A 47,888-nucleotide genomic window follows, 5' to 3' on the forward strand; every position below is an offset into this window, starting at 1 on the left:
CCCTGGTTCGCCGGCTGTCCGCACCGRATATCCGGGTCGATCTCCGTTCGRCCGGGAATCAACGACGATGYCGGGCCGGGAAAGGTCGTATCCCGATCTGTTTTCACGGAGAAGCGTTCGGTGACAAACTGCTGTCGAAGAATCTCGACTCTGCATTCAAGGTGTCTGCACGGTTGCCATACGTGAATGTTGATATTGGTGTCAATGCCGTTCGGTGTGCCTGCCCGGGAAGAACCACTGGGCGGGTGCCGCTGCCGGTGGAGACCCACGTCGGCGGACCGCCGGGCCGGATGTGGCAGGCAGCGGGATAGGCCGGCTCGGCCGGACCAGCCGGCCCGGCGGGGCAGCCGGCTCGGCGGGCCGGCTCGTCAGTCGATGAGCCGGCGGCGCATGGAGCGGACCGCGAGCAGCCACATGATCCCCGCGAACACCCCCAGCGCCCCCAGGTGCCCGAGGTCGGCGAGCGGGGCGAACCCGAATGCCGCGTCGCGCACCAGCTCCACGCAGTGGTAGAGCGGGTTGGCCCAGCTGAGAGCCCGCGCCCAGCCCGGTAGCTCGCTCACCGGGAAGAACGTGCCCGCGACGAGGAACAGCGGCGTCAGCACCCCTGAGATGATGTAACTGAAGCTGTCGATGGACGGCACCAGCGCGGACGTCCATATCCCGAACAGGCCGAAGCCGAGCCCGGTGAGGAATCCGACGAACGGGATCACGAGCATTCCGGGCGTCGGATCCAGGCCGAACGCGATCGCCACCAGCAACGGCGCGCATCCGTAGACCCCGGCCTTGGCTGCGATCCACAGCGCCTCCCCGAGGACGATCTCGGGTACGTCGACGGGAGCGGCCAGGACGGCTCCGTAGAGCTTCTGGTAGGTCCGCCGGACGAACGTCTGGAACATGCTGGCGAAGGCCGAGGCGAACAGCACCGCGCTCGCCACCACGCCGGTGCCGAGGAACTCCACGTACCGATAGCCGGCCACCACGGACACCAGCGAGCCGAACCCCCAGCCGAAGGCCAGCAGGTAGATCGTCGGCTCCACCACGGCGGAGAAGCTGGTGGACGGCCAGTAGCGCCGGAACAGGGTGATGTCGTGCGTGATCACTCCCGCCAGGGCGGCCGGTTCGATCCGCCGCAGCCRGCGCGTCTCGCCCGTCCCGCCCGTTGTGTTTGCCCCGGTTGTGTTTGCCCCGGCATCGTCCGTGGTGCTCATTCGACCCGTTCCCCGGTGAGAGCGACGAACACGTCCTCCAGCGTCGCCGCGCGTCGGACCCCGATCCCGAGCCGGTCGTCCAGCTCGGCGGGCATGTTCTCGGCGCGCAGCACGGACACGGACGGCCCGGTCCGGCGGGTGGTGAAGCCCGCGGCCTCCGCCCGCGCCGCGATCTCGGCCAGCTTCGGCGGCGGGCCGTAGTACTCCGCCGCGGTCCGCCCGGCGTGCGCGTCGATGAGACGGGCGGGCGTATCCCGTGCGATCACCCGGCCGCGCGACATGATGGCGACGTCCTGGGCGAGCCGCTCCGCCTCCTCGATGTAGTGGGTCGACATCAGCACGGTCACGCCGTCCGCGCCGAGCCCGGCGATCAGGCTCCACAGCTCCTGGCGGACCTGTGGGTCGAGCCCGACGGTTGGCTCGTCGAGCAGGACGAGCCGGGGGCGGTGCACGAGCGCCCTGGCGATCAGCAGCCGTCGTCGCATGCCACCGGAGAGTTTCTCGGTCACCGTGTCGGCCCGGTCGTTCAGCTGCGCCAGCGCGAGGGCCTGCTCGACCGCGGCCCGGCGCCGGCGGGCGGGTACCCGGTACAGCCGGGCGAACACGGCGAGGTTCTGCCGGGCGGTCAGCTCCGTATCGAGGTTGTCCTCCTGCGGTACCACTCCCATCGCGGCTCTGGCCTGCTTCGACGCGCGCGGCACGTCGTACCCGAGGACGTTGATCCGGCCGGTGTCGGCGATCGACTGGGCGGTCAGCATCCGCATCGTGGTGGACTTGCCGGCGCCGTTGGGCCCGAGCAGGCCCAGGCACACGCCGACGGGGACGTCGAGGTCGAGGCCGTCGACCGCGGCCACCTCCCCGTACCTTTTCACCACATTTCTCATCGAGATCGCGGATTCGCCTGGCTGATCCCCGGGCCCGGTGGTCGTGGCCAGGGTCTCCGTACGAGGCAGGGGCATACCGTGGACCATAGGTCGGACGCGCTCGGTTCTCATCTGATTTTTCGCCGGCGGATGCCGGGCGGCCGGCCGGAATTCCGCCCCGGGGCGCCGTGCGTGTTTTCTGGACGCCGCACCCAGGTGGCGACCGTATGCCGTAGTCGTCGCCGTCGGGCGCCGTGTGGCCACACCCGTGGCACCCGGCGCCGGGTGCCCGGCGGAACATGCCGCCGCCGGGCTCGAAAGGACCCCGTGGAGCAGGCTCCCACCGCTGGTTCCTGCGCTACATTGATGGCCACCGTCATCCGCTCGTCGGTACCGGGAGGCCAATGTGCTCAGGCACACCAACAAGTTCGACGCATCACTCTCCGAGATATCGGAATCGCTGCTCGCGCCATTGTCGGAGCAGCCGCGGAACTGGTTGCTCGGGCGGGCTCTCGACGAGCTCGTATCCGACCTGACGGCGCTGGACGCGGCAGCCGAGAACATGGTTTCCGGCGCCCCCCGGCCGGATATTGTGGAACCGGTCGACGCCGCGGCTCCCACGATTGTCAACGGTTCGCTGCTCGTCTCCGGCCAGCAGGTCATGCAGACCTGGGAGAAGCCGCTGATGAAGGCCATGGCCGACCAGGTCTCCGGCCCCGGCCGTTCGGTCCTGGAGATCGGTTTCGGCCTGGGTATTTCCGCTGGCTACATCCAGGAGTACCGGCCCGCGCGCCACACGATCGTGGAGGCRAATCCGCAGGTGTTCGAGACAGCCGTGGAGTGGAGCCGCGCGCCCGGCCACGAGAACACGGAGATCGTGTTCGGCAGATGGCAGGACGCCATCGACTCACTCGGGCGGTTCGACGGTATCTTCTTCGACACCTACCCGTTGGACGAGAATGAGTTCGCGTCCCATTTCCTGGGCGGCTCGACCTATGCCGAGCACTTCTTCCCGGCGGCTGCCGAACATCTTACCGAGGGCGGTTCGTTCACCTATTACTCGAACGAGATCGACTCCCTCTCCCGGCGCCATCAGCGATCCCTCCTGCGCTATTTCCGGACCATCCGCATGCAGGTCGTGGACGGGCTGCGGCCACCGCCGGACTGCAGCTACTGGTGGGCCCCGTCCATGGTGGTCGTCACCGCCTCGGAGTCGCGTTACTGAGCATTCCGGAGCCGCGCTGGGTATCCGGGTCGCCGGCATCCGGGGTCACTGGCCGCCTGGAGTTGCCGGGCATCCGGGGCCGGGGCCGCCGGGCATCTGCGGCCGCTGGGAACGCGAAGCCGCGCCCCGGGTGGCCGTGTCGCCAGGGGTGGCCATGCGGTCGTCAGGAACGGCCCGTGGCCGCGTCCCGCAAGCTGCCCCGCAAGCCGGTGTGCGGTGTGTCGGCTGCGTCCCATGCCTGYCATGACCGGTGGCTCATCGCGGGTGTCACGGACAAGATGCTTGCGGGGGYCGCTGCCGGGATACTGACCAAGCTGCCCGCGTGACCGGGCCGGCTACGCCAACGGGAGACAAGCAGCCGACGGGAGACAAGCCAGATGCCTCGTAACCCGAGGGACTTCTTCGCCCCGCTCGCGGTGGGAGCGCCGGCGCCCCTGCGAGAGCTCCCACGAGCCCCCTCCCGTGTGATCCATTTCTTCGACCCGAGCAACACGAAGATGGCCTCGAAGGTCCCGGACATCCTTCCCCGCATCGACGTGATCCTGGGCAACCTCGAGGACGGCGTCCGGGCCGACAGCAAGATCGAAGCCCGCGAGGGGCTGGTGAAGCTCGCCACGGCGACGGAGTTCGGCGACACCCAGCTGTGGACGCGGGTGAACAGCCTCGACTCRCCATGGGGCCTCGACGACCTGCTGACCCTCGTCCCGGCCATCGGCCACAAGCTGGACGTCATCATGGTGCCCAAGGTCGAGGGGCCGGAGGACATCCACTATGTCGACCGGCTGCTCGCCCAGCTTGAGGCGAAGGCGGGGCTGACCCGCCCGCTGCTCGTCCACGCGATCCTGGAGACCGCGCGCGGTGTCGCCAACGTCGAGGAGATCGGCGCGGCGAGCCCCCGCATGCAGGGCCTGTCGCTCGGGCCCGCGGACCTCGCCGCCGACCGGCGGATGAAGACGACCCGGGTCGGCGGCGGCCACCCCGGATATCTCGTCCGGGCCGACCCGTCCCCGACCGACCCGGACGCGCCGCGCCCGAGCTACCAGCAGGACCTGTGGCACTACACCCTCGCCCGGATGGTGGACGCCTGCGTGGCGAACGGCATCCTGCCGTACTACGGGCCGTTCGGAGACATCAAGGACGTCGTGGCCTGCGAGGACCAGTTCCGCAACGCCTTCCTGCTCGGCTGCGTCGGCGCGTGGAGCCTGCACCCGGTGCAGATCGACATCGCGAAGCGGGTCTTCAGCCCGGAGCCGGCCGAGGTCGCCTGGGCCCGGCGGGTCATCGAGACAATGGGGGACGGAACCGGAGCGGTGATGGTCGACGGAAAGATGCAGGACGACGCCTCGGTCAAGCAGTGCAGAGTGGTCCTGGACCTGGCCCGGACCCTTGCCGCGCGCGATCCGCGGCTGGTCGAGGCGTACGGTTTCACCGACGCCGCCCCGGCCGACGCAGCTCCAGCCGACGCCGCCGAGCAGGTGGCGGCCCGATGAGCGGCGTGAACGGTGACCTGACGGCCGGCTCGGCCGACTCGGCGGCCTACCGCCCGCGCCGGTCGGTCCTGTACATGCCCGCCGCGAACGAGCGGGCGCTGGAGAAGGCCAGAAGCATCCCTGCGGACGCGCTCATCCTCGACCTTGAGGACGCTGTCGCCCCGGACGCCAAGGACGCCGCCCGGGAGCGGGCCGGCGCGAAGGTCGCGGACGGGGTCTACGGCAGCCGCGAGGTGACCATCCGGGTCAACGCGCTGGACACCCGCTGGCACGCCGACGACCTGCGCGCGGCGGCCCAGGCCGGCCCGGACGCGGTGGTCGTGCCGAAGGTCGGTTCCGCGCGGGACGTGCACGCGGTCGAGAAGGGCCTGGAGGCAGCCGGCGCGCCGGATCACACCCGGATCTGGGCGATGGTCGAGACCCCGGTCGCGATGCTGCACATCGAGGAGATCGCGCGTTCCTCGCAGCGCCTCGCCGTCTTCGTCATGGGCACGAACGACCTGGCCAACGAGCTGCACGCCGAGCACGTGCCGGGCCGGGCGCCGCTGCTGACCGGGCTCGGGCTGTGTCTGCTCGCCGCCAGGGCCGCCGGTATCGCCATCCTGGACGGGGTGTTCAACAACATCCGTGACCTCGACGGCTTCGAGGCGGAGTGTGTCCAGGGCCGACAGCTGGGCTTCGACGGCAAGACGCTGATCCATCCTGGCCAGGTCGAGCCCTGCAACCGGGTGTTCGCGCCCACCGAGGCCCAGGTCGAGGAGTCCAGGAACATCCTCGCGGCCTGGGAGGAGGCGCTGGCCTCCGGCCGCGGCGTCGCCACGGTGAACGGCCGGATGATCGAGAACCTGCACGTCCGCAACGCGCAGCGCATCCTCGCCGTCAGCGAAGCGATCACCACCCTGGAACGCGAAACCTCCTCCCCCGCACCCCCCGGATAACCGCCCCGCGCCCCGCCGTCTGCCGCATCGTGCTACCGCTTTCTGCCGCGCCCACCCGTCCGCGGGATCCGACCGAGTCGCGAGAGCCGTCAGTGGATCTGCCGTTGTAACCGCTGAAGGTCGCCGTGGACCCGAGTGCGGATGTGTCGGATCAGGGCCAGCAGGTCCGGGCAGTAGACGGACGGGTTGCGGAAGCCTGCTCCCGCGCGATAGCGGTGGGGGTAGTAACCACCGCCGCAGATGTCCCGGACGGTGCAGCCCTGGCAGGTGTCGGCGAGCGCGGCAAGGCCGATCTGCCGGGCCACGATGGCCGGGTGCGCCAACGCGGCGTCGAAGGGGTGGTCGGTTATGTGCAGCCCGGTTGCCGCGGCGCCCGGGTAGGTGGATTTCAGGGTGTCGACCTGCTCGATCGCTCCGTCGGTCTCGATGACGAGCAGAGTAGCGGCGGTGAGGCCGATTGCCTCGCTGTGGCTGGCGCCACCCAGCACGAGAGCCAGGATTTCGCCGAACAGGCGGATGTTGGTTTCCTGGCTGGCCGCCGAATACCATCGGTCGAACAACGGGACAAGCCAGTCGGAATACGGGGTCGACTGGCTGTCGCCGGCCCGCTGAGGCGGTGGGTCGGTCCAGTTGCCGTGTGGCAGCAGGAAGTCGATCATTGGTGGGTTGAACTCGAGAAGCTCCTCGTAGGCGACAAGCGGATCCGTGTCGATGTCGATGGTGCACAGCAGTCCCGTGAACAGCTCGCGGTAGGGCTCGGTACCCAACAGCCGCAGCGCGCGGGCGACCTCCCGGTGGCTTCCTCTGCCGTTCGGATGACGGCGGTGACGGTCGTGTGCCTCTCGGGTGCCGTCCAGGCTGACGCCGACACCTATCTGGTGTTCGAGGAATACCTGGAGGAGGTCCTCGTTCAGCAGGACGGCGTTGGTCTGTACGCCGGATTCGACGACTGTGCCGACTGGAAGGGCCTCGCACAACGTGGTTGCCAGGTAGGAGATGAACTCCCTGCCGGCGAGCAGCGGCTCACCACCGTGCAGGATGACGTGTATCAGCGGGAGATGGTGGCTGCTGGCATGTTCGGCGATGCGATCGATGGCGCTGGCAGCCGTCGACCGGGGCATGGTGACCGGCTGGGAGCGCCAGGTCTGATCCGCCATCTGGTAGACGTAGCAGTAGTCACAGGCAAGACTGCAACGGCTGTGTACTTTAGGAACAAACTGCCTGAAAGGTACAGGCCGCCAGTCGGTGTTCCGAAGCGCGGACACGTCCAGAATGTTTCCGGGCCGCTCTCCGGGACGATCCTGGTGGCCGTGTCCAGCCATTACAGGTGCGGCAGCGGACCTCTGTTGCTGTGCCTTCTGGTGGGGTCCGAGCTGAAGCTGTTGAAGCCCGCGATGACGGTGTGTGGGTCCGTGGTTTCGCGTAGGACGCGCCGCAGGGCGTGCCCCAGGGCCGAATCGTCGAGCGTCGTGAGCCGGGAAAGATCGGTTCTGGGCGGATCGACGGGGCCTGGCTCGGCGTGGAGTGCGTCGCTCATCCGGCATCCTCTTCAATTGGTGCACCTGGCGCACCAATCTAACGTAGTCAGAAGATTGTCGGGACGGATTCGTCGGAATGCGGACGGGGTTGCGGCTGGCGGGCTCTCAAACGGAGACGTCGCCAGGCTGCGGCCCGGTGACTGGCAGGAACGCCTCCACGCAGGTGACGCCGGCGGGTCCCGCGACGGCTTCGTGGCGGGTGTTCGCGGGCAGGTCGAGCCGGTCGCCTGGGCGCATCGGCCAGTCGGTTCCACCCACCCGAAAAATGATCTTTCCGTCGACGCAGAACAGCACCTTGTGCTGGGCGTGGGTGTGCTCGTCAAAGATCTCGCCCGGCCCGGCGGACCAGCGGTACGGGCGCAGTCCCTGCTGGACAAGCGTTGCCTCGACATCATGGGGGAGAGCCGTACCAGCGGTAACGGGCACGTGCATGAATTGACGGTACCGCGTATTGGGTAACTGGAAGGGGCTGCGGCATGGGCTCGGTGGCCGCGAATGGGGAACCTGGTTGATAGCGCTCCGGCCTGCCGGTTTAAGATACGGCCGTGGCGCACATCGTTCAGGGCTTCCAGTATCGGCCGGTCCGCAACACCGCCGGTGACACGATCCGTCCGATCGGCCTCGTTCTGCACGTCGCACAGGGTAACGGTTCCCAGTTCAACTGGTTCAACGATCCGCGATCTCAGGTGTCGTCGAACTTATGGGCGGGCAAGGCCGGGCAGCGCGAGCAGTACGTGCCCTCGGATGTCCGGGCGTGGGCGCAGCTCGCGGGGAACGGCACCTACAACTCGATCGAAACCGAGGGCTTCGACACCGAGGCGCTGACTCCCGAGCAGATCGAGAGCGTGGCCGTCGCCTRCGCCGACGGGGTGCGCGCCTTCGGTTGGGCACTGGCGGTGACGGATACCCCCGGCCAGTCCGGGCTGATCACTCATGGCGCCGGCAAGCTTGCCTGGGGTAATCATCCGGGCTGCCCGGGGGCCATCCGAGCCGGTCAACGTCAGCAGATCGTTGTGCGGGCAGCGCAGATCGTCGGCGGCTCGGCGTCGCCCACGCAGCCCAAGGTGGTGGCTCTGCAACACGCGGTGCATGTGGCCGCGGACGGTGTCTGGGGGCCGGCCACCGACGCGGCGCTGGCCGCGGTCCGGGCCAACCAGCACACCCGCGCCGAGCAGGCCGCGGTCGGCACGACCGTCGACGGCGCCTGGGGCCCCCGGTCGCAGGCCGCGTACGTCGCGACGGTGCGGACGATCCAGTCCATCCTCGAAGTGGGCGTGGACGGCGTCTGGGGCCCGGCCACCGACCGGGCGTTCGCTGCTGCTCGTAATTCCTATTTCACCGGTTGATCCCAGTCGGCCGATTGGTCCCATTCGGCGACGAGCGCGCCCCAGGTACGGTAACGGGCCACCGAGTAAGCGGAGGACACCACACCGTCGGGGTCGACAACGGCCACCGGATAGCCGAGCTGAGCCCGGTACCCGCGTTCGCTGACGACAAGACGGCCGCCGAGGCGGGCCGCGCCGACGACGATCGGCCGGGACGTCCACCTCGGGGTGGCCGCGGCTGCGAGCTCCCGCGCCGACAGCCAGCCGTACAACCCGCAGGCACAGGCCTCGCCCGGCATCCGCGGATGCGGCGTCAAAGACGCCGCCAAAGACGCCGAAGAGGGCTGGCCGCCGAAGTCGTCCCGCACGCCACGCAGGCAGAGCGCCCTGGTCAGGCCGTCGGGATACCACAGCAGCAGGTCGGTCGGGAACGGCGACCACGGCGTCCACGCCGGGCGCAGCCGGCCCGCGCCGTCCACCGCCCACTGGCGCCAGCCGATGACGCTCACCTGCCGGCCGGCACCGGCTCGGTCTCGGCCGGTTCAGTCGGTTCGGGCAGTGTCAACGGTTCCTGCTCCGGCCAGGAGATCGGTTCGTCCTCGACGATCCGCAGCGGCTCACCCACATTTGACATACATCAACGTTCCCTCGCCCCGCCGCGTCGGTCAATTCCCTGCCGTCCCCGCCGGTCTCTCAACCCAGGCGCAGGATCTGTAGGCCGTGGTCGGCCAGGAGCGCTGGCAGGTGGCGGACGGTCGCGATGGCCTTGGCGCGCTGGTCGTCCGGGAGATCCAGCCAGTCGACCAGCAGGTTGTGCCGTCGGCGGCTGTCGTCGCGGACCGGGGCGAACGTCCAGCCCTGGCCGCGCCGTTCCGCGCACCAGCGTTCGTGCTCGTGCCGGGCGAGCAGGTCGATCTCGGCCGGGGTGAAGGAGAAGTCCGTCGGCGGGTCGGTCATCGGGACGACGACCGCGCTGATTTTTCCGAGTTTCACGCCGATGTCCTCGGCCTGCCGGTAGTTCGCCGCGCGCAGGTCGTCGCGGAGGTCGTCCCAGAGCTCCATGGGCTCGGCGCTGCCGATGGTGCGTCCTTTTGCCTGCTCGTCGATGAGATACTGCTCGTGGATGGCGCGGGCCAGGACCGTCAACGTGTCGTTGCGCAGCTCGTCGGGCTCCGCTGCCTCGTCGGTGATCGCGAAGATCCGTACCTCGCCCGGCGCGGAGTCGAGCAGCCGGGGGTTGAGCAGGTCGCCGAGGGCCGTCCGCTGCCCTGTACACACAGTAACGATCTGGCCGACGTCCACGGTGTTGCGGGTGGTGTTCAACGCGCGGGGCAGGACGGTGTCCTCGTTCTGGTCGCACAGCACCAGGTGCCGGATGCCGAGCGTGCCCGCGTCGCCCGACGCGCCCGCTGACGGGGGCTCGGGCAGGACGGTTCCGAGATCGACGGTCGTCGCGGGCTCGTCCCTGACACGGGGGGCGCAGTGCGCCGCGACCGGTGGGTAGCGCGTGCGCAGTTCGGCGAGCTGCGCTGACGCGTGCCTGTCCACCAGCACCAGCGGTAACAGAGGGGCACCGCTGCGGACCCGCCACAGCCGGGCCAGTGCGACGATCAGCGCGCGCCCGAACGGGCCGAGCCCGACGATCGCCACCGAGGGCAGCGGGTCGCCGGTACCGAGATGGGGCTCGAGAATGTGGGTGGCGAGCTTGCGGGCGGCGATTTCCTCCGGGGTGAAGAAATCCAGCCGGAAACCCGATCCMGCGGAGAGCCCGAGCCGGCGTGCCTTCAGCGCGAGCGCGAGCTCACCGTCGCTAATACGCGCGTAGCAGGCGAGTGGTTCGGGATGGTCGCCTTCCTCGCCGGTGAGCGCGGCCACGGCCGCCACCACGGCCGCGTTGGCGGCGTTGTCCGCGAGGCACGCGTACACGGTCGTGGCCCTGGGCACACCGGCGGCGCGCAGTGTCGCCGGTTTCCAGGCGTCACCGACCACGACGAGACCCTGGGCGTGCTGGTCGGCGTCGCCGGTGACGCGGATCACCGCGGTGCCGGCGGCGCGCAGCGCGGTGGTGATGGTCAGGGCGAACGGGTCGTCGCCGACGACGACAGCGTGCTCCTGGGCCCGCCGCGCCGCGCGCCGGTGACGCCGGTCGACAAGGATGTTCCACACCGACGCCGTCACGCCGTACGCGGTGGCGAACGGTGCCAGGAACCGGGCGACCTCCAGCGGCAGCGGGAAAGGGCCGCCGTCCTGTAGCGGTTCGGAAGCCAGCAGAAAGAGCTGCGCGTCGAAGTAGGCGATGTCGGCGGCCGGGTAGCGGCAGGCCCGGGTGTCCGGCGGGGGGCACCGCGAGTCGGGCTGGTCGAGCTGGGTCAGGCCCCACGCACCCAGGAAGGCCGCCACCAGAAAAAGCACCGCGAACATCAGCCACAGGGCCCGGCCGCCGCCGGCCCGTTCGTCCGGAATCCCTGTCACGTCGTTGTTCCCGCTCCCGTGTCGGCGCGGCCCGTACCGGTGTCACCGTCGTTTTTCTCCAATGCGGTTCCACCGGATTCACACCTCTCACCGGATTCTTGCACCGCGGGCGACCGGGAGCGGGATCCGCCCGGGGCTCATCGCCCGCGCCGGCCATCAATCCACCGGACACGGCCGCGAGAAGATCGTCTAGCTGGAACAGAGCGTCTAGAAAAGATCGACGTAGTCGGTGAGGATGTCGCCGAAGACCCCGGCATCGCCGTTGCGGTTCCAGAAGGYGGTGGCGGCCTGCACCGTCGTTGCCCCGGCGCACAGGAAGTCGGCGATGTCGCGGCCGCGGGACACCCCGCCCACGCCGATCAGCTCTACCGTCTCCGGCAGCAGCCGCCGCAGCTGGCGTACCTGGCCGAGTGCCACGGGCCGCAGCGCGGCACCCGCGAGCCCGGCCAGTTCGACGTCGATCACCGGCCGGTTCGCCTCGTCCAGGGCAAAGGCGTTCGGGAAGGTGTTGACCGCGCAGACGAACCGCGGGCCCCGCGGTGTGCCGGACAGTCTCGCCACCAGGTCCGCCAGCGCGGCCAACCCGGCCGGGTCCGAGAACGGGGAGATCTTTATGCCGAAGGGCGGCGGCTGGCGATCTTCGCTGCCACCGGTGGCGGTGGACGCGGCCGCGGCGAGCGCCTGGCCCACCTGGGCGCAGATGGCCTCGGTCCGGTCGTTGTCGAAACACGCGATGCGTTTCTGCCTGCCGTCGTCCCAGACGYTCGGGCAGGCCAGGTTGAGTTCGATGATGTCGACGCCGGCGAGTGCCACGTCATGGGCGGCGATTGCGTACTCGGCCTCGCTGAATCCGGCGATACTCACGACGAGTGGCTTACCGGCGGCATGCGCCATCGAGATCATCGCTGGCAGGTGTTCGCGGTAGTACGCAAGCCCCGGATTGGGCAGGCCGAGCGCGTTGAGTGAGAAGAAATCCCCCGGATAGTAGACGTTGCCCCCGTTCCCGGTGCGCGCCCGCAGCGTGATGGAGCCGACGACGACCGCGGACACCGCGCTGCGGGCGAGCGCGCTCACCTCGTCAAGGCTCTTGCACGTGCCCGCGGCGTTCATCAGCGGATGCTCAAGTTCGACTCCGCACAGCGCTGCCACGGCCACCCTTCCAGAGATCCGCGTTTCCGATGTGGTTCGCCTTCTCCAGGAGACAGTATCGAATTCCTGTTCCTGGACGTGGTGCGCGGATCGCGGCCGTTATGTTCGATATGCCCACCGTGTCATGTATCGGGTGTTTTCCGYTGGGTCGTGGGCCACTTCCGGGGCGTGTCCGGGGCGGGGTCACCTGCCGCTGCACCACACGCCCTGTTCCAGCCTGGTGCCTGTTCGCGACCAGGATTCGGCGCCGGCCCACGTTTGGCCTCCCCGACGGCTGTCGAAGAAGAAAGGGTCGGYCGCACCGCGCTGTGGCGGCCCGGCGCCGGTCGGCGTCACCGGTACCCACCGCATCCACCGGTGCCACTGGTCGTGGGGTCCGGTGACGGCGGCTGATACCAGGGAAGATACGACCGACACGGAAAGAAGGCCGACGATGGCGACCGGCGGAACAGGATTCAGTGACGTCGTCCACGATCTTATCTCGGTGCAGTATCACGCCCTCAAAGGGGGCCGTGAATACGAACAGTACATCCGTGRCGCGAATGAGGAGGGGCAGCCGGAGATAGCCGATTTCTTCCRGACCGTCCTGGAACAGGACGCCGAGCGCGCGGTCGCGTGCCATCGTTACCTGTCCCGGTTGTCCGGTCACGCGCCGGCCGGCTCGATCGTCCGCTGAGGGACCGTCGGGGGCGTGCGAGGTCGTTCGGCGCGGTAGGCCGGGCTCATCCGGCTCATCCGGGCTCCACCCGACGCCCCTGCTCGGCTGCCGGACCGGAGCCCGCCTGAGAGCCCCGGTCCGGCAGCCGAGGCCCATGCGGGAGCTGGCCCGTTCGGATTTCCCGTCCGGTGGCCGGGGCCCGTCCTCGTCCCGCTGAAAAGTGCTGGGATCAGAAGCGCACGGCCTCGACGTCCTCGCCGCCGTGCAGGGCCCGCCACAGATGGCCGAACGAGTCGTACTGCTCCCGCTTGGGGCGGGCGGCGAGCCTTTCGACGAGCTGTTCCGGCGCGTTACGGCCACGCAGCACGTAGGCGAGCTGAGCGGCTCGAGCGGGGAAGTCGTGGCGGTCGAACCACCGGGCGAGTTCGGAGCGCGCCTCGACCGCCGCGGTGGGGTCCGTGCTGGCGGCAGCCTCGCTCGCCGGCCGTTCCGGGATCACCGCAACCTGGGGCTGATCCTCGCCGGGAGGTTCCGCGGAGCGCCATTCCTCGGTGCGCGTGTCCCGCCGCGCCCGCACGATCCCGTCCACTTCCTGGGCGAGGTTGTCGTCCTTGGCGGGGCCGTGCTTGGTGCTGCCGCGCTGCATCGACATCGTCGTGCTCCTGTTGTTGATCGCGTTCCTCGGGTGGTTCCTGTGGTTACCGCCGTCCCGGCCGGTGCCGACCGCTGGGCCGCGAGTCCGGCGGAAGGATGCCGGGGCCGGGCGGTGGGAGGTCAGGGCCGGGGCCGGGACCTGGCAGGTCGGGCCCTGGGCCCGGGCCGGGCAGATCGGGGCCGGGAACCGGCGGGGCGGGCCCGGGGCCAGGCCTCGGAACGTCTGGGCCGGGGCCAGGCCGTGGGACGTCCGGGCCCGGCCTCGGCACCGGACCAGGCGTCGGCGCCGGCGTCGGATCAGCTGTCGGCATCGGTCCGGGAGACGGCGGGGGGTTGGCGGGTGCGGGCACGGGCCGGGCGGTGGACGGGCCGGATGCCGACCACGAGGAGGACAGCCGCGAGGAGGACGGATTGCCGTGCGTGACAACTAAGATCATGATGCGTCCTCCGTGGGGACGAAACGATCGATGATCGGGACGTGGCGGGCGGCCGGGGCTGGTTGCCGTATCGGTCGACTCCTGCCACCTTCCACGGACACGGCATCTCGAATCGTCCAAGTAGCAGAGGTCCAAGTACCAGAGGAGGGACCCGAGGAGCCGGGGGGCCGGGGCTGGCCGCGGGCGGCTCCGGAAGCGGTCCGCGGATCCCAGCCGTGAACATCACGATCATGCGTTCTCCGGTTTCGTCCGAAAGAGCGGCTGTGCGGGTGTGCCGGGCACGCTGGACGGGGAAGTGGAGAAGACGACGAGGAAGTGACGAGGAAACGAAGAAGACGGGGAAGCGGAGAAACGGCATGCCCGCGCGGGCTCGCGAACCGACCTCGCGGGCTTGTGGCCCTGGGAAGGCGTGCGGCCTGGGAGGTGAGTCTCGATGGCGAACGTACTCAGCGTAACCAGCGTGCCACCGGTGACGGTSCGGCGGTACAGGACGATCGGGGAAGCGGCCCATGAGATGGACCTCCACGGGGTGGGCGCTCTTCTCGTCACAGACGATCGCGATCACCTGGTCGGGATTGTCACTGATCGTGATATCGTGTTACGGGGCGTTGCCCGTGGTGTCCCGATGGAGACATCCGTCGATCGTCTGATGACGACGGAGGTCTTCACCCTGCCCGCTGACGCGGAGCTCGACCGTGCGTATGAGGTATTTCGCGATCACGCACTGCGGCGGCTGCCCGTCCTCGACAGCGACCGGATCGTCGGGGTCCTCTCCATCGACGACATCCTCATCCGTGACGCGCGGCGGATCGAGGACGTCGTACGTCCCCTTGCCCGGGAGGTCATCGCCCGGCACCGCAGGACGCCGGTGGGCACGGGTGGGGCTGCCCGTGCCGGCGACGGCGCCGTCCGCGCCGACAACGGTGGCACCTACGCCGGTAGCGGTGCCGGTAGCGGTGCCGGTAGCGGCGGCACCTACGCCGACAGCGGAGTGATCGCCTCCCGCCGGCTGGTGCGGGCCCACCCCGGTGACACCCTGGTCATCCACGGGCGGACGCTGGGCCGGCCGGAGCGGTCCGGCGAGATCCTGGAGGTGCGTTCCCCCTCGGGCGATCCGCCGTTCCTGGTCAGCTGGTCCGATTCCGATCATGTCAGTTTCACCTATCCGGGCCCGGACGCGGAGGTGCGTCCACGTGCCGAGGCGGCGACCGCGGCCACGGGCGAGCGGGCTGGCAAYGGCAGCCGGTAGCAGCAGGTAGGCGGCCGGAAGCTGACAGGTGGCCGGCCGCCGCCACCGGATGCCACCTGTGACGCCCTGACAAGGCCGCCCTGATACGGAGGTGGCGGGTGCATCCCCTGTTCGCCGACCGGCCGGCGGCGGGCCGTGCCCTGGCCGGGCAGCTGGCCGTATACGCCGGTCGTGACGACGTCGTCGTCCTCGCGCTGCCACGAGGCGGTGTGCCGGTCGCCTTCGAGGTGGCGCGACGGCTGGGTACGGGGCTGGACGTCTTCCCGGTGCGCAAGCTCGGGGCACCCGGGCACGCCGAGCTCGCGATGGGCGCGCTGGCCGGCGGCGGGACGCTCGTCCGCAACGATCAGGTGATCTATAACCTGGGCATCGGGGAGGAGACGATCGCCGAGGTCGTGGCCGCCGAGCGCCGTGAGCTCGCCCGCCGGGAGGATGCCTACCGCCTGGGCCGGGACGCGCTCGACGTCACCGGCCGCGTGGTGCTGCTGATCGACGATGGGATGGCCACCGGTGCCACGATGTACGCCGCCGTCGACGCCGTCCGCCAGCGTGGACCGGCGCAGGTGGTCGTGGCTGTGCCCGTGGCTTCGGAGCAGGCGTGCCGGCAGATGCGGTTCGTCGCCGACGGTGTGCTCTGTCTGCGCACCCCGTCGACCTTCTTCTCTGTCGGCCAGTACTACGCCGATTTCTCCCAGACGACCGATGACGAGGTCCGCGAGCTTCTGCGCCGTGCCGTGACCGCCGGATGACGGCCAGGCGGCTTTCTGTAGGTCACCATCCGAATGCTTCTCGCCTACGGAAGGCGGGCACCTGATGCGGCCGCGGCCGAGGTGGGCGGTGGCGTGGGGGAGGTCCAGAGCGGCTTGGATACTGTCATTTGGATACTGTCAGTAGTCCGCCCAGCTGGCCTCCCAGATCCGTGAGTGGCGTGGGGGAGGTCCTGGTCGGCTCGGATGCTGCCGGGGTCGACGCGGATGCGGGAGCGCTACCGGCCGGTGCGGGAGCCGGGGGTGGCGCCGCCGGTGCCGGTGCCGGTGCGGACGGCGGACCGGACGTGGGCGCTGGCGTCGGATCGGGCGTCGGCGGTATGGGCTGCACTGGTGGGTTGTTCAGGCGTTGTGCGATGCTTGTGAGCCTGTCGCGTGCTTCGTCGCTGACCTCGACGGGTGTGGCGTCGGCGAGCCGGTCGAGGAAGGGCGTGAGCGTCCCGGGGCCGGTGACAGCGCCGGGGATCAGCGCGTCCAACGCGTCGGTGGTAGGCGCGTCGATCTGGCCCAGCCGGTTGTAGTGCGCCAGCCGGTCACGCAGGGATGCCGGGCTGGTGCTCCAGCCGGCGAAGTCCGCGGCGTTCAGACCGGTGATGTCGAAGGCGGTGGCCGGTTGCGCCGCGCAGCCGATGCTCGCGGGCTCGGGGGTGAGACGGGCGGTGAGGGCACCGGCCGCGCCCGCTTCGCCGATGTCATGCCCGCTGAAGCGGGCGAGCTGCCGGCGTGCCGGCGTGCCGGCACGGGCGTCCGCGATCACCACGGTGCGAGTGCTGGTGATCAGGTATCCGCGGCTGTCGAACAGCGTCGCGTCGATCGGGACGCTGACCGGTGCCCCGCCGGCGGGGATACCGGCCGTGCTCAGGACGCCGGTGATGTCGAGGGCGTCGTAGCCGGTGACAGCCGGGTCGAGGTCGGCGGGCGCCGCGGCCGGTGAATCGGCCACGATGGTGATCGTCGGACAGCTCGCGGACGGTGCCGGGGCGGGCGTCGCGTCCACTTCGGGCCGTGGGGTGACCGTGATCGCGGCGGGCGTACCCGCCGGTGTGGGCGCCGCGGGCGGTGCGGGTGATGTGGGCGGTGCGGGTGAGGATGGTGCGGGGGCCGCGGGTGCGCTGCCGCCGGGATGCGCCGGGGGCGGTGTCGGGGTGGGCAGGGGAGTTGCCCCGCTGCCGGCGTAACCGGTCATCCAGGCGAGCACGGCACGGACGTAGTCATCGGACGGGTTGTAGGCGAGGATCACTGTCCGTAGCTGCGCGGGGTCGCTCAGATTGCGGTTGTAGGCGCAGAGGTAGCCGGCGGCGGCGAGGGCTGCGTCGTCGATGTTGTTCGGGTCGCGCTGGCCGTCACCGTTGCCGTCGCTGCCGGCGCTCGCCCAGGAGGACGGGATGAACTGCATCGGCCCGACGGCCCGGTCGAACACTGTGTCGCCGTCCCACCTGCCGTTGTCGGTGTCGGTGACACGCGCGCGTCCGCCCACGCCGTCCAGGGGAAGCCCGATGATCGACGGGGTGACGGCACCGGCGGGGCTGATGGCGTGGCCGGCGCCGTGCCTGGATTCCACCTTGCCGATTCCGGCCAGTAGGGGCCAGGTCAGGTGGCAGTTGGGGCGCCCGGCCGCCATCCGTTCGGTTGCTCTGCGATAGGCGGCCAGTATCCGTTCCGGTATGCCTTTGTCACCAACGGTGAGTGTGACGGCTCCGCCCACCCCGGCGGCCGCTGCTGTGGCCAGACTCTGCGTGCTCGGCGCGGTGGTACCGCCCGCCCTGCCGGAGCCGCCGCCGCTGCCCGGGCTGGCGAGCGGTGGCATCGGGAAGGCCCCACCGTCGGCCGGCAGCCTGACCGGTCCGGGTGGCGGCACGGCGGGGGAATCGGCTTGTGAGATGGTTGTGGAACCATTGATCAGAAAGAGAAGCGCGGTGGTGGCGGCCGGCATCAGGAGTATTCGCACCCGGCGTGAGCGTGGCGCGGGTCGCGCCCGTGGGCGGGTCTCACCGGATACGGCTACGTCCATGTGCCGGCGCATGCCAGTGTTCCTGGGGACACGCCGATGCTTGCTCACGGTAGACGTCCACCTCGTCGAACAGCCTGGATCGGGTAAGCCGCGGGTACGCTTCACCGCTGGAACTCCGGCACACCGCCGAGGTGTCCACCGCCGTTATACGCCATATTCCCGGACCGGGAAGTGGCTGTTGGGCGGCCAATGGGTGGTCAATGGGCGGTCAATGTCGGTCACGCATTCGGGCACAGGTCGGTGGCCGTAGGTTGTGAATCGATAGGTTCATGGTTGGATGAGATGTCGCCCCAGCGTTTCCGACCTTCGCTGGAATGCGTCGACGGTAAATGCTGTGCAACTTCGACGCGAGGTGTCTGAGAGTAGTTTTTCAATGACTGCTGGTATGCGACGGCAGGTTTCTTGAGGGTAGTCGGACGAGCGTCCTGAGTGATTTACGTATGGTCGGTGGAGGGGTCGTGCCGCTCCGCCTTCCGTCRCTGGTTCTTGCGCCGCCGTTCGCTGGATGTTCACCCGAGGGCTCAGCCGGGCGTACGGGTCGCTCCTTGTTTTTCTCCGAACGCACTGTGTGCCGGCCTGCCCTGCCGGGCTCCGGGCCTGTCGTTCTCGCGATAGCGCGCCTGCTTTTGTTGCAGACATATGAATATCGGGTGTCTGTGGCTGGCCAGTGTATTGGTCGCGGTAATCCGATGATCGACGTCGTTCCCCTGGCCGTCCGCGGCACCGAACTGATGTTGGGTGAGATTATCTGCCCTGGTGGCCGCCCTGAACCAGGAGCGCGTGACAGGCGGCCCCGGCTTTGTCGCCATCCCCGGTATGGTCGGCGGCGTCCCGGATTCTCCGCGCCGCTCGACAGATCTGTCGGTCGACGGGATGACCGCGGTGCGTCCCATATCACTCGCCCGCGGGGGCCGTGATATGTAGAACATGACTCACATGATGGCGTTGCTCATGTGATTATGGCGTGCCGAGATGACGGGACGGGGTGTCGGTGGCGGTTCACGATGGGCGTCGGCGTGGGGTCACGCCCACATCATGATTGCGGATCGATGACTGTTGATCGGGCTCGGGTGGCAGCGGCGCTTCCCGGCTACGAGTTGGGTGACGAGCTTGGCGCGGGCACGTTCGGGGTGGTGCTGGCCGCATGGCACCGCAGCCTGCAGCGTGATGCCGCGGTCAAGGTACTGGCCGGGGGGTACGGCCGGGCGGTGGCGGGATTCACCGCCGAGGCACAGATCCTCGCCGCTCTGGATCATCCGCATGTGGTCCGGGTCTACGACTATGTCGAGACCGGAGAACTGCGTCTGCTCGTCATGGAGATGCTGGCCGGCGGGACGCTGACCTGCCGTCACCAGGCGGGGATGCTCCCGGAGGGGGCCTGCGCGGTGGGGCTGGCGATCGCCGCGGCCCTGGCCTGTGCGCATTCCCGGGGGTCCTGCACCGCGACATCAAACCCGACAACATTCTGTTCGACACCACGGGCCTGCTCAAGGTGGTCGATTTCGGGCTCGCGAAACAGGTGGGCGGGTTGCCGGTCACCGCCAGCGCGGTGGCTGGGACGCCGTTGTACATGGCTCCCGAGCAGATCGAGGGGGGCCGGCTGGGGCCGGCCACCGATCTTTACGCGCTCGGGGTGCTGCTCTATCTGTTGCTGACCGGGGTGACGCCGTTCGCCCCGGCCCCGTCCACCCTGCGGCAGCGTCTCGAGCAGGTCCCACCGCCGCCACCAGACGTGCCGGTTCGAGTAGCGGATGCGATCATGTGGGCGTTGGCGAACGACCCGGTGGCCCGCCCGCCGTCCGCCCAGGCCTTCGCGTTGTATCTGGCTCGAGCCGCGGCCGAAGCCTACGGCGCTGGCTGGCTCGCCCGCTCGGGGCTCGTGCTACATCTCGACGACGACGTCCGTGCCGCCGCCGAACGCCCGTCCGTGTCCGCCCCTCCGCCGCTGCCGTCTATCACCAAAAGTGACACTCCATCTCCGGCCAGCGATACGGCGCCTTCGCCTTCGGCGGATGACGCACCCGCTGACGGTCTGCTATCGCAGAGCGTACCGTCGGCTACGCAGACGGGTGACCGTCCTACCGGCCGGGTGCGTCGCGTCCGGCCACACCATCGATCGGCCGTACCGCCCGCGCACCGCCGTCCCGGCGGTGTTCCTCGCCACCGTGGCGCTTCTCGCTGCCGTATCGCCGTCATCGCGTTTCTCCTCGCCGGCGCCGTGGCTCTTGTTGCCGCCACCCGCAGTGGGGACCCGTCTGATATCAGCATCCGTCCGCTCTCCCCGCCGCTGACCGGCCACACCCACTGGGTGCTGTCGGTGCTGTTCTCCCCGAACCAGCGGGTCCTGGCCAGCAGCAGCCGAGACGGGACGGTACGGTTGTGGGATGTCACCGACCGTTCCCGCCCGCGCCTGTTCGGCGCCCCGCTGGCCGGTCACACCATGTTCGTGTTCTCGGTGGCGTTCTCCCCGGACGGCCATGTCCTGGCCAGTGGCAGCTACGACGGGACGATAAGGCTGTGGGACGTCACCAACCGCTCCGATCCGCATCCAGTTGGTGATCATTTGTGGGTCTCCAGTACCACCGTGCGGTCGGTGGCGTTCTCTCCGGACGGCCGTACGCTGGCCAGCGGCAGTTTCGACGGGACGGTCCGACTGTGGAACGTCACCGATCTTTCCAGTCCGTATCCGCGCAACGACTCCCTGACCGTCCATGGCGACTGGGTGATGTCGGTGGCGTTCTCCGCGGACGGGCGCACCTTGGCCACGGGCAGCAACGACAAGACGGTGCGGCTGTGGGAGCTGCGTCAACCCGCCTCCGCCGGCAGCTGATGTGACCGGCGAGAAGACAATCTTGGTCAGGTTGCCGAGAACCCGCCGTCGACGAATATCGTCTGGCTGCCGGCCCGGGGCGGGTGCGCGGGTTTTCAGCGGTGGCCTGGTAGGTGTCGTCGCCATCCGCGCCTGTCCTTCTCCGACGGATGGGGGGCACTGGCGTCCGGCTCGTTTCTGGCCGCGAGCGAAATACCAAGGACGGTTCGGGAAACCGCGGGGTAGCCGTCGAGCGGAGGGATCGGCTGGCTGTCGTGGAGCCTGCGCACACCGGGCAGGAAATCGTCCAGTTCGCCTGGCTCGAACACACACTCGCGGATGATCCAGGAGAATGCGCCGGCGGGATCCCCGACCAGTTTGTAGCCGCCGTCCGGCAGGATGAGGCACCATCCGTGCGCGGGAAGGTCGATCATGGTGGCGATCGGGCGCCACGAACGGACCTCCCACAGCCGTGTCGATCCGTCCGCGCCGGTGGACGCGAGCAGCCTGCCGTCCGGGTCGAAGGCCACCGTGCGCACGGCACCGACATGTCCGGTCAGGCGCGCTGATGTTCGTCCGGTGGCCGGCTCGTACAGCCATACCGACCCGTCGTCGCACGCCGACGCGAGCAGGGCTCCGTCCGGGCTGAACGCCATGGACAGGATGCCGCCGCGCGCCGCGGTGGAGCCGGCGGCGACGATGGACACAGCCGGCGGGCTGTCGCCGGCCACGCCGGTCCGCGCGATCTGCGCGATCTGCGCGGTGGGCGCGGTGGGCGCGGTGGGCGCGACGTCCCACAGGCGGATGCGGGCGCGGTCGGCCGTCGCGAGAAGGCCGCCGTTCGGGCTGAAGGCCAGCGGCCCGACGGCCCGGGCATGGCCGGCGAAGCTGCCGATCTGGTTACCGGAGACGACATCCCGGAGCCGTACGCCCGGGCCCGCGCCGGTGGCCAGCAGGGTGCCGTCCGGGCTGAACGCCACCGAACGCACCTCGCCCGCGTCGATCGGCAGGACCGTCCGCACGGCGCCGGTGCCAGCGTCCCAGATGTGGATCGTCGCGTCCGCGCCCCCCGACGCGAGCAGGGTGCCATTGTTACCCCCGGCGCATGATCGAACGTCGTTTTATAGTGGGTCGCCAGCCGTGGCGTACTGTTTGTTCAGGCGGCGGTAACTATCTGTTTGTTTTTTCGTCGCGTGGGGCTGCTAATACCCGGGAGGCGGTGGCCGCCGTCCCCGCGGACGATTCGCGATTCGCGATTCGCGGTGGCGGCTCGGCGGCCAGGGTGTCTGGTCCGGCGTTTTCCGGCGGTGGTACCTGCCGGCGCGGGGTCAGCGCAGATGGACGGCGATCAGGCAGGTGTCGTCGTCGGTGTCGGGGGTGGTGTGGCGCAGGAGGTGGTCGGCATACCGCTGGAGGTCGGCGATCGGCCGGCCGGCTACCAGGACGAGGGTGTCCAGCGCCTCGTCGAGGGCGCTCCCGCGCCGTTCGATGAGCCCGTCGGTGAACAGCAGGATGCCGTCGCCGGGCCGCAGTGCGGTGGCGGTCTCCTCGTAGGCGCTGTGTGGGTCCGCCCCGAGGAGGACTCCGGCCGGCAGCGGGAGCGTGCCGGCGTCGCCGTCGCGGACCAGGACGGGCGGCAGGTGCCCGGCGCATGCCCAGCGCAGCACGCGGGTGGCCGGGTCGTACAGACCGCAGACGGCGGTTCCGGTGACGTCGTCGGTGAGGTGGTAGGCGACGTCGTTGAGCCAGCGCAGCAGCTGGGCCGGCCCCGCCCCGGTCATGGCAAGGCCACGCAGGCTGTTGCGTAACGTGACCATGCCGGTGACAGCCCTGATCCCGTGCCCGGCGATGTCACCGACGGTAAGAAGGACCTCCCCAGAGGGCAGGACGACCGCGTCATACCAGTCACCGCCGACCAGATGGTCCTGGTTGGCCGGTCGGTAGCGGACGGCGATGTCGAACCCGGCGGTCTCGACCGGATCGGCCGAGAACGGCGTGATGGCCCGTTGCAGCTGGATGGCCAGACGCTGCTGGTCGTCGGCCCGCTGTTCGGTGTCGGCGAGCTGGTCGCGGGTGGCGGCGAGGGCGACCTGGGTGTGGTAAAGAGTCGAAAGATCCTGGTATGTGCCGCGGACGGCGACCAGGGTGCCAGCGGCGTCCGTGACGGGTTCGGCGAACGCGCGTATCTGCCGGATCGCACCGTCGGCCCGCAGGAGCCGGAACGTCGTGGCGGCCGGCCGCACCTGGTTGAACAGCACGTCACGGAAACGGCGGACAGCATCGAGATCGTCGGCATGGACGTGGGCGTCCAGTCCCTGCAGGGAGATGGGCGCTTCCGGCGCGCCCGGCATCAGCCGGAACAGCGTGAAGGTGTGGTCGGTCCAGCGCACGTCACCGGTGAGCACGTCCTGCTGCCAGCCGCCGAGCTCACCGAGCCGCTGGGCGTGCTGGAGGATGGTGGTCAGCCCGTTGCTGTCGTCGGCCCGCCGCCAGGTCAGCGCGATGCCGTCGAAGAGCCGGCCGATACGCACGTCCATCTCCGTCGCGACGATCCGGTCACCGACGATGACGTGGACGGGCAGGCTGTCGGCCTGATACGGCTGACCGGTGCGCAGCACGTCCACAGCATGCTCGAACAGTCCGTCCGGGACCGTCATCAGCGGATGGACGTGGGACAGCCGGCGGCCGACGAGATCCCGGGGACCGCGGCCGGCCGGGTCGACGAACCCGTCGCTGACGTGGTCGATCTGGAAGTCGACGATCCGCCCGTCCTGGTCACGGACGGCGTGGGCGACGAGGGCGGAGCGCAGCAGGGAGTCCAGCAGGGCGGGCAGCCACGAGCCGTGGCGTCCCCAGGTGCGTTCCCCCTGGACCCCGAGGCTGCTGGCGCAGATCCCGGCCAGCGTGAGCAGCTGGTGGCGCAGCGCGGGAGCGAACTCCTCGAGAGGCTGCGGCCAGCAGATCTCCATCGCTCCCAGCAGCGCCCCGGCGTCGGTCAGCGGCAGCACCGCCCGGGCGCCGCGCCAAGGCCCGACCAGCGGGAGCGGGCGCGGCAGGTGCTGGGCTGCCGGCCACCACCGGGGGCAGCCGTCCTGAACGACCCGCTGGGCAGGGCAGTCCATCTGCGGCGGGAGGCGCTGCCAGCGGCTTGCCTCCAGGGCGCTGAGCCCCGCCTCGCCGACGAGCTCCAGCGCGCCGTCCGGTTCGGTCATCCACAGCGCCACGGCCACGGCTCCCAGCGGGGCGAGGGCCTCCTCCAGCGTCGCCGCGGCGATCCGGGATCCGTCCACGGCCCGTGGTGCCGGGGCGTCGGCCAGTTGCGCCGGCTGGTGGCGGGGCGGCTGTGCCGAGCCCCGCACGAGCGCGTCGCCCGCCGGYTGGCCGACCACGTCGGCGGCGAGCTCTGCCAGGGGCATCCCGGACCGGGCCGCCAGGTGGGTGAGCTGCCTGGCAGCCTCACCGGGGGAGCAGCGCAGGCGCTCGGTCAGGACACCGATCGCGAGATCCACCAGGGCTTCGGTGGCGGCCTGCGCCCGCACCGCCTCAAGTTCGCCCTGCTGGCGGACGATCAGTGCGGTCAGACGCGCCACCTGGTCGTCGCCGGCCGGGCCGGTCGGCCGCTGTGTTCCCACCACGTACGTCCCTCACTGGCTCGGGTGCCGCCGGCATGCGGACTGCGGCCCCCCAACATGGACATCCTCGCACGGACACCACCGGGCGGACGAAGCCCCCGCGGTCCGCTGTTCTCCCGTTCTTCGTTGCTTCTGTTCCGTGGTTCTCCCCGGCTCTGGCGCCGTGGGCCGATGACGACGCGACGGTGCCTGTTCGGTGCCTGCCTGCTGCCTGCCCAGCACCTGTTCKATGCGTGTTCGGTGGCTGGTCGGTATCTGTCCGCGTCGGTTACGGGCCACGATTCCGAGACCGTTCGAGAAAACCCTAGGACATCAGAAAACTGGGTCGAGTGCGTTGTCCGTTTCACCCTGGTTTGCGAATCGTCCAACTCTCTACCGTGGAGCACGGGGACCGGCCGGCTGTTCGGGGTCGGCGGCCGACGAGCGGGGTGTACCGGTGGGTGAGGCTACAAAGTCGGAGCGGGTGAAGTCGGAGGGGGCAACGACGGGAGGGCGGGACGAGCCCGCGCTGCGCCAGCTTCTCGCCGGTCTGACGGCGGTGCGTGGCGGGGACTTCCGCGTGCGTCTGCCCTACGGCGACGACCCACTCATGAACGAGATCGCCGACGTGTTCAACGGCATGACCGACCAGCTTTCCGCGATCGCGTCCGAGGTGGCGGGAGCGGCCCGGGAGGTCGGCATAGAGGGCAGACTCGGCCGTCACCTCCGGGTACCGGACGCGCCCGGTGCCTGGCGGGAGCTCATCGAGTCGACCAACATGGCGGTGGGGAGCCTGGGCAGCCAGGTCCGTGACATCTCCCAGGTGGCTGCGGCGGTGGCCCGCGGCGATCTGTCACGGAAGATCACCGTGGAGGCGCACGGCGAGGTCCTGGAGCTGAAGAACACCATCAACACGATGGTCGACCAGTTGTCGTCGTTCGCCGGTGAGGTCACCCGGGTGGCCCGGGAGGTCGGCACCGAAGGGCGGCTGGGCGGGCAGGCGTTCCCCGGGGTGGGCGGAACGTGGCGGGACCTCACCGACTCGGTGAACTTCATGGCCGGCAACCTCACCGGCCAGGTCCGTTCCATCTCCCAGGTGGCTGCGGCGGTGGCCCGCGGCGATCTCTCCCAGAAGATCACCGTGGACGCGCGGGGGGAGATCCTGGAGCTGAAGAACACCATCAACACGATGGTCGACCAGTTGTCGTCGTTCGCCGGTGAGGTCACCCGGGTGGCCCGGGAGGTCGGCACCGAGGGACGACTGGGCGGGCAGGCCGACGTCAAAGGTGTCTCGGGCACCTGGAAGGACCTCACCGAGTCCGTCAACGTCATGGCGGCCAACCTCACCGTCCAGGTCCGCTCCATCGCCGAGGTCACCACCTCGGTGGCCAAGGGCGACCTGACCCAGAAGATCCGGGTGGACGCGCGCGGGGAGATCCTGGAGCTCAAGGAGACCATCAACACGATGGTCGACCGGCTGTCCTCGTTCGCCGACGAGGTCATCCGGGTGGCGGGCGAGGTGGGGACACAGGGCAACCTCGGCGGGCAGGCTGTCGCGCGGGGCGTCTCCGGCACCTGGCGGGACCTCACCGACAACGTCAACTCGATGGCCAACAACCTGACCAGCCAGGTTCGCAACATCGCCCAGGTCACCACCGCCGTGGCCCGGGGCGACCTGTCGAAGAAGATCGACGTCGATGCCCGCGGGGAGRTCCTGGAGCTCAAGACCACCATCAACACGATGGTCGACCAGCTGTCGTCCTTTGCCGCGGAGGTCACCCGGGTCGCCCGCGAGGTCGGCACCGAGGGGATGCTCGGCGGGCAGGCCGAGGTCGAGGGCGTCTCGGGGACGTGGAAGCGGCTGACGGAGAATGTCAACGAACTCGCCGGCAACCTCACCCGTCAGGTGCGCGCGATCGCCGCGGTGACCAGCGCGGTCGCGGCCGGTGACCTTACCGGGTCCGTCTCGGTGGAGGCACGGGGGGAGGTCGCCGAACTCAAGGACAACATCAACGCGATGGTGCGGTCGCTGTACGAGACCACGCGCGCCAACCAGGAACAGGACTGGCTGAAGACCAACCTGGCCCGCATATCCGGCCTGATGCAGAAACACCGCGATCTCAACACCGTCACGGAACTGGTCATGGACGAGCTCACGCCGCTGGTCGGCGCCCAGTACGGCACGTTCTTCCTGGCCGGATCCGGTGCGGACACACCCGCGCCCGCGCTGCGCCTGATCGCCAGCTTCGGGTACCAGGCCCACCCCGACGTGCCGCGCGAGTTCGACCTGGGACAGTCCCTGGTCGGGCAGGTGGCCAGAACCAAGAAGTCGATTTTCATCGACCGGACACCGGTGCACTATGTGAAGATCTCGTCCGGTCTCGGCCACGCCGAACCGGTCAATCTGATCGTGCTGCCCGTCCTCTTCGAGGATCATGTGTTGGGCGTCATCGAGCTCGCCTCCTTCACCCCCTTCACGCAGGTGCACCGGGATTTTCTGGACCGGCTGATGGACATCATCGGTGTCAATATCAACATTATTGTCGCCAACTCGCGTACCGACTCGCTGCTGGCGGAGTCGCAACGTCTCGCCGCCGAGTTGCGGGCACGCTCCGAAGAACTTCAGAGCCGGCAGGACGAGCTGCAGCGTTCCAACGCCGAACTGGCGGAGAAGGCGGCTCTGCTGGCTCGCCAGAACCRCGACATCGAAGTCAAGAACTTCGAGATCKAGCAGGCCCGACAGGAAATCGAGGAACGGGCCCGGCAGCTCGGCCTGTCGTCCAGGTACAAGTCGGAGTTTCTCGCCAACATGTCCCATGAGCTGCGCACGCCGTTGAACAGCCTGCTCATCCTGGCGCGGCTGCTGGCGCAGAACCCGGCGAACAACCTCAGCCCGAAGGAGGTCGAGTACGCCAACGTCATCCACTCCGCCGGCTCCGATCTCCTGCAGCTCATCAACGACATCCTCGATCTGTCGAAGGTCGAGGCCGGCAAGATTGACATTCACCTGGAGCGTTTCGCGCTCGGCGCGCTCCTCGACGACGTCCGGGCCATCTTYTGTCCGGTCATCGAGGAGAAGGGCCTGCGGTTCACCGTCGACGTCGCCCCCGACGTGCCGGACGCGCTGGTCAGTGATCAGCACCGTCTGTTGCAGGTGCTGCGTAACCTGCTGTCCAACGCGGTCAAGTTCACCCAGCGGGGCGGGGTGGAACTTCGGATACGGGTGGTCAGTGGCCGTGTGCTCGACGACGAACGGCGCCCGGCCGTCGCGTTCGCGGTGACCGACACGGGTATCGGTATCGCCGAGGAGAATCTGGACCGGCTTTTCGGGGCCTTTCAGCAGGGCGACGGCAGCACCAGCCGCAGGTTCGGCGGGACCGGCCTGGGACTGTCCATCGCACGCGAGGTCGCGGCTCTGCTCGGCGGTGTGATCCGTGCCCGGAGCGAGTTCGGGCAGGGCAGCACCTTCACCCTCTACCTGCCGCTGTCCTCGCCCGAGGCGATCGGTGAACAGGCCCGTGGCGCCACGCAGCCAGCCATTTCCGGCCCGCCGACACCCGCGGCCCTGCCACTGCCGCCCGGCTCGTCCGGCTCCTCTGGCTCGTCCGGCTCACAGGTGTCCGCGGCCGCGCTGGTATCCGCGCCCACACCCGGCGACAACGGCGTCCCAGCACATGCCACCACGGACGACGTGCTCCGCAGCCGTAGGATTCTTGTGATCGACGACGACGTCCGGAACGTGTTCGCCATCACCAGCATCCTCGAGCTCTACGGCCTGAACGTGATTCACGCGCCCGACGGGCGTATAGGCATCGACATCCTGCTCGCCACCGACGGCATCGAGCTCGTTCTCGTGGACGTGATGATGCCGGAAATGGACGGTTACGCCACGATGGCGGCAATCCGGGAAATGCCCCGCTTCGGCGCGCTGCCGATTATTGCCGTCACCGCGAAGGCCATGCCGGGCGACCGGCAGAAGTGCCTTGCCGCCGGCGCCGACGACTACGTGACCAAGCCGGTCGACACCGACGAGCTCCTCGCCTGCATCCGGCAGCGGCTCACCGACCAGGAACCCGGCGGCAGGAACATAAGGTGATCTGAATCCCGGTTCGGGCGGCAGCGGTCCCTCGGGCCGACGTCCCCGGACCACTGTGTGCGCCCGCGGTTGAGTGACGGCTCGCGGGGGATGGTCCGCTGTCGGCCGCGTCGTACCGGCAGCCCGTCTCCCGGTCGAGATGAACGTGCGACCGACGGAGGTGAACGCGCGGCTGGCCGAGGTGAATTCATGGCGAATACCTGACGGTCGGACAGCACGGAGCGCGCCGACCCMGACCAGAACCCCATACGGTCGCTGAATCATCATATCGGTCCAATCGTGCATTTGAGGACGGGGCGAAACRTGGGTTGGTTGAGCGCTGAGAGTGTCGTGGCCGTACTCACCGCAGTGCTCGGTATCGCGGCATCCTTCGCCGTGGTCTGGTACGAGCGCAGGGTGCCCCGTCACCGGCGCATCGGCTACCGCGTGCAGATGGACACTCCCATCGGTAGCGACAACCGCGGCGGGCAGGGCCAGGCGAACATACGGCTCGGCCTGTTCAACGACCTCCCCGACATGTCGGATGCCACCCTCGTTCTCCTGCGCATCGAAAACGACGGTGCGCAGGGCATCACCGACACCGACTACACCAGCAACGGCCTCACCGCTGTCTTCACCGAGCGCATCGTCAGAGGTGTAGCTGTCACCCAGCCCGACGCCGAGCATCTGATGGACCACTTCGCCGCACCGGGGGCCATGCGGCACGGCGACAGCACGATCTACCTGCCCCGTGTCCCGCTCAACCGCGGCCAGCACTACAAGCTGCTCGTGCTGCTCACCGGCGGCCGCGTCGGTTGCGTCGTCCGGGTCAGCGGCGGGATCCGGGACGGCGCCGTGATGCCCAACCGCAGCACGACGGTGGACGACACCCCACCCCTGTTCAGCAGACCCGCCCGCTGGATCACCGTCCTGCTCACCCTCTGTGTCACGGCGTTGGCAGTCATCATTGTCGTCCGCCGGAACGTGCCGCCTCCCATCGGCTGCGCCACCGGAAAGCTCACCGTCATCGGTTCGACGGCCTTCGCGCCGGTCGTACGGGAAATCGCCGAGAAGTACGAGTCCGACTGCCCGGATTCAGAGATCACGGTGAACTCACGCGGCAGCAACGAGGGCATACAGGAACTGGTGGACGCCGGTGACAGGTCCACGAGCGGGTCACCAGCCGTGATCTCCATTTACGACGGTTCAAAGCCGGACGGCTATCCGCAGATGACAGGGGAGCGCGTCACGGTCTCCGCCTTCGCCCTGGTGGTGAACGACCAGGTGTCGATCGGAGGTCTGACGATCAACCAGATACAAAGAATCTACCGGGGCGACATTCTCAACTGGAACCAGGTCGGCGGCCCCGACCTCCCGGTCCTGCTCGTGAGCAGGGACRCCAACTCCGGCACCCGCGACCTGTTCCGGCGGCACATCCTCGACGGGTTCGGTGAACCAGCCCTGACCTCGCTGGACTGCGAGCACAGGAATTCCCCGCAGGACAGGGTCGTCCGCTGTGAACTCGACAGCACCGAGCGGGTGCTGAGAACCGTGGCCAGGCTCCCGGGCGCCATCGGCTACAGCGAACTGCAGGCTGCCATCGCGTCCAGGAACCTGCATGCCCTGCGYATCAACGGTCAGGCGCCGTCGATCGAGAGTATCGGCGACAGCTCCTATCCCTTCACGGAGATCGAGTACGCCTACACCTACGGTAGCCCACCCGCTGGTTCTCTCACCTCCAGCTTTCTGAACTATCTGACAAGGGGCAGCGGTCAGGACGTCATGAAGACCCATGGGCACCTGCCCTGCTACAGCCCGGAGGGTTTCAGGCGCTGCCAGTAGTGATCGGTGACTCYCACGGGTACTTGATCATGAGGTCGCCCGAGCGGTCCGGACCGGAACCCGCTTCGTACTGTGGTTTCCCCGCGCCGTCAGGCGGCTACCGCGGGGGCGCGAAGACGGTGGCCAGGGCAGCCAGGGCGTCGGGCACGGCCCGGTAGTACGCCCAGACGCCGCGTTTGTCCCGAGTGATCAGCCCGGCGTCCACCAGGACCTTCAGATGGTGGCTGACGGTGGGCTGGCTCAGGCCGAGGGGCTCGGTGAGCTCGCAGACGCAGGCCTCGCCGTTCTCACGAGCATAGATCATCGACAGGAGTCGCAGCCGGGCGGGCACGGCGATCGCCCTGAGGACCGTGACGAGTCGCTCCGCTTCCTCGGCGGACAGCGGCGCCCTGGTCAGCGGGGTGCAGCAGGCCACGGGGAGGCCGGCGAGGCCGGACGCGTCGGAATCCGCGCGCGTGCCGGGGCCCGTGGGGGCGGCGCGCGCGGGAAGCGGGGTGGGCAGGGGTGCGGTCGCCATGCGCTTCAGCATGCCTTACCTATTGACAGCCGTCTATGTGTGGGGGCATCGTCGCGTTTGACGGAAGACATTGATGGTCATCGATGCGATGAGAGGTTGTGATCATGATTCCCAGGGTGCAACTGGCGCTGAACGCCTCCGACGTGGACGCGGCGGTCGACTTCTACACGAAGCTGTTCGGGGCCGGCCCGGCGAAGCGCCGGCCGGGATACGCGAACTTCGCGATCGACGTGCCGCCACTGAAGCTGGTGCTGATCGAGAACCCACGGGCCCGGGGCGCCGGGGTGGCCGGCGCGCTCAACCATCTCGGCGTCGAGGTCGCCACCTCCGAGGAGGTGACCGCGGCAACCACGCGGCTGGCCGGGGCCGGGCTGGACACGGCGACCGAGGAGAACAGCACCTGCTGCTACGCGGTGCAGGACAAGGTCTGGGTCGACGATCCGGACGGCGCCCCGTGGGAGATCTACACGGTGCTCGCCGACGTCCCTGACAGGACCGACGCCGCTATCGGGGTTGGGCCGGCACTGCGGACGGTGGAACCGGGCGGCGGGCCGGCTTCGGCGTGCGCGTGCGGGCCAGGCGGTGACTGCGCCCCGACGGCGGACACCGGTGCGGCCGTTCCGCTCGCCACCGCAGGTCGTGCTGGTCACGCAGGCCGCTGATGGCACAGGTACGGCCGGGCCTACCGCCGCTGGCGCGCCGGCTGGCCGCCGAGGCGGTCGGCAGCATGCTGCTGGCCGCCCTGGTGATCGGTTCGGGGATTGCCGCGACACAGCTCAGCCCGGGACAGACCGGGCTGCAGCTGGTGGAGAACGCCGCGGCGACCGCCGCCGGCCTGTTCGCGATCATCCTGATGGTCGGGCCGGTCTCCGGAGGGCATTTCAACCCGGTGGTCTCGGGGGTGGACGCCGCGTTCGGCGGGCTGCCGTGGCGGGACGCCGCGGCCTACGTTCCCGCCCAGGTCACCGGCTGCGTGGGCGGGGCGGTGCTGGCGAATCTGATGTTCGAAGAGCCGGCAGTGTCGATCTCGACGCGGCACCGGGCGTCCGGCGCGCATCTGCTCGCCGAAGTCGTCGCGACCGCCGGCCTCATCCTGCTGATCTTCGCGCTGACGCGGTCCGGTCGAGGCGACCGAGCCCCGGCGGCGGTCGGTGCCTACATCGGCGCGGCCTACTGGTTCACCAGTTCGACCAGCTTCGCGAACCCGGCGATCAGCGTCGGGCGGATGTTCTCCGACACCTTCGCCGGGATCGCCCCGACCTCCGTCCCGGCGTTCGTCGGCATGCAGGCCATCGGCGGCATGATCGGCTACGGGCTGGCGCGCCTGTTCTACCCGCCACCCCCGACCGCTCCCGGCCCCGCCGCGCGGGTGCTGTCGCCCCGCAATCAGCCCACTACCGCGTCCAGGGACGTCGCGTCGGACGCCACGACGTCCGATGGTCGGACGTCCAGCAGCACGGCGCCGGGGCTGGTCCGTGGCATCTCATCGTGAAGACGCGAAGAAAGGATCCGACGTATGTCCGGGAAGCCCTCGGTGCTGTTCGTCTGCGTCCACAATGCCGGGCGGTCCCAGATGGCCGCCGGCTGGCTGACCCGGCTGTCTGGCGGCGCCGTCAACGTGCGTTCGGCCGGGTCGCTGCCGGCCGAAYGGGTCAATCCGGTCGCGGTGGCGGCCATGGCCGAGGTCGGGATCGACCTCGGCGCCCAGACGCCCAAAGTCCTCACGTCGGAGGCGGTGGAAGCCTCCGACGTGGTGGTCACCATGGGTTGCGGGGACGCCTGCCCGGTCTTCCCCGGGAAGCGGTATGAGGACTGGAAGCTCGACGACCCCGCCGGCCAGGGCATCGACGCCGTCCGCCTGATCCGGGACGAGATCCGGGCCCGTGTCGAGAAACTTCTCCAGGATCTCCTGCCTCCCATCTCCTGACGATCACCTTCGGGGCTCGCTCGCTGCCCACCGCCCGGCACCCCGGTGGCGCACCAGCGCCACCGGAAAGCCATCGAAACATGCGGCGGAGAAGACGCCCTGACGGTCCGCTCGGTGTCCAACCGGATGGGTCGTGTTTTGTTTCTTTCACTTCCGTGTAATGCGATCGACCAGCATGATTGTCCGGTGGCTGTCGATCGAGAATTACTACTCGACCGGGTCGGTGAGCTGGCGGAACGGGTGCGTGCGGTGCTGGAGGGCCCGGCGGTGGAGGACGCCGGTGAGTCGTCGGAACTGGCGCAGGCGCTCGCGGCGGCCGGTGCCGAGATCCGTGCCGTGCTGTGCGCCCGTCCCGCGCCCGACGCCCGGACGGCAGGTGAGCTGTGCCTGGGTCTGGTCGAGCTCAGACGGTTGCGGGGAGAACTGCGCGAGCATGCGGTGTCGGTGCGGTTCGCGGCGGTGGCCCGGATCCATCGCGGGCTGGCCAAGCTGCGGGCCTGTGAGACCGTCGCCGAGCTACTGCCCGCGGCGGCGGCCGAGCTCGGGTCGTGCTGCGACTTCGACCGGGCGGTGATCTCGCGGCGTCGGGGGTCGACGTGGCGTGCCGAAGCGGTATGGCTGGCACCGGGGCTGGATCCGAGCGTGTYGCGGGCGACGGAGGTGTATCTGCGTGGGACGTGGATTCCGCTGGGACCCGGCGTCCTGGAGACGGAGCTGATCCGCAGGCGCACCGCCGAGGTGATCGCGGCCGATGACCCGCGGACCAACAAGGAGCTGATGGCCGTGTCGGACAGCGTGGGATACGTGGCCTCGCCGGTGATGCCGGCCGGCCGGGTGATCGGTTTCCTGCAGGCCGACTGCTACGGGTCGCGCCGCGAGCTGACAACACTGGATCGTGACAATCTGTGGACGTTCGCCCAGGGCTTTGGCCTGCTGTTCGAGCGCACGGTGCTGCTGGAGAGGCTCGCCCAGCAGCGGGCCCAGGCCCGGGAGGCTTTCGAGCTGGCCGAACGGCAGTTGCGGCAGCTCGCCGAGGACGAGATCCTGCTCGCCCGCAGTGACCGGGAGCTCGGCGCCGTCGCCTCCCGCGCCGCCGACATCTTCCGGCCCGTGGCCGCTGCCGACGACCCGGTGGCGAGCCTGCTGACCGCCCGCGAACGGAGGATCGTCGAACTCATGGTCACCGGCGCGCGCAACAGCGAGATCGCCGACCGGCTGGTGCTCAGCGAGGACACGGTCAAGTCTCACGTCAGGAGCGTGTTGCGCAAGCTACGTTCGGCCAACCGCGCGGAAGCGGTGTCGCGATATCTCAAGATTGCAATGTCCCAGTCGTGAATTCGTTCATGAAGCCCAGTTGTGACGCCCCGGCCACGAGCGACGTGAGCGGGCGGGCCACGGACCTGTTCGAGCGTGCCGTACGGCTGCTGGGTGTCGAGCCGGAGCGTGGCCGCGCGGACGCGGTGGACGCGGCGGACGCGCTGAGCGCGGCCTGTGCCGAACRTCTTCTGTCGGGTGCGCCCGACGCCGAGTCGACCGCGGCGCTGGCCCGGCTGGTCTGCGATCTACAGGACCTGGCCGTCGAGCAGGCCGAAACGCGGATGGCATCGCGAGCGCGACGCATCGCCCGCTGCGAACGAGGGCTCAGCCTGCTGCGCACGGTGATCAGCTCGAAGGCGCTGGAGGACCGCGTATGTGAGGAGATCGCGGCGAACTGCGGCTTTGCGCGGGTGCTGCTCTCGCGCGTTGAGGACGGCGTCTGGCGGCCGTGGAAGGTCAACAAAATGATACGGGACGAGCCGTGGTTCGCCGAGTGGGTCCAGCGCGAGATCCCGTTGGACGATCTCGTCCTGGAAGCGGAGCTGCTGAGCGAACGCCGGCCAGGCCTGGTGACGAACACCGCGGACCCGCGGGTRCATCCGATCATCCGGGCGGGCGAGGCGACGTCATATGTGGTGGCACCGATCACTCCCGCGGGGCGTGTCGTCGGTTTCCTGCACGCCGACCACGGCAGCGGCGGGCATACCTGCGACGAGACCGATCGTGACGTGTTGTGGGCTTTCAGTGAGGGATTCGGTCATCTCTACGAGCGCTCGGTGCTCGTGGAGCGCCTGCGTCTCCAGCGCGACCGGGTACGTCAGACGCTGGCCGTCGTCGGCGCCGCGCTGGAGGAGCTCACCGAGGCCGAGATCGAACTCGTCACGGCTCCCGACGACGACACTCCCGTCGCCCGGACGGCGTCATCGGTGTTCCGCAGCGAAGGCGGCCTCGACGAGCTGACGGCCCGTGAACGCGAGGTACTCGCGCTCATCGCGGGCGGCGCCAGCAACCAGGAGATCGCCGAACAGCTCGTCATCACCGTCGGCACGGTCAAGACCCACGTCAAGCACATCCTCGCAAAGCTCGGCGCCGTCAACCGCTCCCAGGCGATCGCGGCCTACCACGGCGTCGTCCAGGACTGAGCGTCCCTGGCCGCACCCCCCGCGTCTACCACCGCTGGGTAGGAATACCACCAACAGGGAAGATGACCCGCCGCGGGTGACGGGCGAACATGAAGTACCGGATCCGGAGCAGACGGCGCGCCGCGACAATTCGCGATGTCGCGTGGTCGGCCTGCCCGCGCTGTCAGTTCTCGACATGAGAAAGATCTGGAAAATCGTTGTCCGTCAGTCGTCACAGCCTTTCTTCCGTCGCGGCACGAATGGGGAAGTCATGCCGACAGCACCTGTTGACCATCAACTTGACCTGACCACTCAGGACGTTCTCACGTACGGCAGCTGGGGTCTCACACTGGTCCTCCTCGGTTACGCGGTACACCTGGGACGGAAGGAAAGAACACCCTTCTACACCCTGATCGTCCTCGCCGCCATGGTGGCGGCCTTCGCCGAACCGCTCTACGACGAAGGACTGATGCTCTACTTCTATTCGACCGAAGGAATGTACACGCATTTCACCGCCTTCGGCATCCCGCAGCCGATCTGGACCCACAGCGGTTACGCTGTGCTCTACGCGGCACCCGCGCTCACGATCGCCCGGAGGATCCGGCTCGGYACGCTGACGCGGAACGGGCTGTTCGCCTGGGCGGGCGTTGAACTGCTGACGTCCTSCACGTTCGAGATGATCGGTATCAACGGTGGCGCCTACACGTACTGGGGGCCGCACGAGCTGCGTGTCTTCGACTACCCGCTGGTCATCGGTGTGCTCGAGGCCGCGCAGGTGATGCTCTTCGCCGTCCTTGCGGCACTGCTGCGTGAGCGGGTGCGGAACCCCCTCGGTCTGCTGGGCCTGTTCGTCGTGTTTCCCTGCACATTCTTCATGGCGAATTTCGGTGCCGGCGCGCCGGTCATCATAGCCCTGCACCTTGAGGACACCTCGCGCCTGCTCGTCGTGCTGGCGTCGCTGCTGAGCACCGCGTTCGCGGCTGCTACGGTCCGGGGCGCCAGTCTGTTCCTGCCGCCCGCCGCCGGACACCGTGAAACGGCCCCCGTCGACGGCCCAGGAGGATTCTTCCGGACGAGAACAGCCGCCGGCATCCCCGCGGCCGGACCGGTCGCAACGCCGACCGCGGCGAAATAGGAAAGCAGGAACGAAGCAGCAGGAACGAAACAGAAAACAGGCGGGACCTCTCCGCCGTACACGACCTGTTCACCCGGCCCTGTTCACCCGGTCCTGTTCGCCCCGGTCGGCCCGAAGCGGCACCGGGGCGAGCAGGCGTGGGCGTTGCCCTCGTCCTGGGTGTCGACAAGTGTCTGGGTGTCGACCAGTGTTCGGAGGCTACCGGGACGGAGCGGTGTGGGCGTCACGCGGCGCTGGTCCGGGCTGTTCGTCCTCGGCGAGCACAAGGCCGAGCAGGCCCGGGAAACGGGCGTCGAACTCGGCGCGGCGAAGCCGGTTGAGCCGGCGCGGCCCCTGGTCGACCTGTTCGAGCAGCCCCGCGGCCCGCAGGACGGCGAAGTGGTGGCTGGCAGTCGCCTTCGACACCGGCAGATCGAACGTGCCGCAGGCCCGGGTGAACTCCGGCTCGCCCGCCAACGTCCGCAGGATCAGCCTGCGGACCGGGTCCGCGAGCGCCTCCAGAGCGTCCTGCAGGGGCAYGTCCTTCGGATCGGTGTGACGTAGAGTGCGGGCGCGTCGCGCCTGACCGGCCATCGTCTCCTCGAGTTCGTCTTCTCGAACTCCTTGCATATTCGACAGGTATCGTACACTGACATCTATTCGACCACCGTCGAACACATGAGGGAGATTGCCATGGCGATACCGCTGGGCCGGGTGGGCATCTGGTCCCCGTCGTACATCTGGGAGGCCGACGACGCCCACGAGGCCGCGGCGGAGATCGACGCCGCAGGCTACGGAGCCCTGTGGCTCGGCGCCGCCGCACCCGACCTGAACCTGCCCGAGAAACTGCTCGCCGCCACGAACCGGCTGGTAGTGGCCACCGGGATCGTCAACGTGTGGACGGTCGACGCGGCGGAGCTGGCCGCGGGCTTCCACCGGCTGGCAACGGCCCACCCGGACCGCTTCCTGCTCGGGCTGGGCGTCAGCCACGCGCCGATCGTGGAGCGGCTGGGACGCTCCTACACCCGCCCGTTGGACTATCTCGCCGGCTACCTCGACGCGCTCGACAACGCCGCCGAGCCGGTGCCCGTCGACCAGCGGGTGCTCGCGGCGCTGCGTCCGAAGGCGCTCACCCTGGCGGGGCAGCGGTCGGCCGGCGCCCATCCCTACCTGGTCACCCCCGAGCACACCCGGATCGCCCGCGAGACGCTCGGCGCCGGCCCGCTGCTCGCCCCGGAGCAGAAAGTCGTCCTGGAGACCGACCCGTCCGCCGCCAGAGCTCTCGCCCGTGCCAGCGTCGGTTACTACCTGCGGCTACCGAACTATGTGCGTAGCCTGCTGGCCCTCGGTTTCACCGAGGACGACGTCGCGGGCAGCGGCAGCGACCGGCTCGTCGACGCCCTCGTCGCCTGGGGCACCCCCGAGCAGATCGCGAAGCGCGTCGCCGAACATCACGACGCCGGCGCGGACCACGTGGCCGTGCAGGTCCTCGCACCGGACATCGACCTGGCCACCCGCGGCGGCCGCCCGCCCCGGCAGGCCTGGCAGGCCCTCGCCGCCGCGCTCCTGTGAAGAAGCCCTGCGGCCGCGGCGGCTGGAGCGACACGGTGCCGGTCAGGAGAACCCCTGGAAGAACGCGCTGGCTGCCGGGGCCCGGCTCGGTGCCGGCCGGTGATGAGCCACGTTCCGGCGACGGCGACCAGCGCGAACAGCGGCACCGGCCGGCTGCCCGGGCCCTGCCCAGGCAGCCGCACCACGTCCAACCGAGTTACGGAACAGCCTTCAGCTGAGGGAGACCGACTTGTCGAGGAACTGGTTGGTGGGGCCGGGGCCGGTGATGTAGTCGCGCTGCGCCCGTTGGAACAGCGGAGCGAGCGCGGCCAGACAGGCGCGGCTGGCCGCGAGCTTGTCCGCGCGGATGGCCAGGGCGGACTGGTAGATGGGGTAGGCGTCGACGAGCAGGTATCTGACGGGCTTGTGCCACGCTCGCACGTCGTGCTCGAGATGGTAGACCTCGTTGGTGACGAAGGCCTGCTGCACGATCTTGCCGTCAGCGGCGACGAACCGGTCCGGGCTGCCCTGGTACGAGATGTCGACCTGCGACTGCTTCGCAGCTATGAGGTCCAGTTTGTTCCGGGCTGCTACAGACGCCCGACTACGCCCGGGCGGTCATCATGGCCGGCGGCCGCCAGCTGGCGCCAGATGTCGTGGAGCGACGGGCCGCGGTCCGGGCAAGCCGGCAACAGCTCCTGTCGCGGCCGAACCCGCCCCAGCTCTGGGTCGTACTCGACGAGGCGGTGCTGTGGCGGTCGATCGGCGGGCCGGCGGTATGCGTGCCCAGCTTGAACATCTGATTGCCCTGTCCGCCTGGCCGAACATCACGATCCAGATCATGCCGTTCGCGCTCGGCGCTCACGTGGCCGAATGCGGAGCGTTCACCATCCTCCGCTTCCCAGGACCGGAGTCACCCGCGACGGACCAGACCGACGTGGTGTACCTCGAGCAGCTCACCGGAGCCCTTTTCCTCGACAAGCCCACGAGGTCGACCGGTACCTGCAGGTCATGTCCCGCCTGGCAATAGCCAGCGCACCTCCGCGCACCACCGTGGACACGCTCACCCGGATCGTCCACGAGACATAGCCGTCGACCGGCCGCCGTCCACGGCATCCCTCGGYACCGCCGTGACCAGCGCCTCTACCGACGCCTGACCCGGTGACACAGTCGAGGACACGGCCCGTGACCCCAACGCCTTCATCCCGGCCTTCCCGCCCGGACGGACAGAGGCTCTGCCGGGYGACCGTCGACGTGCTGGTCACGCCCTCCAGCAGGACAACGTCGTTGACCGGAACAGGGGGCTAATCTACAGTAGGTCCAAATTTTGTGACAAGGGCGGCATGGGGGAGGTCGCCGGATAGTCCCTCTGGTGTGYTCCGTCCCTTCGCGGCGGCCATCGGCTCGCCGGGCACATCACGCCCATCGTCATCCGGTGACATGACCCATGAATATATGGTAAGCCGGACAAGCCAGATTTGTCATGCCATCACCCTTGTGTGAAATAAGGYGTGACATCATCTCGCGTTGACAACTGCAAAAGGAGCATGCCTTGCACCGGAAATTGCAAAAGGAGTGTCACTTACGATCAAGAATGGGCCGCGTCGTCGCGGTCGTCACATTGATCGTTGCCACGACCATCGTCATCGGCAGCGGCCCGGCGGCCGCGGCCACGTATCCGGTGAACTGGGACGCGTTATCGGCCTACGCGTCCGGTCAGCTGAACGCCTCACCGCCTCCGGGTGCGAACAACTGGTCGTGCAGGCCGAGCGCGGCACATCCCGAACCGGTCATCCTCGTGCACGGCATCACCGAAAACCAGAACGCCAACTGGCAGGCGCTCGCGCCGATACTCGCCAACAACGGGTACTGCGTCTACACCATTACCTACGGAAGGCTCTGGTACACCGCCAACGCCGGTGGCATCGGCTACACCGGGAACTCGGCGGGTGAACTGAACGACTTCGTCAACCAGGTGGTGTCCAGCACCAGAGTCAGTCGGGTAAAACTGGTCGGATACTCCGAAGGCGGATTTATCTCCCGACTGTACATGAAGAATTATGGCACAACACACGTGTCGACCTTCGTCGGGATCTCACCGGTATCCATGACCCCGCCCACCATCAGCGGGCTGCTGACCATCCTCAACATGGTGCCCGGTTGGCAGACGATCGAACTATTGGGCTGCCCGGCCTGTTATGAACTGTCCACCTGGCCGGCGTTCAACGCGCTGAACTCGCCGCAGGCCACGTTCCYGAGCGTCACCTACACCAATATCATCACCACTCGCGACGAGGTAGCCACACCAGCGGAAGCGGTGAGCTATCTGCCGGCGGGCCCCAACGTCACCAACCAGGCCGTGCAGACCTTCTGCCCCAACGACCCCGTCGGACATGTCGGGATGCCTTACGACGTGACCACTGTCCAGTTGGTACTCAACGCCCTCGACCCCCAGCACAGCCAGCCCGTTCCGTGCGGCTCCGGGCTCCCGCTGTAGCGCTGGGCAATGAATGGGCGGYGCCGGCCCAGCACTTGATTGGCCCGGTGCCGCCCGTCGTGGACCGGACGGCGGGAATCATTCCGGTGGCACGGCCGCAAGCCCAACCTGCCGGTGCCGGAAACTCGTCCGTAGGATCTGACCAAGGCTTCTGCGCTACTCATCAGCTCATCCGGTGGAATGCCTCGACCGCATCCTCATCCTCGGCGAACGACACGCCACCGCCGTCCTCGCCGAATATGCCGATCACTACAACAGTCACCGGCCACACCGATCACTGCGCCAATGTGCACCGCTCCGCACAGGCACCGGCCCACCGCCCGAACCTGGCGTGTCGGTCCTCTGACATGATCGGCTCGGCGGGCTCGTCCACGAATACCGGCAGGCAGCATGCCCTGATATGTAAGCCGCCCGGCTTACTCTCATTTGGGGTGATACCGAAGGCGTCCGAGGTACTGACCCGAGTTTCTGGCACCTACACGGTGATGGCAACCCGCAACTGAACATCATCGAGACGGATGCTGGCGCCTGACGCTCCCAGCGCGATCCTGCATGTCCCGACCCAGCACCCGGTCCACCAGCTCCGGTGGACACACCCCGCGTCAGCACGCCCACCGACACCCGGTCCGGCAGCCAGCCTTCGGGCGACAGCCCCTCGCTCMCATCGTGACCCACACCGCCACACCGCCACACTGCCGACACGACGATCACTTAAAGTGCGATCATTGCGCTCCGAGGGAGGCTGTGGTCTGCACCGCGGACAGGACGGGTCCGTATTCGCGGTCAGCCGTCCGGGCGAGGATGTCATCGGTGTGGGCGGYCACCTCAGATCGGTGGATGGGAGCGCCGCACCGGTGTCGGCTGATCACATCCGGTGGCGCGCCCCGTCGGCCGTAACCGCGGAATGACAGTTGGCTGTCACGTTCCTGACTCTCGGTCATCGTCGCTGATTATCCCGGAGTAGAAACAGTTGTTCGGTCGGCGCTGGCGGGCGTGGTGGGGGACGCGGCGATAAACCGTACGGTCCATTTCACAGCAGGCACCCCCGCCACGAAGGGAACCCGTGTGCCAATCCTGGTCACCGACCTCGACGGAACCCTGCTGGGCGGAGCCGCAACCGACCGACGGCGCCTGCGCGACGCGCTGAACCGTCACCCCGAGGTGGTGGTCGTCTTCGCCACCGGGCGCGGACTGTCCTCCATCCGCGAGGCGCTGGACGACCCGCTGGTGCCCAGGCCCCGCTGGATCATCGCCGACGTCGGCGCGACCGTGCTCGACGGTGTCGACCACGTGCCGCTCCAACCGCTGCAGAGCGAACTGCGAGCCGGCTGGCCCGGAACCGGGCGCATACGCGCCGCGCTGCGCGGCTTCCCCGCGCTGATCTACCAGGACAGTGTGCCGCAGGAGGGCCGCTGCTCGTTCTTCCTCCGTCCCGAAGATCTCACACCGGTTATCACCGATGCGGTGGAGGCGCTCGGCTGCTCCTGGAGCTACTCGGCGGACCGCTACTTCGACGTCCTGCCCAGGGGCGCGTCCAAGGGCAACGCCCTGGTCGCTCTCGCCCGCTCGCAGGGCTGGCCGACCGCATCGATCCTGGTCGCCGGGGACAGCCTCAACGATCTGTCCATGTTCCGGATCGGTGCGCATGGCGTGGCGGTCGGCAACTCCGAGCCCATGCTGATCGCCGCGCTGGACGGTCAGGAGGGCGTCCACCGGCCCCAGCAGCCCGGCGCCGCGGGCGTGTTACAGGCGCTGCTGGAGCTGGGCTGGGTCGAGGCCGGCTCCCCGCTCGTGATCGGCTATCACCGCCCGCCGGTCAGCTGGACTCCCGAAGCCGACTGGCAGGAGCCGTCGAGCCCGAACGGCATCCTGCCCACCCTGCGCGCGCTCTTCAACGGTGGTATGGAAGCCGTCTGGGTGGCCGCCGCGGTCCTGGACCAACCGCAACGCGCGGCTCACCTCGATGGCCATGACATCAAGATCCCGCTCTCCTTCCTCCCGCTGCGACCGGACGAATGGCGCTCCTACTTCCATCAGGCATGCAAGGAAACGCTCTGGCCGGTACTGATGTCACAACCCGAACGGCTGCGTTTCAACCCGCTCACCTGGGAGCAGTACCGGACGGTCAACAGGCGCTTCGCCGAACGCATCGACGACGAGGCGCCCCGGGGCGGCACGGTCTGGTTACACGACTACAACCTCTGGCTGGTACCGGGCATCCTCCGCAGAACCCGGCCGGACCTGCGGGTGGGACTGTTCCACCACACCCCCTTCCCGCCACCGGAGACGTTCGCAGCCCTGCCGACCGCCGACGAGATCCGCGCCTCGCTCAACTGCCTGGACTGGGCCGGATTCCACACCACGACCTTTGCCGAGCGTTTCCGGTCCATCCTCGCGGAGAGCCCGCGACCGCCGAGGATCGGTGTCCACCCACTCGGTGTCGACCACGACGCCATCGGGGCGCTCGCCCGCGATCGAGCTCCTCGCATCCGCAGACAGGATGGCTACCTGGTGCTCTCCGTCGAACGCCTGGACTACACCAAGGCCCCGGTTGAGAAGATCAAAGCGGTCGCGATGCTGCTCGCCCGCCGTCCCGAGCTGCGCGGACGCCTTCGCGTCCGGCTGATCTGCGCCCCGCCCGAGCCCGGCATCACCGCCTACGACTCGACGCGGCGGGAACTCGAACGACGGATCGCCGAGGTCAACCGGGCCTGGGCGGAGAATGGCTGGCAGCCCATCGACTATCTGCCTCGCTCGCTCTCCTTCACCGAGGTCGTCGACAACTACCTTGCCGCCGACGTCCTCTGGGTCACCTCCTTCCAGGACGGGATGAACCTGACGGCCAAGGAGTACGTCGCCGTACAGGCAGCGGTCGGCGGCTTGGGTGTACTGGTGCTCTCCCAGCACACCGGAGCGGCGGAGGAACTGGGAACGGCGGCGGTGCTCACCGATCCCTACTCCCTCGACGACCTCGTCGAACGGCTGGCCCTGGCACTATCGCTCACGCCCGCCGAGCGGCGGACGCGCCTGGCCGACCTTGCCCACCGGCTCGGCCACCGTCATCCGACAGCGTGGGCAAAAGAGATCATTTCTGCCATCCGGGGAACGGAGCGCATCCCTTGGCCATCCCGGCAGGCTCCTGTTCACAGCGGTGGCCATGGCAGCGGCGACGGGTACGCGGCCCGCAGCCGTTGCTGAGCCTCACGGCAGCCGCCGGGAGGCCGGGCGGCCGAGAAGCCGGGCCGGGCGGCCGAGAGGTGGTCGAGGCCGAGGAGCGCGGCCCCGACCACCGGAGGAGCGACCAGCAGCCGAATCTCGGCGAGCGGCGCGCAGGCGGCCAGCCGGGCGGTGAGGTTGTCCAGCAGCAGCGGCTGGTGGGAGGCCAGCATGCCACCGCCGAGGACGAGCGGGGTCGGCGTGTCGAGCAGGTCAAGCCGGGTGAGCGCCACCAGAGCGAGCCGGACGATCTCGTCGGCCTGACGGTCGATCAGACCGAGCGCGGCCGCGTCGCCCGCCGCGGCCGTGGCGAACAGAAGCGGGATGATCTCATGAAGCCTGTCCTGCTCGATCTCGCCGAGGTGGACCGCCTCGGCGAGGCGGGTCGCGCTCGACAGGTTGAAGTGCGCGGCGATGGCGGACGCGAGCGCGGTCGTCGCACCGCGACCATCCTCCGCCCGGACGGCGTGCCACATGCACTCCACCGCCAGCGCCTCGCCGCCACCCCAGTCACCGGTCAGCCGTCCGAGAGCGGGGAAACGCACCGTCCGGCCGTCCGGCACCAGGCCCACGCAGTTGACTCCGGCGCCGCAGACCACAGCGACCCCGCACGCGTCGTCCGTCCCGGCCCTCAGCACAGCGAAGGTGTCATTGCGGACGGACACCGACCGCGTCCAGCCCTGCTCCTCGATGGCCTTCCGCAGCCGCTCCTCCTCCACCGGCAGGTCGGCATTGGCCAGACAGGCGCTGGTGTGCTCCGCCACGGGGTTTTCCTCCGACGGTAACCCGGCCTGCGCGGCGGCGGTCCGGACCAACGGCGCCAGCATGGCGACCGCGGCCTGTGCCCCGACCAGATGCGGTCGGAAGYCACCGCCACGGGCACTGCCCAGGACGGTGCCGTCCGCGCCGATCAGAAGGACGTCGGTCTTGCTGTTGCCGGTGTCGATGGCGAGCACTCCAGGCAGACTGGGTCTGGTAGGCAAGCGGATTCGCCCTTTCGGATCGATGTTTCCCGGACGGGACGGGGCGTCGACGCGCCCACCAGGGAGCGCGGTCACTTCGGGGGCAGCCCGGACGCGACTGAGCGCTCCCGGGTGTTCGGCGGGACCGACGAGCACGGCTCGCGCCAGCCAGCGCCCTAAAGATCTTCGTCCGCCGGGGCCCGCCCCCTGGATCCAGGGATTTGGAGGAACCTCGGAACACACCCGGCCAGAGCCTGCGCACACGGGCGCGACCAGCACCGACGGGTGGACCGCTAGCACGACCGGATACCGGTCGTGCGCCGTCCGCATGTCCGGTCAACCTGTCGTGGAAAGCCATCCGAAGCCAGGCAAGATCGAAATTTGCGGTTCCGCGGCCGACGAACTCGCTGTCCATATGGCGAAAGTAGCCATTCGGTTACGCTTCGTCGAGGCGTGTTCTTGACGGAGGAAGCACGCTCAGGACGCGGTCGACAGCCTCCGGTAGGAAGCATGAATCGCCGCGAACCCGCGAGCCGGACCCGTCCGACCCGGACAGGAAAGAAGGCCAGCAGCCGCTAACCGAACACCGATAAGATCAACGCTGGAAGCCAGGCTCTTAGCGTCTTCCCGAATGCCCGAAACCAGCCCCTCCGTGGTCCAGCAATTCACTCCTCAGAATACGATCTTCGCGAACTGCACCCTTTTGCGTCAATGGTTTGAAGCTCATCGAGTGTGCACGACTGTCGATGGGCTTGGCGTCCCRCCCGGAGAGAGCGCCCGTCGCTATAACCGTCGAGGTAGCCGAGTAGCTGGGCTTTACCCTATCTGTAAAATCCCACCGAGAAAAATCGAGAACAAGAGGAACTGACCTGTCCACTTGAATGCTTCTGTTGTCGAGCGGCGGCGCCATGCGGTGTCCCTGTCCCATACGGCGGCGTGGGCGATTGCCCACGCATAAATGAAAAGCCCACCCGAAGAGTACTCCATGTATCTTGCCGGCGTATCCGGAACAAGCACGGAGATTAGCACGAGGAGAAGGCCGGCCRCGACGATGGCAGCGATTACCCGAGTCGCAGATACAACCATAGGTATCACGCTGGACACGCCGGATGTGGAAGGCAATGGTCTACGTCCAAAAATTTGCGAGAATGACAACGTCCCCGCTCTGAATAACCTGTACGCTGTCGCGACCTTATTGTAGGCTGTCCGTATTTCTCTCGGTATATCCGCTAAAACGGTCCGTGGAGGGCGCGCAAACCCTCGACGGTAAAGGAGTGTCGTACGACCAGAGCGGTTGCTGAAAAATCCCGCGCCATGGACGTCATCGCGCTCAACAATCCGCCCTCGTCGTTCGACTTCCCATCGTCTAATTTTCCTTGGATTGACTAGGTGCTGGTCCGTTCGACGGCGCCACACGCGAGTATGCTGCCAGCATCGGTGCCACTCTCCGGCGGTAATCCGGCGGCACGGTTGATCACGAGTGGTCTGGTATTCGCACAGAATTGGAAAAGCGGTTCCGCGCATCCACCATATTAAGCTGCTTAGCAGCCAGAGAAAGAGCGGCAGAAAAAGGATGAGCGCGAGGGGTCAGGGGAAGCCGAACTCACCGTTAAGCCAAGACGCGAACGTGCGGAGCGCGCTCGCCAGAGCAAGCAGGAAATTTTCTGCCACATTCGGATAGTAGACATGCACCGTCCGTTACGGAAGATGGGTTAGTGAACGCCCCTGTGTCGGATGGACGACAGAYGGTGCTCGTCGAGCGCCGAGTGTAGGCAGTGTCGTTGTCGACGGTGCTACTCGGCGTAAACCCCTGCCTTACAAAGTCGGTCTGGTTCGTCAGCCGACGTCCGTGTTCGTCCGCACAGTCGGCGGGGCCTGGGCGCCGGTTCCGCCGTCGACCATCGCCGTCCGTGGACGTCCGCCGGCTTGGCTACACGATTGGCTACATTCCGATGGTCCACTTGGCATCGATGAAGCCCCGTTCAGGAGACCGGCGTCAGCAGCGACAACCACCACGACATCCGGTGGCAAGCCGTTCGGCGGTGCTGGTCCGGATGCGGGGTCGGGGATCTCCCACGGGCGCGGAGCCAAGCGGAGCAGATGGCCAGGGATGCGGAGGCCGTCGGCGATACGCTCGATCGGGTGAATGGAGATGATGCGTTCCTTGTCGCGCATGACCCGACTGATGCGGCTCTGGGTGAGTCCTTCCACAGGGGAGGCGATGCGGTTCTGGCTGGCACCGTCGTACTGCTTCATCAGCCGGAAGGCCGCGCCGAAGTCACGGGCGCGCAGCGCTGCGCACATTTCGTCCCGTTCGAGTAACTGCCAGGAAACCCTGTAGAGGCCGTTGGCGGGCGGCATCTCGCCCTCCCGGGGTGCGGCCGACATCCGGGTCGGCGGTGTGCGGGACGGAATGCTGACATCGTTTGCGATGGGATATATTAGCCATCCTTCATGATCGACGATTTTCGGGCGATCCAGGCGTCGAGATCCTCGTCTCAAGCGGCAGGCGGGTGAACCGGATCGGTGAGCGGCCGGCGAGCATGGGTGGACGGCATCCTTGGCCGGTTGGCTCCGTGGACTCGGCCGGATGCTACGGAACGTGATGATGGTATGGGTGGCGTCGGAGCGCCCGAGTGCTGATCGTTTTCAATTGCAGTACAAACTGCAGTACTGAAGATCAGAAAAGCCCAGAGCCCGCGCCGTGTGATCGGCTGCGGGGCTCTGACCTGCCTCAACCAGCGTGCGCTCGGCGGCGCACTCCGAACATCCCCAACTGCCATGGCCGTTGTCGCTACGTACCGCATCGACATTCATACTTGACGTGTCTGGTAGTTAAACGACTGGTAGCAGGGATCGGTGGTCCACCGGCCCCGGTCACATCCCGCTCGGACTTCGGCGTGATACCCGGCAGCTCCGCGATCACGATCACRGCCGGGCCCGTGCCGGCTCGGTGCACCGTCCGCGTCCTGCCGTCGTGAGTGAAGTCCTCCGTCTCGAAATCGACGAGACCGTCGCGGCCATGGCAGGCAGTCAACCAGAACGCCCACGCTCCAGACAGCCGCGGCAAAGCCCGCACCGCCCGACGGCCTCGTCGACCAGCTTCAGCAGCTCGGAAACACCGTCTACGGACAGTCCCACCTTCGGCGTGCCGCCGGTATCCGTCCAGGTCAGGCCATGCTCCGGCCACGGCCAGAAATGATCGATCGGGCCTGACAACTATGAAATGAGCCAGGCATAGCTGCCCCGGCCCCCTCTGTGTCAGTCTCGGGTGAGACATCCGCTGGGTGCGGGTTGGCTACAGAGGGCGTGATCGGAGATCCTCGTGTTCGTGGAGTCAGA

The 47,888-nt window shown here is 68.5% G+C and carries 40 protein-coding genes and 2 pseudogenes; 23 read left to right on the forward strand and 19 right to left on the reverse strand.

What is annotated here, in order from left to right; genetic code table 11:
- Positions 1–368: 368 nt before the first annotated feature.
- Positions 369–1,211 (reverse strand): ABC transporter permease, encoded by an 843-nt coding sequence (locus tag BL254_RS16625; RefSeq protein ID WP_175648397.1) that lies wholly within the window; start codon positions 1,209–1,211, stop codon positions 369–371.
- The gene (locus BL254_RS16630; protein WP_235433630.1) at positions 1,208–2,170 is read right to left on the reverse strand and encodes an ABC transporter ATP-binding protein; all 963 of its coding nucleotides are present in this window, start codon (positions 2,168–2,170) and stop codon (positions 1,208–1,210) included. The genes BL254_RS16625 and BL254_RS16630 overlap by 4 nt, the downstream gene beginning before the upstream one ends.
- Positions 2,171–2,480: 310 nt before the next feature.
- On the opposite strand from BL254_RS16630, the gene BL254_RS16635 reads away from it, so the two are divergent.
- From BL254_RS16635 to BL254_RS16645, 3 genes are all read left to right on the forward strand, one after another.
- On the forward strand, positions 2,481–3,299 hold the full coding sequence (locus tag BL254_RS16635; RefSeq protein ID WP_047223888.1) for a class I SAM-dependent methyltransferase: 819 nt from the start codon (positions 2,481–2,483) through the stop codon (positions 3,297–3,299).
- 377 nt (positions 3,300–3,676) lie between these two features.
- On the forward strand, positions 3,677–4,789 hold the full coding sequence (locus BL254_RS16640) for a CoA ester lyase (RefSeq protein WP_047223887.1): 1,113 nt from the start codon (positions 3,677–3,679) through the stop codon (positions 4,787–4,789).
- A complete protein-coding gene (locus BL254_RS16645; RefSeq protein WP_047223886.1) occupies positions 4,786–5,727 on the forward strand; it encodes a CoA ester lyase in 942 nt (313 codons plus the stop codon). The genes BL254_RS16640 and BL254_RS16645 overlap by 4 nt, the downstream gene beginning before the upstream one ends.
- An 89-nt stretch (positions 5,728–5,816) precedes the next feature.
- Here the strand turns inward: BL254_RS16645 and BL254_RS16650 are convergent, their stop codons facing one another.
- From BL254_RS16650 to BL254_RS16660, 3 genes are all read right to left on the reverse strand, one after another.
- Positions 5,817–7,049 carry an FxsB family cyclophane-forming radical SAM/SPASM peptide maturase gene (locus tag BL254_RS16650; protein WP_047223885.1) on the reverse strand — a complete coding sequence of 411 codons (1,233 nt, stop codon included), beginning with the start codon at positions 7,047–7,049 and terminating at the stop codon, positions 5,817–5,819.
- Positions 7,049–7,264, reverse strand: a complete 216-nt coding sequence (gene fxsA, locus BL254_RS16655; RefSeq protein WP_047223884.1) for an FxSxx-COOH cyclophane-containing RiPP peptide — start codon at positions 7,262–7,264, stop codon at positions 7,049–7,051. Before fxsA ends, BL254_RS16650 begins: the two co-directional genes overlap by 1 nt.
- 106 nt (positions 7,265–7,370) lie before the next feature.
- The gene (locus BL254_RS16660) at positions 7,371–7,697 is read right to left on the reverse strand and encodes a cupin domain-containing protein (RefSeq protein WP_076843953.1); all 327 of its coding nucleotides are present in this window, start codon (positions 7,695–7,697) and stop codon (positions 7,371–7,373) included.
- A gap of 113 nt (positions 7,698–7,810) precedes the next feature.
- Here BL254_RS16660 and BL254_RS16665 point away from each other — a divergent pair, with 113 nt between their 5' ends.
- Positions 7,811–8,611: an N-acetylmuramoyl-L-alanine amidase gene (locus BL254_RS16665; RefSeq protein ID WP_076843955.1), complete on the forward strand. Its 801-nt coding sequence runs from the start codon at positions 7,811–7,813 to the stop codon at positions 8,609–8,611.
- On the opposite strand, the gene BL254_RS16670 is transcribed toward BL254_RS16665, so the two are convergent.
- The 4 genes from BL254_RS16670 to BL254_RS16680 form a co-directional block, all read right to left on the reverse strand.
- Entirely contained in the window at positions 8,596–9,099 is a 504-nt protein-coding gene (locus tag BL254_RS16670; protein ID WP_076843957.1) for a hypothetical protein, read from the reverse strand. The two genes, BL254_RS16665 and BL254_RS16670, sit on opposite strands and share 16 nt — an antisense overlap.
- Positions 9,096–9,224, reverse strand: coding sequence for a hypothetical protein (locus BL254_RS28990; protein ID WP_013872047.1), 129 nt, complete (start codon positions 9,222–9,224; stop codon positions 9,096–9,098). The genes BL254_RS16670 and BL254_RS28990 overlap by 4 nt, the downstream gene beginning before the upstream one ends.
- A 59-nt stretch (positions 9,225–9,283) precedes the next feature.
- Complete coding sequence (locus BL254_RS16675) at positions 9,284–11,062, reverse strand: RyR domain-containing protein (RefSeq protein ID WP_047223882.1); 1,779 nt, start codon at positions 11,060–11,062, stop codon at positions 9,284–9,286.
- A 207-nt stretch (positions 11,063–11,269) separates the two neighbouring features.
- On the reverse strand, positions 11,270–12,211 hold the full coding sequence (locus tag BL254_RS16680) for a dihydroorotate dehydrogenase (RefSeq protein ID WP_076843993.1): 942 nt from the start codon (positions 12,209–12,211) through the stop codon (positions 11,270–11,272).
- Positions 12,212–12,644: 433 nt separating this feature from the next.
- Between BL254_RS16680 and BL254_RS16685 the strand changes: the two genes are divergently transcribed.
- Complete coding sequence (locus BL254_RS16685) at positions 12,645–12,887, forward strand: acyl carrier protein (RefSeq protein WP_076843959.1); 243 nt, start codon at positions 12,645–12,647, stop codon at positions 12,885–12,887.
- Positions 12,888–13,098: 211 nt separating this feature from the next.
- Here BL254_RS16685 and BL254_RS16690 read toward each other — a convergent pair whose 3' ends face one another.
- On the reverse strand, positions 13,099–13,521 hold the full coding sequence (locus BL254_RS16690; protein WP_047223880.1) for a DUF2795 domain-containing protein: 423 nt from the start codon (positions 13,519–13,521) through the stop codon (positions 13,099–13,101).
- An 872-nt stretch (positions 13,522–14,393) separates the two neighbouring features.
- Here BL254_RS16690 and BL254_RS16695 point away from each other — a divergent pair.
- A complete protein-coding gene (locus BL254_RS16695) occupies positions 14,394–15,209 on the forward strand; it encodes a DUF1918 domain-containing protein (RefSeq protein ID WP_047223879.1) in 816 nt (271 codons plus the stop codon).
- 98 nt (positions 15,210–15,307) lie between these two features.
- Positions 15,308–15,958 (forward strand): phosphoribosyltransferase, encoded by a 651-nt coding sequence (locus BL254_RS16700; protein WP_076843961.1) that lies wholly within the window; start codon positions 15,308–15,310, stop codon positions 15,956–15,958.
- Between the two features lie 124 nt (positions 15,959–16,082).
- On the opposite strand, the gene BL254_RS16705 is transcribed toward BL254_RS16700, so the two are convergent.
- Entirely contained in the window at positions 16,083–17,783 is a 1,701-nt protein-coding gene (locus BL254_RS16705; protein WP_175648399.1) for a lytic transglycosylase domain-containing protein, read from the reverse strand.
- 1,253 nt (positions 17,784–19,036) lie between these two features.
- Between BL254_RS16705 and BL254_RS16710 the strand changes: the two are divergent.
- Positions 19,037–20,328 (forward strand): annotated as a pseudogene (locus BL254_RS16710) (serine/threonine-protein kinase); the annotation flags it as partial.
- A gap of 99 nt (positions 20,329–20,427) precedes the next feature.
- Complete coding sequence (locus BL254_RS29530; protein WP_371390793.1) at positions 20,428–20,817, forward strand: WD40 repeat domain-containing protein; 390 nt, start codon at positions 20,428–20,430, stop codon at positions 20,815–20,817.
- A 95-nt stretch (positions 20,818–20,912) separates the two neighbouring features.
- Here BL254_RS29530 and BL254_RS16715 read toward each other — a convergent pair whose 3' ends face one another.
- From BL254_RS16715 to BL254_RS16725, 3 genes and pseudogenes are all read right to left on the reverse strand, one after another.
- The gene (locus BL254_RS16715) at positions 20,913–21,818 is read right to left on the reverse strand and encodes a WD40 repeat domain-containing protein (protein ID WP_076843965.1); all 906 of its coding nucleotides are present in this window, start codon (positions 21,816–21,818) and stop codon (positions 20,913–20,915) included.
- 27 nt (positions 21,819–21,845) lie between these two features.
- Positions 21,846–21,902, reverse strand: a pseudogene (locus BL254_RS29535) (hypothetical protein); the annotation flags it as partial.
- A 222-nt stretch (positions 21,903–22,124) separates the two neighbouring features.
- Positions 22,125–24,428, reverse strand: coding sequence for a SpoIIE family protein phosphatase (locus BL254_RS16725; RefSeq protein ID WP_047223876.1), 2,304 nt, complete (start codon positions 24,426–24,428; stop codon positions 22,125–22,127).
- A gap of 436 nt (positions 24,429–24,864) precedes the next feature.
- On the opposite strand from BL254_RS16725, the gene BL254_RS16730 reads away from it, so the two are divergent.
- Positions 24,865–28,503: a HAMP domain-containing protein gene (locus tag BL254_RS16730; RefSeq protein WP_076843967.1), complete on the forward strand. Its 3,639-nt coding sequence runs from the start codon at positions 24,865–24,867 to the stop codon at positions 28,501–28,503.
- Between the two features lie 303 nt (positions 28,504–28,806).
- Positions 28,807–30,324, forward strand: coding sequence for a PstS family phosphate ABC transporter substrate-binding protein (locus BL254_RS16735; protein ID WP_076843994.1), 1,518 nt, complete (start codon positions 28,807–28,809; stop codon positions 30,322–30,324).
- A 97-nt stretch (positions 30,325–30,421) separates the two neighbouring features.
- Here BL254_RS16735 and BL254_RS16740 read toward each other — a convergent pair whose 3' ends face one another.
- A complete protein-coding gene (locus BL254_RS16740; protein ID WP_235433627.1) occupies positions 30,422–30,841 on the reverse strand; it encodes a helix-turn-helix transcriptional regulator in 420 nt (139 codons plus the stop codon).
- A gap of 107 nt (positions 30,842–30,948) precedes the next feature.
- On the opposite strand from BL254_RS16740, the gene BL254_RS16745 reads away from it, so the two are divergent.
- The 6 genes from BL254_RS16745 (at position 30,949) to BL254_RS16770 (ending at position 36,341) form a co-directional block, all read left to right on the forward strand.
- Positions 30,949–31,503 carry an ArsI/CadI family heavy metal resistance metalloenzyme gene (locus BL254_RS16745; RefSeq protein WP_047223923.1) on the forward strand — a complete coding sequence of 185 codons (555 nt, stop codon included), beginning with the start codon at positions 30,949–30,951 and terminating at the stop codon, positions 31,501–31,503.
- Positions 31,503–32,333, forward strand: coding sequence for an MIP/aquaporin family protein (locus BL254_RS16750; protein ID WP_076843969.1), 831 nt, complete (start codon positions 31,503–31,505; stop codon positions 32,331–32,333). The genes BL254_RS16745 and BL254_RS16750 overlap by 1 nt, the downstream gene beginning before the upstream one ends.
- 24 nt (positions 32,334–32,357) lie before the next feature.
- On the forward strand, positions 32,358–32,768 hold the full coding sequence (locus BL254_RS16755; RefSeq protein WP_076843971.1) for an arsenate reductase ArsC: 411 nt from the start codon (positions 32,358–32,360) through the stop codon (positions 32,766–32,768).
- A gap of 186 nt (positions 32,769–32,954) precedes the next feature.
- Positions 32,955–34,103, forward strand: a complete 1,149-nt coding sequence (locus BL254_RS16760) for a LuxR C-terminal-related transcriptional regulator (RefSeq protein WP_076843972.1) — start codon at positions 32,955–32,957, stop codon at positions 34,101–34,103.
- Positions 34,104–34,111: 8 nt separating this feature from the next.
- Positions 34,112–35,227, forward strand: a complete 1,116-nt coding sequence (locus tag BL254_RS29105) for a LuxR C-terminal-related transcriptional regulator (RefSeq protein WP_139342355.1) — start codon at positions 34,112–34,114, stop codon at positions 35,225–35,227.
- A 250-nt stretch (positions 35,228–35,477) separates the two neighbouring features.
- Positions 35,478–36,341 carry a hypothetical protein gene (locus BL254_RS16770; protein WP_139342356.1) on the forward strand — a complete coding sequence of 288 codons (864 nt, stop codon included), beginning with the start codon at positions 35,478–35,480 and terminating at the stop codon, positions 36,339–36,341.
- A gap of 198 nt (positions 36,342–36,539) precedes the next feature.
- Here BL254_RS16770 and BL254_RS16775 read toward each other — a convergent pair whose 3' ends face one another.
- A complete protein-coding gene (locus BL254_RS16775) occupies positions 36,540–36,914 on the reverse strand; it encodes a helix-turn-helix transcriptional regulator (RefSeq protein WP_076843978.1) in 375 nt (124 codons plus the stop codon).
- 99 nt (positions 36,915–37,013) lie between these two features.
- Here BL254_RS16775 and BL254_RS16780 point away from each other — a divergent pair, with 99 nt between their 5' ends.
- Positions 37,014–37,892 (forward strand): LLM class F420-dependent oxidoreductase, encoded by an 879-nt coding sequence (locus BL254_RS16780; RefSeq protein ID WP_047223872.1) that lies wholly within the window; start codon positions 37,014–37,016, stop codon positions 37,890–37,892.
- Positions 37,893–38,102: 210 nt separating this feature from the next.
- On the opposite strand, the gene BL254_RS16785 is transcribed toward BL254_RS16780, so the two are convergent.
- On the reverse strand, positions 38,103–38,360 hold the full coding sequence (locus BL254_RS16785; protein ID WP_052914734.1) for a hypothetical protein: 258 nt from the start codon (positions 38,358–38,360) through the stop codon (positions 38,103–38,105).
- 134 nt (positions 38,361–38,494) lie between these two features.
- Between BL254_RS16785 and BL254_RS28540 the strand changes: the two genes are divergently transcribed.
- The 5 genes from BL254_RS28540 (at position 38,495) to BL254_RS16810 (ending at position 43,566) form a co-directional block, all read left to right on the forward strand.
- Complete coding sequence (locus BL254_RS28540) at positions 38,495–38,674, forward strand: Scr1 family TA system antitoxin-like transcriptional regulator (RefSeq protein ID WP_235433626.1); 180 nt, start codon at positions 38,495–38,497, stop codon at positions 38,672–38,674.
- Positions 38,623–38,901, forward strand: coding sequence for a Scr1 family TA system antitoxin-like transcriptional regulator (locus tag BL254_RS27220; RefSeq protein ID WP_052914733.1), 279 nt, complete (start codon positions 38,623–38,625; stop codon positions 38,899–38,901). Before BL254_RS28540 ends, BL254_RS27220 begins: the two co-directional genes overlap by 52 nt.
- A 564-nt stretch (positions 38,902–39,465) precedes the next feature.
- Positions 39,466–40,368, forward strand: a complete 903-nt coding sequence (locus BL254_RS16795) for a triacylglycerol lipase (protein ID WP_076843980.1) — start codon at positions 39,466–39,468, stop codon at positions 40,366–40,368.
- A 175-nt stretch (positions 40,369–40,543) separates the two neighbouring features.
- On the forward strand, positions 40,544–40,714 hold the full coding sequence (locus BL254_RS25205) for an integrase core domain-containing protein (RefSeq protein ID WP_157180528.1): 171 nt from the start codon (positions 40,544–40,546) through the stop codon (positions 40,712–40,714).
- A 719-nt stretch (positions 40,715–41,433) separates the two neighbouring features.
- Positions 41,434–43,566, forward strand: a complete 2,133-nt coding sequence (locus tag BL254_RS16810) for a trehalose-6-phosphate synthase (RefSeq protein WP_076843984.1) — start codon at positions 41,434–41,436, stop codon at positions 43,564–43,566.
- Here the strand turns inward: BL254_RS16810 and BL254_RS16815 are convergent.
- Together BL254_RS16815 and BL254_RS16820 are read right to left on the reverse strand one after the other, a co-directional pair.
- Entirely contained in the window at positions 43,512–44,567 is a 1,056-nt protein-coding gene (locus tag BL254_RS16815; protein WP_076843997.1) for an N-acetylglucosamine kinase, read from the reverse strand. The genes BL254_RS16810 and BL254_RS16815 overlap by 55 nt on opposite strands.
- 1,815 nt (positions 44,568–46,382) lie before the next feature.
- Positions 46,383–46,907 (reverse strand): helix-turn-helix domain-containing protein, encoded by a 525-nt coding sequence (locus tag BL254_RS16820; RefSeq protein ID WP_052914730.1) that lies wholly within the window; start codon positions 46,905–46,907, stop codon positions 46,383–46,385.
- Between the last annotated feature and the right edge of the window lie 981 nt (positions 46,908–47,888).

Source organism: Protofrankia sp. BMG5.30 (assembly GCF_001983005.1).
Lineage (GTDB): Bacteria > Actinomycetota > Actinomycetes > Frankiales > Frankiaceae > Protofrankia > Protofrankia coriariae.

Coding starts and splice junctions, on each gene's coding strand:
- BL254_RS16630 (WP_235433630.1), bottom strand. CDS start 2,170: ATGCCCCTGCCTCGTACGGAGACCCTGGCCACGACCACCGGGCCCGGG.
- BL254_RS16645 (WP_047223886.1), top strand. CDS start 4,786: ATGAGCGGCGTGAACGGTGACCTGACGGCCGGCTCGGCCGACTCGGCG.
- BL254_RS16650 (WP_047223885.1), bottom strand. CDS start 7,049: ATGGCTGGACACGGCCACCAGGATCGTCCCGGAGAGCGGCCCGGAAAC.
- fxsA (WP_047223884.1), bottom strand. CDS start 7,264: ATGAGCGACGCACTCCACGCCGAGCCAGGCCCCGTCGATCCGCCCAGA.
- BL254_RS16660 (WP_076843953.1), bottom strand. CDS start 7,697: ATGCACGTGCCCGTTACCGCTGGTACGGCTCTCCCCCATGATGTCGAG.
- BL254_RS28990 (WP_013872047.1), bottom strand. CDS start 9,224: ATGTCAAATGTGGGTGAGCCGCTGCGGATCGTCGAGGACGAACCGATC.
- BL254_RS16690 (WP_047223880.1), bottom strand. CDS start 13,521: ATGTCGATGCAGCGCGGCAGCACCAAGCACGGCCCCGCCAAGGACGAC.
- BL254_RS16705 (WP_175648399.1), bottom strand. CDS start 17,783: ATGCCACCGCTCGCCAGCCCGGGCAGCGGCGGCGGCTCCGGCAGGGCG.
- BL254_RS29530 (WP_371390793.1), top strand. CDS start 20,428: ATGTTCGTGTTCTCGGTGGCGTTCTCCCCGGACGGCCATGTCCTGGCC.
- BL254_RS16740 (WP_235433627.1), bottom strand. CDS start 30,841: ATGGCGACCGCACCCCTGCCCACCCCGCTTCCCGCGCGCGCCGCCCCC.
- BL254_RS16750 (WP_076843969.1), top strand. CDS start 31,503: ATGGCACAGGTACGGCCGGGCCTACCGCCGCTGGCGCGCCGGCTGGCC.
- BL254_RS16780 (WP_047223872.1), top strand. CDS start 37,014: ATGGCGATACCGCTGGGCCGGGTGGGCATCTGGTCCCCGTCGTACATC.
- BL254_RS28540 (WP_235433626.1), top strand. CDS start 38,495: ATGGCCGGCGGCCGCCAGCTGGCGCCAGATGTCGTGGAGCGACGGGCC.
- BL254_RS16820 (WP_052914730.1), bottom strand. CDS start 46,907: ATGCCGCCCGCCAACGGCCTCTACAGGGTTTCCTGGCAGTTACTCGAA.